General features: G+C 63.4%; 53 protein-coding genes and 1 pseudogene (2 of these 54 cut by a window edge). 13 read left to right on the forward strand and 41 right to left on the reverse strand.

From position 1 onward, the window contains the following. The 4 genes from pheA to gyrA all read right to left on the reverse strand — a co-directional run. Positions 1-181, reverse strand: partial view of a prephenate dehydratase gene (pheA, locus tag VGE08_RS22725; protein ID WP_331070215.1) — the start only. Its footprint begins 1,016 nt before the window's first position; the window shows 181 of its 1,197 coding nt (coding positions 1-181); it begins with the start codon at positions 179-181; the stop codon falls past the left edge of the window. Positions 182-280: 99 nt separating this feature from the next. After that, positions 281-1,432: a phosphoglycerate dehydrogenase gene (locus VGE08_RS22730; RefSeq protein WP_349258781.1), complete on the reverse strand. Its 1,152-nt coding sequence runs from the start codon at positions 1,430-1,432 to the stop codon at positions 281-283. A 96-nt stretch (positions 1,433-1,528) separates the two neighbouring features. Next, positions 1,529-2,608 (reverse strand): 3-phosphoserine/phosphohydroxythreonine transaminase, encoded by a 1,080-nt coding sequence (serC, locus tag VGE08_RS22735; protein WP_331070217.1) that lies wholly within the window; start codon positions 2,606-2,608, stop codon positions 1,529-1,531. Between the two features lie 38 nt (positions 2,609-2,646). Continuing rightward, on the reverse strand, positions 2,647-5,304 hold the full coding sequence (gyrA, locus tag VGE08_RS22740; protein WP_331070218.1) for a DNA gyrase subunit A: 2,658 nt from the start codon (positions 5,302-5,304) through the stop codon (positions 2,647-2,649). A 116-nt stretch (positions 5,305-5,420) separates the two neighbouring features. On the opposite strand from gyrA, the gene VGE08_RS22745 reads away from it, so the two are divergent. The 5 genes from VGE08_RS22745 to VGE08_RS22765 are packed head-to-tail and all read left to right on the forward strand — an operon-like array spanning position 5,421 to position 10,363. Continuing rightward, positions 5,421-6,707 carry an amidohydrolase family protein gene (locus tag VGE08_RS22745; protein ID WP_331070219.1) on the forward strand — a complete coding sequence of 429 codons (1,287 nt, stop codon included), beginning with the start codon at positions 5,421-5,423 and terminating at the stop codon, positions 6,705-6,707. Between the two features lie 7 nt (positions 6,708-6,714). Then, a complete protein-coding gene (gene ubiG / locus VGE08_RS22750; RefSeq protein ID WP_331070220.1) occupies positions 6,715-7,425 on the forward strand; it encodes a bifunctional 2-polyprenyl-6-hydroxyphenol methylase/3-demethylubiquinol 3-O-methyltransferase UbiG in 711 nt (236 codons plus the stop codon). Between the two features lies 1 nt (position 7,426). Then, positions 7,427-8,728, forward strand: coding sequence for a DNA recombination protein RmuC (gene rmuC / locus VGE08_RS22755; RefSeq protein WP_331070221.1), 1,302 nt, complete (start codon positions 7,427-7,429; stop codon positions 8,726-8,728). Between the two features lie 10 nt (positions 8,729-8,738). Then, positions 8,739-9,572 carry a squalene/phytoene synthase family protein gene (locus tag VGE08_RS22760; protein WP_331070222.1) on the forward strand — a complete coding sequence of 278 codons (834 nt, stop codon included), beginning with the start codon at positions 8,739-8,741 and terminating at the stop codon, positions 9,570-9,572. A gap of 41 nt (positions 9,573-9,613) precedes the next feature. After that, on the forward strand, positions 9,614-10,363 hold the full coding sequence (locus VGE08_RS22765) for a YciK family oxidoreductase (RefSeq protein ID WP_331070223.1): 750 nt from the start codon (positions 9,614-9,616) through the stop codon (positions 10,361-10,363). Between the two features lie 27 nt (positions 10,364-10,390). Here the strand turns inward: VGE08_RS22765 and VGE08_RS22770 are convergent, their stop codons facing one another. The 5 genes and pseudogenes from VGE08_RS22770 to VGE08_RS22790 all read right to left on the reverse strand — a co-directional run bounded on the left by VGE08_RS22770 (position 10,391) and on the right by VGE08_RS22790 (position 15,950). Then, positions 10,391-11,242: a S4 domain-containing protein gene (locus tag VGE08_RS22770; RefSeq protein ID WP_331070224.1), complete on the reverse strand. Its 852-nt coding sequence runs from the start codon at positions 11,240-11,242 to the stop codon at positions 10,391-10,393. A 62-nt stretch (positions 11,243-11,304) separates the two neighbouring features. Continuing rightward, the gene (gene scpB / locus VGE08_RS22775; protein ID WP_331070225.1) at positions 11,305-12,243 is read right to left on the reverse strand and encodes an SMC-Scp complex subunit ScpB; all 939 of its coding nucleotides are present in this window, start codon (positions 12,241-12,243) and stop codon (positions 11,305-11,307) included. A gap of 806 nt (positions 12,244-13,049) precedes the next feature. Further along, positions 13,050-13,874, reverse strand: a pseudogene (locus VGE08_RS26420) (segregation and condensation protein A); the annotation flags it as partial. A 95-nt stretch (positions 13,875-13,969) separates the two neighbouring features. Beyond that, a complete protein-coding gene (locus tag VGE08_RS22785) occupies positions 13,970-15,187 on the reverse strand; it encodes a tryptophan--tRNA ligase (RefSeq protein ID WP_331070227.1) in 1,218 nt (405 codons plus the stop codon). A gap of 139 nt (positions 15,188-15,326) precedes the next feature. After that, positions 15,327-15,950, reverse strand: a complete 624-nt coding sequence (locus VGE08_RS22790; protein WP_331070228.1) for an L-threonylcarbamoyladenylate synthase — start codon at positions 15,948-15,950, stop codon at positions 15,327-15,329. Between the two features lie 47 nt (positions 15,951-15,997). Here VGE08_RS22790 and VGE08_RS22795 point away from each other — a divergent pair, with 47 nt between their 5' ends. The 3 genes from VGE08_RS22795 to VGE08_RS22805 are packed head-to-tail and all read left to right on the forward strand — an operon-like array spanning position 15,998 to position 17,705. After that, a complete protein-coding gene (locus VGE08_RS22795; RefSeq protein WP_331070229.1) occupies positions 15,998-16,561 on the forward strand; it encodes a septation protein A in 564 nt (187 codons plus the stop codon). Continuing rightward, positions 16,558-16,830 carry a BolA family protein gene (locus VGE08_RS22800; RefSeq protein ID WP_331070230.1) on the forward strand — a complete coding sequence of 91 codons (273 nt, stop codon included), beginning with the start codon at positions 16,558-16,560 and terminating at the stop codon, positions 16,828-16,830. The genes VGE08_RS22795 and VGE08_RS22800 overlap by 4 nt, the downstream gene beginning before the upstream one ends. 59 nt (positions 16,831-16,889) lie before the next feature. Further along, complete coding sequence (locus VGE08_RS22805; RefSeq protein WP_331070231.1) at positions 16,890-17,705, forward strand: peptidylprolyl isomerase; 816 nt, start codon at positions 16,890-16,892, stop codon at positions 17,703-17,705. A 160-nt stretch (positions 17,706-17,865) separates the two neighbouring features. Here the strand turns inward: VGE08_RS22805 and ligA are convergent, their stop codons facing one another. The 3 genes from ligA to smc are packed head-to-tail and all read right to left on the reverse strand — an operon-like array spanning position 17,866 to position 24,362. Continuing rightward, positions 17,866-19,884 (reverse strand): NAD-dependent DNA ligase LigA, encoded by a 2,019-nt coding sequence (gene ligA / locus VGE08_RS22810; protein ID WP_331070232.1) that lies wholly within the window; start codon positions 19,882-19,884, stop codon positions 17,866-17,868. 5 nt (positions 19,885-19,889) lie between these two features. Further along, the gene (locus VGE08_RS22815) at positions 19,890-20,846 is read right to left on the reverse strand and encodes a cell division protein ZipA C-terminal FtsZ-binding domain-containing protein (RefSeq protein ID WP_331070233.1); all 957 of its coding nucleotides are present in this window, start codon (positions 20,844-20,846) and stop codon (positions 19,890-19,892) included. Positions 20,847-20,858: 12 nt separating this feature from the next. Next, entirely contained in the window at positions 20,859-24,362 is a 3,504-nt protein-coding gene (smc, locus tag VGE08_RS22820) for a chromosome segregation protein SMC (protein ID WP_331070234.1), read from the reverse strand. A gap of 669 nt (positions 24,363-25,031) precedes the next feature. On the opposite strand from smc, the gene dksA reads away from it, so the two are divergent. Genes dksA through phaR form a run of 3 tightly spaced genes read left to right on the forward strand, consistent with a single transcriptional unit; the run spans position 25,032 to position 27,295 of the window. Continuing rightward, the gene (gene dksA, locus VGE08_RS22825; RefSeq protein ID WP_331070235.1) at positions 25,032-25,559 is read left to right on the forward strand and encodes an RNA polymerase-binding protein DksA; all 528 of its coding nucleotides are present in this window, start codon (positions 25,032-25,034) and stop codon (positions 25,557-25,559) included. A gap of 34 nt (positions 25,560-25,593) precedes the next feature. Next, positions 25,594-26,610: a tRNA glutamyl-Q(34) synthetase GluQRS gene (gene gluQRS, locus VGE08_RS22830; protein ID WP_331070317.1), complete on the forward strand. Its 1,017-nt coding sequence runs from the start codon at positions 25,594-25,596 to the stop codon at positions 26,608-26,610. A gap of 1 nt (position 26,611) precedes the next feature. Further along, positions 26,612-27,295, forward strand: a complete 684-nt coding sequence (phaR, locus tag VGE08_RS22835) for a polyhydroxyalkanoate synthesis repressor PhaR (RefSeq protein WP_331070236.1) — start codon at positions 26,612-26,614, stop codon at positions 27,293-27,295. 99 nt (positions 27,296-27,394) lie between these two features. Here the strand turns inward: phaR and pnp are convergent, their stop codons facing one another. The 9 genes from pnp to VGE08_RS22880 all read right to left on the reverse strand — a co-directional run bounded on the left by pnp (position 27,395) and on the right by VGE08_RS22880 (position 39,470). Further along, positions 27,395-29,479: a polyribonucleotide nucleotidyltransferase gene (pnp, locus tag VGE08_RS22840; protein WP_349258778.1), complete on the reverse strand. Its 2,085-nt coding sequence runs from the start codon at positions 29,477-29,479 to the stop codon at positions 27,395-27,397. 221 nt (positions 29,480-29,700) lie between these two features. Next, entirely contained in the window at positions 29,701-29,970 is a 270-nt protein-coding gene (gene rpsO / locus VGE08_RS22845; RefSeq protein ID WP_331070237.1) for a 30S ribosomal protein S15, read from the reverse strand. Positions 29,971-30,132: 162 nt separating this feature from the next. After that, positions 30,133-31,071: a tRNA pseudouridine(55) synthase TruB gene (truB, locus tag VGE08_RS22850; protein ID WP_331070238.1), complete on the reverse strand. Its 939-nt coding sequence runs from the start codon at positions 31,069-31,071 to the stop codon at positions 30,133-30,135. 14 nt (positions 31,072-31,085) lie between these two features. Then, on the reverse strand, positions 31,086-31,640 hold the full coding sequence (rbfA, locus tag VGE08_RS22855; protein ID WP_331070239.1) for a 30S ribosome-binding factor RbfA: 555 nt from the start codon (positions 31,638-31,640) through the stop codon (positions 31,086-31,088). A gap of 13 nt (positions 31,641-31,653) precedes the next feature. Further along, the gene (gene infB, locus VGE08_RS22860; RefSeq protein WP_331070240.1) at positions 31,654-34,377 is read right to left on the reverse strand and encodes a translation initiation factor IF-2; all 2,724 of its coding nucleotides are present in this window, start codon (positions 34,375-34,377) and stop codon (positions 31,654-31,656) included. A gap of 37 nt (positions 34,378-34,414) precedes the next feature. Beyond that, positions 34,415-35,920, reverse strand: a complete 1,506-nt coding sequence (gene nusA / locus VGE08_RS22865; protein WP_331070241.1) for a transcription termination factor NusA — start codon at positions 35,918-35,920, stop codon at positions 34,415-34,417. A gap of 41 nt (positions 35,921-35,961) precedes the next feature. Continuing rightward, positions 35,962-36,411 (reverse strand): ribosome maturation factor RimP, encoded by a 450-nt coding sequence (gene rimP / locus VGE08_RS22870; protein ID WP_331070242.1) that lies wholly within the window; start codon positions 36,409-36,411, stop codon positions 35,962-35,964. Between the two features lie 435 nt (positions 36,412-36,846). After that, positions 36,847-38,904: a hypothetical protein gene (locus tag VGE08_RS22875; RefSeq protein ID WP_331070243.1), complete on the reverse strand. Its 2,058-nt coding sequence runs from the start codon at positions 38,902-38,904 to the stop codon at positions 36,847-36,849. 68 nt (positions 38,905-38,972) lie between these two features. After that, entirely contained in the window at positions 38,973-39,470 is a 498-nt protein-coding gene (locus tag VGE08_RS22880; RefSeq protein ID WP_331070244.1) for a TspO/MBR family protein, read from the reverse strand. A 182-nt stretch (positions 39,471-39,652) separates the two neighbouring features. Between VGE08_RS22880 and VGE08_RS22885 the strand changes: the two genes are divergently transcribed. Continuing rightward, a complete protein-coding gene (locus tag VGE08_RS22885; protein ID WP_331070245.1) occupies positions 39,653-40,726 on the forward strand; it encodes an alkene reductase in 1,074 nt (357 codons plus the stop codon). A gap of 345 nt (positions 40,727-41,071) precedes the next feature. Here the strand turns inward: VGE08_RS22885 and VGE08_RS22890 are convergent, their stop codons facing one another. From VGE08_RS22890 to flgB, 12 genes are read right to left on the reverse strand one after another with little or no spacing between them, the layout of a single operon-like run. Next, positions 41,072-42,085 (reverse strand): hypothetical protein, encoded by a 1,014-nt coding sequence (locus VGE08_RS22890; RefSeq protein WP_331070246.1) that lies wholly within the window; start codon positions 42,083-42,085, stop codon positions 41,072-41,074. Between the two features lie 25 nt (positions 42,086-42,110). After that, positions 42,111-43,022, reverse strand: coding sequence for a flagellar hook-associated protein FlgL (gene flgL / locus VGE08_RS22895; RefSeq protein ID WP_331070247.1), 912 nt, complete (start codon positions 43,020-43,022; stop codon positions 42,111-42,113). Between the two features lie 19 nt (positions 43,023-43,041). Continuing rightward, positions 43,042-44,421: a flagellar hook-associated protein FlgK gene (gene flgK / locus VGE08_RS22900; RefSeq protein WP_331070248.1), complete on the reverse strand. Its 1,380-nt coding sequence runs from the start codon at positions 44,419-44,421 to the stop codon at positions 43,042-43,044. Positions 44,422-44,480: 59 nt separating this feature from the next. Further along, entirely contained in the window at positions 44,481-44,780 is a 300-nt protein-coding gene (locus tag VGE08_RS22905; RefSeq protein ID WP_331070249.1) for a rod-binding protein, read from the reverse strand. A gap of 9 nt (positions 44,781-44,789) precedes the next feature. Next, positions 44,790-45,920, reverse strand: a complete 1,131-nt coding sequence (locus VGE08_RS22910) for a flagellar basal body P-ring protein FlgI (protein WP_331070250.1) — start codon at positions 45,918-45,920, stop codon at positions 44,790-44,792. Between the two features lie 11 nt (positions 45,921-45,931). Beyond that, the gene (gene flgH / locus VGE08_RS22915) at positions 45,932-46,597 is read right to left on the reverse strand and encodes a flagellar basal body L-ring protein FlgH (RefSeq protein ID WP_331070251.1); all 666 of its coding nucleotides are present in this window, start codon (positions 46,595-46,597) and stop codon (positions 45,932-45,934) included. 5 nt (positions 46,598-46,602) lie between these two features. Then, the gene (gene flgG / locus VGE08_RS22920; RefSeq protein WP_331070252.1) at positions 46,603-47,391 is read right to left on the reverse strand and encodes a flagellar basal-body rod protein FlgG; all 789 of its coding nucleotides are present in this window, start codon (positions 47,389-47,391) and stop codon (positions 46,603-46,605) included. Between the two features lie 37 nt (positions 47,392-47,428). Beyond that, positions 47,429-48,154, reverse strand: a complete 726-nt coding sequence (locus VGE08_RS22925) for a flagellar basal body rod protein FlgF (protein ID WP_331070253.1) — start codon at positions 48,152-48,154, stop codon at positions 47,429-47,431. A gap of 29 nt (positions 48,155-48,183) precedes the next feature. Then, positions 48,184-49,371, reverse strand: a complete 1,188-nt coding sequence (locus VGE08_RS22930; protein WP_331070254.1) for a flagellar hook-basal body complex protein — start codon at positions 49,369-49,371, stop codon at positions 48,184-48,186. 33 nt (positions 49,372-49,404) lie between these two features. Then, positions 49,405-50,058, reverse strand: coding sequence for a flagellar hook capping FlgD N-terminal domain-containing protein (locus VGE08_RS22935; protein ID WP_331070255.1), 654 nt, complete (start codon positions 50,056-50,058; stop codon positions 49,405-49,407). Positions 50,059-50,060: 2 nt separating this feature from the next. Next, complete coding sequence (gene flgC, locus VGE08_RS22940; protein ID WP_331070256.1) at positions 50,061-50,486, reverse strand: flagellar basal body rod protein FlgC; 426 nt, start codon at positions 50,484-50,486, stop codon at positions 50,061-50,063. A 3-nt stretch (positions 50,487-50,489) separates the two neighbouring features. Beyond that, complete coding sequence (gene flgB, locus VGE08_RS22945) at positions 50,490-50,852, reverse strand: flagellar basal body rod protein FlgB (protein WP_331070257.1); 363 nt, start codon at positions 50,850-50,852, stop codon at positions 50,490-50,492. A gap of 13 nt (positions 50,853-50,865) precedes the next feature. On the opposite strand from flgB, the gene flgA reads away from it, so the two are divergent. Then, positions 50,866-51,585 (forward strand): flagellar basal body P-ring formation chaperone FlgA, encoded by a 720-nt coding sequence (gene flgA, locus VGE08_RS22950; protein WP_331070258.1) that lies wholly within the window; start codon positions 50,866-50,868, stop codon positions 51,583-51,585. 6 nt (positions 51,586-51,591) lie between these two features. Here the strand turns inward: flgA and flgN are convergent, their stop codons facing one another. The 8 genes in view from flgN to VGE08_RS22990 are tightly spaced (at most 29 nt apart) and all read right to left on the reverse strand, a layout consistent with a single transcriptional unit that may run on beyond the window. Further along, positions 51,592-52,020, reverse strand: a complete 429-nt coding sequence (gene flgN / locus VGE08_RS22955; RefSeq protein ID WP_331070259.1) for a flagellar export chaperone FlgN — start codon at positions 52,018-52,020, stop codon at positions 51,592-51,594. Beyond that, positions 52,017-52,286 (reverse strand): flagellar biosynthesis anti-sigma factor FlgM, encoded by a 270-nt coding sequence (gene flgM / locus VGE08_RS22960; protein ID WP_331070260.1) that lies wholly within the window; start codon positions 52,284-52,286, stop codon positions 52,017-52,019. The genes flgN and flgM overlap by 4 nt, the downstream gene beginning before the upstream one ends. Positions 52,287-52,315: 29 nt before the next feature. Further along, the gene (locus VGE08_RS22965; protein WP_331070261.1) at positions 52,316-53,299 is read right to left on the reverse strand and encodes a flagellar motor protein MotB; all 984 of its coding nucleotides are present in this window, start codon (positions 53,297-53,299) and stop codon (positions 52,316-52,318) included. Next, a complete protein-coding gene (gene motA, locus VGE08_RS22970) occupies positions 53,283-54,209 on the reverse strand; it encodes a flagellar motor stator protein MotA (protein ID WP_331070262.1) in 927 nt (308 codons plus the stop codon). The genes VGE08_RS22965 and motA overlap by 17 nt, the downstream gene beginning before the upstream one ends. A gap of 16 nt (positions 54,210-54,225) precedes the next feature. Then, positions 54,226-54,936: a FliA/WhiG family RNA polymerase sigma factor gene (locus tag VGE08_RS22975; RefSeq protein ID WP_331070263.1), complete on the reverse strand. Its 711-nt coding sequence runs from the start codon at positions 54,934-54,936 to the stop codon at positions 54,226-54,228. Positions 54,937-54,951: 15 nt separating this feature from the next. Further along, positions 54,952-55,413 carry a flagellar basal body-associated FliL family protein gene (locus tag VGE08_RS22980; RefSeq protein ID WP_331070264.1) on the reverse strand — a complete coding sequence of 154 codons (462 nt, stop codon included), beginning with the start codon at positions 55,411-55,413 and terminating at the stop codon, positions 54,952-54,954. Continuing rightward, positions 55,410-56,639, reverse strand: a complete 1,230-nt coding sequence (locus VGE08_RS22985; protein WP_331070265.1) for a flagellar hook-length control protein FliK — start codon at positions 56,637-56,639, stop codon at positions 55,410-55,412. Before VGE08_RS22985 ends, VGE08_RS22980 begins: the two co-directional genes overlap by 4 nt. After that, on the reverse strand, positions 56,636-56,918 hold the 3' portion of the coding sequence (locus VGE08_RS22990) for a hypothetical protein (RefSeq protein WP_331070266.1). It continues 29 nt past the right edge of the window; 283 of the gene's 312 nt are visible here — the last part of the coding sequence; its start codon lies off the right edge, out of view; its stop codon occupies positions 56,636-56,638. Before VGE08_RS22990 ends, VGE08_RS22985 begins: the two co-directional genes overlap by 4 nt.

A 56,918-nucleotide genomic window follows, 5' to 3' on the forward strand; every position in this document is an offset into this window, starting at 1 on the left:
CATTCAACAACTCGTGGATGCGCAGGTCGATCTCGTCGATGCGCTCCCGAATGGAGCTCAGCTCGGGCACCGGGGCGGCGACGGCAGCCTGCCTGGCGGCGGCAGCCGAGGGCTTCTTGCGCTTGTTACGCGTATTGCCACCGGCGGAACGGGCCTTGCCGGCCTGGGGAGTGCGCTTCATTGTAGAACTGGATGTGGGCGAGTGACTTGGCAGGTGACTTGAAAGGCGGCCAGCAGTTGCAGCCCTTCATTCTGCCAGCGATTTTGCCAGCTGGGGCGGTCACAACGCACGTACGTTCAGCACACCCTCGATTTTGCGCAGCTGATCGAGGACCGAGCCGGGCACGCTGCCGTCGACGTCGATCAAGGTATAGGCCAGCCCGCCGCGGGACTTATTGAGCAGGTCGGCGATGTTGAGGTTGGCGGATGCCAGCGCGGTGGAGATCTGCCCCACCATGTTGGGAACGTTCTCGTTGGCGATGGCCAGGCGGGTGGCGTTGAGCGTCCGGGGCAGCACGGCTTCGGGAAAATTGACCGAGTGCCGGATGTTGCCGTTCTCCAGGAAGTCCTTGAGCGTGTCGGCGACCATGATGGCGCAGTTCTCCTCGGCCTCGCCGGTGGACGCGCCCAGATGCGGCAGCGCCACGACCTTGGGATGATTCTTCAGCCGGTTGGTCGGAAAGTCGCAGATGTAAGCGCCCAGCTTGCCGTCGTCGAGCGCCGCCACGATGGCTTGCTCGTCGACGATGCCGGCGCGCGAGAAGTTGAGCACGACGCCGTTTTCCTCGAGGAGCTTGAGCCGCGCGGCGTTGACGAAACCCCGAGTCGCATCCATCAGCGGCACGTGCACCGTCACCATGTCGCAACGTGAGAACAGATCGTCCAGCGACAGGGCCTGCTCGACGCCCGAAGACAGCTGCCAGGCGCGCTGCACCGTGATCTGTGGATCGAAACCCAGCACTCGCATGCCGAGCAAGTGCGCCGCATTCGCGACTTCGACGCCAACGGCGCCCAGGCCGACGACACCGAGCGTGCGGCCGGGCAGTTCGTAGCCGACGAATTTCTTTTTGCCCTGCTCCACCGCCACGTCGATTTCTTCGTCGCTGCCGCTGAGATTCCGTGCGTAGTCCCAGGCCCGGCAGATGTTGCGAGCCGCGAGAAACAAACCGGCAATGACCAGTTCCTTGACCGCGTTCGCATTCGCGCCCGGCGCATTGAACACCGGCACGCCGCGCTTGGAGAGTCGAGCGACGGGAATATTGTTGGTGCCGGCACCGGCGCGGCCGACGGCAAGAACGCTGGGCGGAATCTCGATCGAATGCATGTCCGCCGAGCGCACCAACACGGCGTCGGGATTGTTGAGCGCCGAAGCAACTTCATATCGATCCCGCGGCAGCCGTTCCAAGCCGCGCACCGAGATGTTGTTCAGCATCAGGATTCGATAAGCCACGTTGTCCTCGCCCATCTCAAGCAGTCATCCCTGGATCGTCAGCCAGCCGGTACTTCCATGTACCGTCGTTCGCGCCGCTCACCCGTGCTTGCGCTCGAACTCTTTCATGAAGCTCACCAGCGCTTGCACGCCCGCCAGCGGCATGGCGTTGTAGATGCTGGCGCGCATGCCACCGACCGAGCGATGGCCTTCCAGCGTCACCAGTCCCGCTTGCTTGGCTTCGGCGGTGAAGGTCTTGTCCAGCTCGGGCCGCGCCAGGGTGAAGGGAATATTCATCCACGAGCGCGCATCCCTGGCCACGGGATTCTTGTAGAACGGCGACTCATCGATGGTCGAGTACAGCAGCTCCGCCTTGCGGCGATTGATTTCGCCCATGGCCTGCAAGCCACCTTGCCGCTTCAGCCACTGGAACACGAGGCCCGCCATGTACCAGGCGAACGTCGGTGGCGTATTGAGCATCGAACCTTCCTTCGCCATGGCGGTGAAGTTCATGAACGCCGGCGTGCCCGGACGCGCGTGACCGAGCAGATCTTCCCGCACAATCACCAGCGTGAGGCCGGCCGGACCGACATTCTTCTGCGCGCCGCCGTAGATGATGCCGAACTTGGCAACATCGATGGGCCGCGACAGCAACGTCGAAGACATATCCGCCACCAGCGGCGCGCCGCTCGGCAACTCGGGCACGAAATGGAATTCCACTCCGCCGATGGTCTCGTTCGGCGTGTAGTGCAGGTACGCGGCGTTGTCGCTCAGCTTCCAGCTCGACAGGTCCGGGATCGAGGTGTACGGATCGCCTGCATCGGCGGCGACATTCACCTTGGCATAGTGCTTGGCCTCGCCGATGGCCTTCTTGGACCACGCGCCGGTGTTCACGTAGTCGACCACGCTGTCGGGCCTGGTGAGATTCATCGGAATCGCGGCGAACTGGCCAGTGGCGCCGCCCTGCAGGAACAGCACCTTGTAGTTCTTGGGCACCGCCAGCAACTCGCGCAGGTCCGCTTCTGCCTGCTCCGCGATGGAAATGAAAGCCTTGCCACGATGGCTCATTTCCATGACCGACATGCCCGTGCCGTGCCAGTCGAGCAATTCATCGCGCGCCTGCTCGAGCACTTCCTGTGGCAATACCGCTGGACCGGGACTGAAGTTATAGACGCGCATGGTTGAAGAACTGACTGTGACTAAAGACTAATGAATGGTCAGACGGGCTCCGGGGCACTGTCAGCGTCGTCGCCTTCGGCGCCTTCGCTACCTTCGCTGCCTTCCGCACCCTCGCCGCCGGCTTCGCCCGCCCCTTCGCTGACGATGCGTTCCAGGCCGACCAGGCGGTCGCCTTCATCGACACGGATCAGGCGCACACCCTGGGTGTTGCGGCCTTGCACGGAAATCTCGTTGACCTGCGTTCGCACCAGCGTGCCGCCGGAACTGATCAGCATGATCTCGTCCTCCGGCTTGACCAGCAGCGCGCCCACCATCCGACCATTTCGTTCGCTGATTTGCAACGCGATCACGCCCTGGCCGCCGCGACCATGGATGGGGAAGTCCTCGATCGGGGTGCGTTTGCCGTAGCCGTTCTCGGACGCGGTCAGCACCATGCCCTCGGGGTCGACAATGATGAGAGAAATGACTTCTTCGCGAACCGCTTCCTTGCCGGGTTCCGCAGGCGCCGGTTCCGGCAAGCGAATGCCACGCACGCCAGCGGCGGTGCGGCCCATGGGACGCACGTCATTTTCGTTGAAGCGAATCGCCTTGCCGCCGCTGGAGCACAGGATGATCTCCTTGGTGCCGTCGGTAATGTCGACGCCGACCAGCCGGTCGCCCTGCTCCAGCTCGATGGCGATGATGCCGGCCTGGCGCGGCCGCGAGAACGCTTCGAGCGAAGTCTTCTTGACGGTGCCGGCCGCAGTCACCATGAACACGAACTTGTTCGGCTCGAATTCGTGGATGGGCAGCACGGCGTTGATGCGCTCGCCTTCCTGCAGCGGCAACAGATTCACGATCGGCCTGCCGCGCGAACCGCGGCTCGCCTGCGGCAACTGATACACCTTCAGCCAATACAGCTTGCCGGTGCTGGAGAAGCACAACAGCGTGTCATGGGTATTGGCGATGAACAGCTTGTCGACGAAGTCCTCGTCCTTCATCGCCGTCGCCGCCTTGCCGCGACCGCCACGACGCTGGGCTCGATACTCCGTCACGGGCTGCGCTTTGGCATAGCCGCCGTGCGACAGCGTGACCACCACGTCCTGCTGTTCGATCAGGTCTTCGAGCGTCAGGTTGGAATGGTCGGCGATGATCTCGGTGCGGCGCGGATCGGCGTACTTGGCCTTGATCTCTTCCAGCTCGGTGCGAATCACCTGCAACAGCCGTTCGGGCCGCGCCAGGATGTCGCACAGGTCCTTGATGGTTTCCAGCAGCTCCTGGAACTCGGCGATGATCTTGTCCTGCTCCAGCCCGGTGAGCCGGTGCAGCCGCATGTCGAGAATGGCCTGCGCCTGGGCGTCGGAGAGACGATAGCCGCCCTCGGTGAGGCCGAACTCGGCCGGCAATCCATCGACACGCGAGCTCACGCCGCCGGCCCGCTCCAACATCGCGGGCACCGCGCCCGAGCCCCACAGCCGGCCCATCAACGCGACCTTGGCTTCGGCCGCGTTCGGCGACGCCTTGATGAGCGCGATGATTTCGTCGATGTTGGCCAGCGCCACGGCGAGGCCTTCCAAAATGTGCGCTCGTTCGCGCGCCTTGCGCAGATCGAAAATCGTGCGGCGGGTGACGACCTCGCGCCGGTGACGCACGAACGCTTCGAGCATCTCCTTGAGGTTGAGCAGCTTCGGCTGGCCATCCTGCAGGGCCACCATGTTCATGCCGAACACGGTTTCCATCGGCGTGTGCTTGAACAACTTGTTCAGCACGATATCGGCCACCTCGCCGCGCTTGAGCTCGATCACCACGCGCATGCCGTCCTTATCGGACTCGTCGCGCAGGCCGTCGGAGGCGATGCCTTCGATCACCTTCTCGCGCACCAGCTCGGCGATGCGCTCCAGCAGGCGGGCCTTGTTGACCTGGTACGGCAGCTCGGTGACCACGATGGTCTGGCGGCCCTTGTCGTCTTCCTCGATCTCGGTACGGGCACGCACGTAGACACGGCCGCGGCCCGTCAGGTACGCCGAGGCGATCTCGCCTGCGCCGTTGATGATGCCGGCGGTCGGAAAATCCGGGCCGGGAATGTGCTGCATCAGCCCGGCGATGGAGATGTTCGGATCGTCGATGAGCGCGATGCAGGCGCTGATCACTTCACCCAGGTTGTGCGGCGGAATGTTGGTGGCCATGCCGACCGCGATGCCGGCCGAGCCGTTCACCAGCAGGTTGGGCACGCGCGTCGGCAGCACGACCGGCTCTTTTTCCTTGCCGTCGTAGTTGTCGACGAAATCGACCGTCTCGCGGTCGATGTCGGCCAGCAGCTCGCTGGCCAGCGCGGTCATGCGGCACTCGGTATAGCGGTAGGCCGCCGGCGGGTCGCCGTCCACCGAGCCGAAATTGCCCTGGCCGTCGACCAGCTGATAGCGCATGGAAAAGTTCTGCGCCATGCGCACGAGCGCGTCGTAAGCCGAGGTGTCGCCGTGCGGATGATATTTACCGAGCACGTCACCCACCACGCGCGCGCACTTCACGTACGGGCGGGAGTAGACGTTATTGCTCTCGTGCATCGCGTACAGGATGCGGCGATGGACCGGCTTCAGCCCGTCGCGCACGTCGGGCAGCGCGCGCCCGACGATGACACTCATCGCATAGTCGAGATACGACTGACGCATCTCGTCTTCGAGGTTGACGTGCAGGATTTCGCGCGCGATTTCGGCCATGCGGAACTCGTCAAAGGAAGTTCCGAATCATATCACACGAGGCGTCCAAAACAGGGCGGCCGCATTGAATAGTTTGGGAACGGTCCGGTGCGTTTCGCCGCTATACTTCGGCCCGCATGGAACCTATCGACACGCTGCTGCACGCCCGCTGGATCATTCCGATCGAACCGGCCGGCACGGTGCTGGAAGCGCATTCGCTGGCGATTCATCAGGGCCGCATCCGTGCCCTGTTGCCCACGGCCACAGCCAGACAGCGTTTTTCGGCCCGGGAAGAGATCGACCGGCCGGCGCATGTGCTGCTGCCGGGCCTGGTGAATGCGCACACCCATGCCGCCAGCACCCTGTTGCACGGGGCCGTCGCCAGCAGCTCGTTCGAGCTTTGGGCGCACGCCATTCGGCAGCTTCAGCAGCGCTGGATCGATGCTGAATATGTCCGCGAAGGGACGGAGCTCGCGATCGCCGCCGCGCTCTCGAGCGGTACCACGTGTTTTGCCGACCAGCATCTCTTTCCCGAGGTGGTGGCGCAGACGGCCGCCGATGCGCGCATGCGTGTCTGCGTCGGCCTTCCCGTACAAGACGCGCCATCGGTGTGGGCCGGCTCGGCCGACGAGTGCCTGGCCAAGGGATTGCAGCTGCGGGACGAGTATCGCGACGATCCGCTGATCACGACCGCACTCGCGCCGGTGGAGCCCGCCTTGCTGAGCGACGAGACACTGGAGCGCGTGCGCCGGCTCGCCGATGAGCTGGAATTACCGATCTGCATGCACGTGAACGAAAGCCGCGGCAGCGCGCCTTCGCTCGAACGACTGGAGCAGCTGGGTCTGCTGTCGCCGCTGCTGGCCGCCGTGCATATGGTCAAGCTGGACTCCGCCGACGTGGAGCGCGTCGCGGCCGCCAGCGCCAGCGTCGTGCATTGCCCGCAATCCAATCTCAAGCTCGGCAGCGGCCTGTGCCCGGTGCCGTTGTTCAAGGATCGCGCGGTGAACGTTGCGCTCGGCAGCGGCGGCGTCAGCAACAACGATCTGCTGGCCGAGCTGCGTGCCGCCGCGCTGATCGCCAACAGCATGTTTCCAGCCGCCACGCCGGTCGACGCTCACGAGTGGCTGCAAACAGCGACGCTGAACGGCGCGCGCGCCTTGGGCCTGGCCGAGTCCATCGGTTCGCTGGTGCCCGGCAAGTGGGCCGATGTGTGTTGTATCGATCTGGGCCGTCCCAATACCCAGCCTACTTACGACCCAGCCTCGCAGATCGTGTTCGCCGCGTCGCGCGAGCAGGTCAGTGACGTCTGGGTCGCCGGCCGCATGCTTGTACGTGATCGCGAGCTGACACATCTGGACACGAACGCTGTGCTGAGCCGCGCCGAGCTATGGCGCGCAAGAATCGCAGCCCAGGAAATCGAGTGAGACTCTCATGAACGCCACCGCTTCCAACCATGACCCGGCCGAGATCGCCCGCTTCGATGATATCGCCCAGCGCTGGTGGGACCCGCGCGGCGAGTTCCGTCCGCTGCACGTTTTGAACCCTGTGCGGCTCGACTACATCGACGAGCGCGCTTCGCTGCGTGGCAAGCGCGTGCTCGATGTGGGTTGCGGCGGCGGCATTCTCAGCGAAGCGATGGCCAGGCGCGGCGCCGACGTCACCGGCATCGATCTGGCGCCACAAACCATCGAAGTCGCCGAGCTCCACGCTCTGGAAAGCCAGGTCTCGGTCCGCTATGCCCGCGAGTCGGCCGAAACCCATGCCGCACATTCGTCCGGTGCCTACGACATCGTGACGTGCATGGAAATGCTCGAGCACGTGCCCGAGCCGGCCAGCGTGCTGCGCGCCCTGCACGATCTGGTGCACCCCGGCGGCGACATCTTCGTTTCCACGCTCAATCGCAATTTGAAGGCTTATTTGCTGGCGGTCGTCGGCGCCGAGTATGTGTTGAACCTCCTGCCCCGCGGCACCCACACCTACGAGCGCTTCATCAAGCCTTCCGAGTTGAGCCGCTGGGCCCGCGACACTCACCTGAACGTGGTGGACATCGCCGGCATGGCCTATGACCCGCTGCAACACGCCGCCCGCCGCAGCAGCGACGTGAGTGTGAATTACATGATGCATCTGAGAAGAGATTCCTGACTTGGCCGATGCTCCAATTTGGTTGATCGTTTCAGCCGCGTTCGTTCTGGGCGCGGTCGTGGGCGCGTTGATCAGCAGCCTGCGCGCCCGCCAGCGCGCGCAATCGCTGCACGTCGAGATCGCCGTGCTCAAGTCGCAGCTCAAAGCTGAAGAACAGCTGGAGCGCGAGCGCCAGGCCGCGCTGGAACGTTCGATGGAGCGGCTCAAATCATCGTTCGACAGTATCGCCAATACATCGCTGCGCTCGAACAGCGAGCTGTTCCTGCAATTGGCGCGCGAGCATCTGACGCAGCACCAGCAGTACGCGGTGTCGGCCCTCACCGAACGCGAGAAAGCCATCGAAAGCATGCTCGCGCCGATTCGCGAGGCGCTCGGCAAGACCGAGCAGCAGATCCTGCGCATCGAAAAGGAACGGGCCGAAACGTTCGGCAGCCTGAAGACCTCGCTCGAATCGGTGGCCCTTGGCCAGCAGGCGCTACAGAAGGAAACGCGCACGCTGGTCAACGCCTTGCGACGCCCCGAAGTGCGCGGCCAATGGGGCGAGCTGACCTTGCGCCGGCTTGCCGAGCTGGCCGGCATGGTCGAGCACTGCGACTTCAAGGAACAAGTCCACGTCCGGGTCGAGGATGGCAACCTGCGTCCCGACATGATCGTGCACATGCCCGACGGCCGCGACCTGATCGTCGATGTGAAGACGCCGCTCGACGCTTATCTGGAAGCAGTCGATGCGACCACCGATGAACAGCGCGCCATCGCCATGCGCCGGCACGCCAACGCCGTTGCAGAGCGCGTTCGGCAACTGGGCGCGAAGAGCTACTGGAGTCAGTTCGAGCGCAGCCCGGACTTCGTCATCCTGTTCATTCCGGGCGACCAGTTCCTGTCGGCCGCGCTGGCCGAGCAACCCAACCTGCTGGAGGACGCCATCCGGCAGGATGTGATCATCGCCACGCCCTCGAGCTTCGTCGCCCTGCTCAAGGCCGTGGCTTACGGCTGGCGGCAGATGGCCCTGGCGCAGAATGCCGAAACCATTCGCACGCTCGCCGAAGATCTCTACAAGCGGCTGGCGGTTTTCACCACTCACCTGAGCAAGCTGGGCCGCAATCTCGGCAACAGCGTCGAGAGTTTCAACGCCGCGATCGGCTCGCTGGAGCGTCAGGTGTTGCCGGGCGCGCGCAAGTTCACCGAGCTCGGCGTGCGTCCGGATCGCGAGCTGGAAACGTTGGAGCCCATCGACAAGCTGGCTCGCGAGCCTAATGGCAATGGCGAGCGCAAGCTCACCGGCACTGGCGACGCGGTGCAGTAGTCAGAAGCCTATGTCCGCCCTGGATAACGAGCTGACCAATCGCACGGCCCCTCCGGGCTCGATGCGCTATTTCTCGCTGCTGTACTCGCCCGAGGAGCGGCGCGACTTGGTCCTGGCGCTCTACGTCATCGACACCGAGATCCGCGAGTCGGCGAAAAGCGCCAGTCACGACGTGGCTCATACGCGATTGACGTGGTGGCGCGCCGAAACCGATCGGCTCGTCAACGGCAATCCACAGCATCCCGCGACACGTCTGCTGCACGAACGCTCATCCGGAGACCTTTCCGTGTTCAGCAAGCTGCACGAAGTGCTCGCGGCGGCGGACATGGACCTGGCACGCATGACATTCACCAATGAGCGGGAGTTGCGTGCGTACTGCTCTCGCAGCGGTGGCGCGATTCAGGAGTTGGTCGCATCGCAATTGGCGGCCCCTGCGCCCTTGGACGAAGCCGCGCGTGCCGCCGCCAACAGGCTCGGCGTCGGAATTCGTTTGGCAGAGGTGGTGCGCGATCTGCGCCAGGATGCCTACGACGGCAATGTTTATTTGCCGCTGGACCTGCTCGACAAGCACGACTTGAAGACCGACCACCTGCGCGCGCGCGAAGTCGATCCGAAATTGAAAGAAGCGCTGCGTACTATCCGCAGCACGGCCATGTCCGAGCTGGACTTGCCGCCGCGCGGTCCGCAGTCCGAGTATCTGCGTCCGATCTATGTTCTGGCAGCCTTGCATCGCAAGCTGCTCGACCGCATCGCCGCTCGCAACTACGATGTCGCCACCGAGCGCATCGAGCTCGGCCCATTACAAAAACCCTGGGCCGCCTGGCGCGCCGCTCGCAAGGCCTGAGCCGTCAAAGCATCCAGCAACTACAAACCCAAGCCGACATCATGATCGACCCTCGCACCTATCAGCCTGCCAAGGACGCGCTCAAAGATCGCGTCATCCTCATCACCGGCGCGAGCGACGGCATCGGCAAGGCGGTGGCGATTGCTGCTGCCGCGCACGGCGCACAGGTCGTGCTGCATGGTCGGAACGTTCGCAAGCTGGAAGCGGTTTATGACGCCATCGTGCACCACGGCGCTCCACGCCCTTCCATTCTGCCGTTGGACTTCGAAAAGGCCGGCGCCGAGGAATACGAGAAGCTGGTGGTCGCGCTCGAACAGGAATTCGGCCGGCTCGACGGCCTGCTGCACAATGCATCGATGCTCGGCGAGCGCGCGCCGATCGAACATCACGACGTCGCGAAGTGGCTGCGCACCATGCACGTCAACGTCAATGCGCCCTTCATTCTGACTCGCAGTTGTCTGCCGCTGCTGAAGCGCTCGCCCGACCCGGTCATCCTGTTTACTTCGAGCGGCGTCGTCGCCAACCCACGCGCCTTCTGGGGCGCGTACCTGGTTTCCAAGTGGGCTAGCGACGGCCTGATGCACATGCTGGCCCAGGAGCTGGACAAGCAGCCCGCCATGCGCGTCAACAGCATCAATCCCGGCAAGGTCAAAACCAACATGCGCCTGCAGGCGTATCCCGCCGAGGATCGCAGCACGCTGCCGGAGCCGGAGGCCGTGGTCCCCGCGTATCTTTATTTGCTTGGTCCAGACAGCCGCGGCGTGCAGGGCCAGACCATCAACGCGCAATAGACACTCCGGAACAGCCGAAGTCTTGTTTTAGCGCCGCTTGGGTTTCTTGCGCCGATCCGGCGCTGGCCGGCGGCGCGGTCGCTGTACTTCGGGCTTGGGTGGTGGCGTCGGCAATGCCAGCTCAACGCTCGCGTACAGATCGGCGACCTCTCGCTCGGACAATTCTCGGTGCTTGCCGCGCGGCAGATCTCGCGGCAGCTCGAAATCGCCGAACTTCACCTGGATCACGCGACTGACCTTCAAACCGCGGCTATCGAACAAGGCACGAACTGCCGCACGCCGGTGTGCGCGATGCGATTCGACGCGGAACCAGCGATTGGTGCCCTCGCCGCCCGCGGGCTCGATGCTTTCGAACTCGATCGTTTCGTTGTCGTACTGAACCACGCGCGGAATGGATTCCACGTCGTAGTCGGGAGTCGGAACGAGCACGCGCGCTACGTAGGCCGACGGCGTCGTTTCCGCCCGGCGGCGCAAGGCGTCCGCCAGCTTGCCGTCGCTCGTCAGTAACAACAGGCCACTGTCGCCGGCCTGCATGGTGTTCACCACCAGCCAGCGCGAGCCCCGCAACGACGGCAACGACTCCATCACGGACTTCATGAGGGCTTTTTCCGCCCCTGCGTTGCTCACGTCGCTGCCGGTCGGCGTGATCGGCTGGCCCTGCGGCTTGTGATACAGGATCACCTTCGGCGCCGCGAAGACCTTCAACCGGGAAGTCACATCCTTGCCGTCGATGCTGACGCGGTCGCCCGGGTTGTAGCGATCGCCGGGCTGCGCCGGCTCATTGTTCAGGCGCACACGCCCTTCCAGCATCCATTTCTCGATCTCGCGACGCGAGCCGAGGCCGTGCTGGGCCAGGAGTTTGTGAAGACGTTCGGACATGTGTTTTCGAGGGACCAGGGTGGCTGCCGCCGCGTCGCCCCTCGGTGCTTCAGCCAGCCGGCTCAATGGTCGGACGGCGGCTCGGAGATACGAACGTGGTCCTGCTCGTCCTCCGAGGAAGCCACCATGATCGGCGGCGCGTCCGAGTCTTCGTCGTCATTGTCGGCGTCGGCCAATAATTCGGACTCGTCGCTGCCGTCGTCGATGTTGCCGTCGCCTTCGTCCGTATCGTCGTTAGACGAGTCATCGTTGGCGTTGTCATCATCGGCCTCGGCCACGACCTCTTCTTCGGACTGCGTCTCGGCTTCGGCGGCGCTCGCTTCGCTCGTTTCCGATTGCTCTTCGGCTGCGGCGTTCGCGACGATTTCGCCTTCGGCCACTGCCGCGGCGTCGCCGGTCGCTTCTTCCCCTTCAGCAGCCGCTGCGCCTTCCTGAATCTGATCGGTTGCCAGCTCCAGCTGCACGCCGATGGTCTCGACATCCTTCAGCTCGGCCAGCGTCGGCAGCTGATCCAGGCTCTTCAGGCCGAAGTAGTCGAGGAACTCACGCGTGGTGCCGAGCAGTTCCGGACGGCCCGGCACTTCGCGATGACCGACGGTGCGAATCCAGTTGCGCTCCTGCAAGGTGCGCATGATGGTCGAGCTGATCGACACGCCGCGGATCTCTTCGATCTCGCTGCGGGTGATCGGTTGGCGGTACGCGATCAGCGCCAATGTTTCCAGCAGCGCACGCGAGTACTTGGCGGGACGCTCCTGCCACAGGCGCGACACCACTTCGGCGGCGCGCGGCCGCACCTGAATGCGCCAGCCACTCGCCACTTCGATCAGCTCGATGCCGCGATTCTCGTAATCGGCCATGAGCATGCCGAGCGCGGTCTGCATCGTCTCGGCCGTGGGCCGCTCACGCTCATCGAACAGGTCCAGCAGTTGCTGCGTGGTGACCGGCTTGCCGGCCGCCAGCAGCGTCGCTTCGATGATGTGCTTGAGATCTTGTTCGTTCATCTCGATGATTCCGGGTCCGAATTGTCGGCCTCGCTGGAGGCTCCGGTCACTGTGTCGTCGGCGACGGACAACTCGCCGGTGGGATCCTCGCTGGCCTGCTCACTGGCGGCCTGGTCGATGCTCGGCTGATCGATGCTGTTCTCGACGATCGCCGCTTCAGGCTCGGCCGCAAGCTCGGTCGTATCAGGCTCAGCCATATCAGGCTCGGAGGGGGCAACGTCCTCCGCCACAACTTCGATCGACTCGAGCGCCGGCGCGTCCTCGACAGAGGCTTCGATCGTCACCGCCGGTTGCTCGCTCTCCACCGACTCGTCAGCGAGCTGTTCCGGGGCGGCCTGACCGACAACCTCGGCGACAGTTTCCGCCGGAGCGATGTTCTGCTCCAACCGCGGCTCGATGGACGGCTCGGGCACCTCGTGCTCTTCGACCACATGCTCGGGGACGACGTGCTCCTCGACGGGCTGCTCTTCGATGACCGCCGGTTCTTCGACGGTCACCAGCGACTCAGCCGGCTCCGTCGGTTCAGCGGCAACGTCCGTGACGACCGTGACCTCCGCAACCTCGGCGACGGTCTCCACCGCGTTGTCCGTCGAAGCCAGCGCCTCCGACACCGCCGCTTCGACGACGGCCGCGTCGCCAAGATCCTCGCCCGCTTCGACGCTATCGACAGCGATCGCCGACGCAACAGCGACATCAGCGACCGCGGCCTCGACTGCGGTTGCAGCCTCGTCAGCCGGCGGCGTCTCGTCGTCTTCGTCGGGAATGTCGTTCTCGCCAGCGAGCTCGGGCTGAGCGAGCGCAGCCACGTTCTCGGCGTCGGCGGCCTCCGAGGCGGCGCCTCCCTGAACGACTTTCAGATGACGCTGGGCCTGACGCACGTGAATCGGTGCATATGCCTCAGCCTGCACGATTTCAATCAAGCCTTCCTTCATCAACTCCAGAATGGCGATGAACGTCACAGTGACGCCCATGCGCCCTTCCTCGGGCTTGAACAACTGCGTGAATTCGAAGAACGCCGCGGTCTGCAGCCGGGCCAGGATTTCCGACATCCGTTCACGCTGCGACAGCCGCTCGCGCGAGATGTGGTGATGCGCGAACTTCTCCGCCCGTGCAAGCACATCACGAAACGCGTCGAGCATTTCCTTCAGCGTGACGTCGGGAGGCCGGGCAACAACCTTGCGCTCTTCCAATTCGGCGGACGCAGGCATGGTGTCGCGTTCCAGGCGCTTCAGCCGATCGATGTCTTCGGCCGCCTTCTTGAACCGCTCGTATTCCTGCAGTCGACGCACCAGCTCGGCGCGCGGATCTTCTTCTTCCTGGCCTTCGACGGTCGCCGGCCGCGGCAACAGCATGCGCGACTTGATCTCCGCGAGCATCGCGGCCATCAGCAGATACTCGCCAGCCAGCTCGAGCTGCAGATCCGCCATCACCTCGATGTACTGCATGTACTGACGAGTGATCTCGGCGATCGGAATATTGAGGATGTCCAGGTTCTGCTTGCGGATCAGGTACAGCAGCAGATCGAGTGGACCTTCGAACGCCGTCAGGAACACCTGCAGCGCGTCCGGCGGAATATACAAATCGCGCGGCAGCTGAGTGACCGGCTCGCCCTCGACCACGGCGAATGGCATTTCGCTCTGCTGGGGGGGCAGCTCGATGCTCAGGTCCTCGTCCTGCAGCTGCGAGCCGGTGTCCTCCACCAGCTTCAGTTCGGGCTTGGACTTGCTCACCTGTAATTCATCCCCATCGCCTGGTGCACCTCGTCGAGCGTCTGACGCGCAACGTCGCGCGCCTTCTCGTTGCCCTCGGCGATGATGCCGCGGACCAGGTCGCGATTCTCTTCGAATTCCTGGGCGCGTGCGCGGATGGTTTTGATCTCGGCGATCACGGCATCTATGAGTGGTTTTTTGCAGTCCAGACAGCCGATGCCAGCGGTGCGACAGCCCTGCGCGGCCCAGGCCTGCGTCTCCGGGCTCGAATAGATTCGATGCAGATCGAACACCGGGCATTTGTCGGGATCGCCCGGATCGGTGCGGCGCTGGCGCGCGGGGTCGGTCATCATGCCGCGCAGCTTCTTCGCGACCGTATCAGGATCCTCGCGCAACCCGATGGTATTGCCGTAAGACTTGGACATCTTGCGGCCATCGAGGCCGGGCACTTTGGGCGTGGCTGTCAGCAGCACATCGGGCTCGACCAGATAGCTGCGGCCAGTGCCTTCGAGATAGCCGACCAGGCGCTCGCGATCGGCCAGCGTCAGGCGCGCCGTGCCTTCCAGCAGCGAATGCGCTTTGGCAATGGCTTCCTGATCGCCCTTTTCTTGATAAAGCCGGCGCAACTCCAGGTAGCGCGTGCTGTTGCGACTTCCCAAAGCCTTGAGTGCTTTCTCCACTTTGGCTTCGAAGTCGGCCTCGCGGCCGTAGATGTGATTGAAGCGCCGCGCAACCTCGCGAGTGACCTCGACGTGCGCGACCTGATCCTCGCCGACCGGCACGAACGCGGCCTTGTACAGCAGGATGTCTGCCGCCTGCAGCAACGGATAGCCGAGGAAGCCATAGGTCGCGAGATCCTTGTCCTTGAGCTGCTCCTGCTGATCCTTGTAGGTCGGCACGCGCTCCAGCCAGCCCAGCGGCGTCACCATCGACAGCAACAGGTGCAGCTCGGAGTGCTCGGGCACGCGCGACTGGATGAACATGGTCGCCGAGGCAGGATTGAGCCCCGCCGCCAGCCAGTCGATCAGCACCTCGTGGACATTGCTCCGGAGCTTTGACGTGTCTTCGTAACCCGTCGTCAGCGCATGGATATCGGCAATGAAAAAGTAGCACTCGTACTGGTACTGCAGCTCCACCCAGTTCTTGAGCGCACCGTGATAGTTGCCGAGATGCAGGGCGCCGGTCGGTCGCATGCCGGACAGGACGCGTCGGTTGGTTGCGGGAGTCGCGCTCAATGCTTGGCCTCGGGCCTATGAATCAAGGCGTTATCGAGTTTAGTTAATTCAGCAAATCAGCAGCTTGCAAAGCTGGCGGCATTATACGCAGCTTGACACGCACTCTTGATAGCCTCGCGCGTGGGTCGTTCACCTGGGGTCATTCGAAGGCGCTGACATCGCCCTTGCCGCGACGGACCACCACGGGCGCCGGACCGACCAGGTCGATCACGCTGCTCGGCTCCAGGCCACAGTTGCCGCTGTCGATCACCGCATCGACGAAGTGATACAGCCGCTCCTGAATCTCGCGCCCGTCGGTCATCGGATGCTCGTCGCCCGGCAGGATCAGCGTCGAGCTCATGATGGGCTCGCCCAGTTCGTCGAGGATGGCCCTGGGCACCGCGTGGTCCGGCACGCGGATGCCGATAGTCTTGCGTTTCTCATGCTGCAGGCGTCGCGGCGTTTCCTTGGTGGCCTCCAGGATGAAGGTGTACGGCCCGGGCGTGAATGCCTTGAGGGTACGGTATTGCGTGTTGCTGACGCGGGCGTAGGTGGCGATCTCGGACAGGTCGCTGCACACCAGGGTGAAGTGATGGTGCCTGTCGGTCTGCCGGATGCGCGCGATGCGCTCCATCGCCGTCTTGTCGCCAATGTGGCACCCCAGCGCATAGCACGAGTCGGTCGGGTAAACGACCACCCCGCCCTCGCGAATGATATCGACCGCCTGACGGATCAGGCGCAATTGCGGGTCGGTGGGGTGAATCTCCAGATAGCGGCTGGTCATCCCGGTATGATAGCGGGCCTGTCAACCGACTCGGGTCGACTTGCCGCATGCAGTTATTGTTCGACTTCTTTCCGATCATCGCCTTTTTCGTCACGTACAAGGTCACCGGAAACATGTTCGCGGCCACCGCCGTGATCATCGTTGCCGTGATTGCGCAGACCGCCTGGCAATGGTTGCGCCACCGCAAGGTCAGCCAGATGGCGCTGATCTCCGGGGTGCTGGTGCTGATTTTCGGCGGCCTGACCTTGTTGATCCACGACAAAGTCTTCATCCAGTGGAAGGTGACGGTGGTGAACTGGTTGTTCGCGGCGGCCTTCCTGGGCAGCCGTTTCTTCGGCGACCAGCTGCTCATCCAGCGCATGATGGGTGCGAACGTGCAGCTGGAGCGCCCGGTGTGGGAGACCTTGAACTGGGCCTGGATCGGTTTCTTCACCGCGCTCGGCGCCATCAACCTGTACATCGCCTACAACTTCTCCGAGGCGTTCTGGGTGAACTTCAAGCTGTTCGGCCTGCTGGGGCTGACCCTGGTGTTCGCGCTGGCCCAGGCGGTGTGGCTGTCCTCCAAGATGCCGCAGGAGGAGACGCCTGCCGAATCGGGGAAACCGCAATGAGCACGCGCGCCGAGCGTATCGTCAGCAAGTTGCGCCAGGCGCTGCATACCGACCAGGTCGAGCTGATCGATGACAGCCATCTGCACGCGGGGCACGCGGGCGCGCGTGACGGCAGAGGACATTTCCGTGTGCGTATCGTGTCGCCGGATTTCGCCGGCCTGCGCACTTTGCAGCGCCATCAGCTGATCTACCGCTCGCTGGGCGAGCTGATGCAAACCGACATTCACGCCCTGAGCATCACCGCGCTGACACCGGATGAGGCGCGCTGACGAATATTCAGCTTCCAGCCCCTTCCGGGTGACAGACACTCTCCATCCCAAGGATTTCCATGAAAAGCCATTTCCTCCTCGGCCTGGTGCTGCCTCTGACGCTGCTGGCCGGCTGCGGCAAAGCCGCCGATTCCGCCAATCCATCGTCCTCAGGGCCGGCGATCGCCACAGTCAATGGCAAGCCGGTCAGCCAGTCCGAGTTCGACTTGTACGTCGAGAACGTGCAGAACCAGTCGAAGCGCCCGATCTCCGCAGAGGAGAAATCGACGCTGCTGGATCAGTTCATCAGCATGCAGCTCGCGGCCGAAGCCGCCGAGAAGGAAGGCATCACCAAGGACACCAAGGTGCAGGATCAGCTGGCGCTGGCGCGCCTCAACGTGATCGTGGATTCGGGCCTGCAGCAATGGCTGGAGAAACATCCGGTCACCGACGAGGAGCTGCGTCCCGAGTACGACGCCCAGGTCGCGCAGATGCCCAAGGAGTATCACGCTCGTCACATCCTGGTGGACGATCAGGCGAAGGCCGAGGCGATCACCAAGCAGTTGCAGGCCGGCGGTGACTTCGCCAAGGCGGCGGAAAAGAGCTCCAAGGATCCGTCGGGCAAGAGCGGCGGCGATCTCGGCTGGTTCACGCTGGACACCATGGTGAAGCCCTTCGCTGACGCCGTGGCGACCCTCGAGCCGGGCCAGATGACCGCCGCGCCGGTCCAGAGCCAGTTCGGCTGGCACATCATCAAGCTCGAAGATTCCCGCGTGAGCCAGGCACCGCCGTTCGAGGAAGTGAAGGATCGCGTGAAAATGATCGTGCAGCGGAAGAAGCTGCAGAACTATCTCGATGAGTTGCGCAAGGGCGCCAAGATCGAGAAGAAGATCTAACAGCCCAGAGTTGAGAGTCTTAGAGTTTCGCTCGGTGGTTTGCGTCGGCTGTCGGGGGGAGGTCCTCCCCCGACAACCGACGCCGCTGGCGCCGTGGCGTTTGCCAGGTAATGCGGAAAACGGTTTTGTTCTCCGGTTTTCTCTTCCTTGGGAAACCTTCTTACTGTTCGCCGAGGAGTTTCAGGAACGCGGCTTCATCGAGAATCTCGATGCCTAGCTCCTGTGCTTTCGTCAGCTTGGAGCCTGCCTCCGCGCCAGCCACAACATAGCTGGTCTTCTTCGACACACTCCCCGTCACCTTGCCCCCGAGCGCGGTGATGCGATCGCCCGCTTGGTCGCGGCTCATGCTGTCCAGCGTGCCGGTCAAAACAAACGTTTTGCCTGTGAGCGGCCCTTCCGCCGCAGTGGCGCGGGGCTTCTGGGCTGGCCAGTGCACGCCGCTGTCGCGCAAGGCTTGAATCACTTCTCGATTGTGCGGCTGCTGGAAGAACGTATGCACGTGGGCGGCGACCACGGGGCCGACATCAGGCACTTCCTGGATCGCCTCGGTGGACGCTTCCTGCAGCGCCTCGATGGAGCCAAAGTGGTTCGCCAGCGCGGTGGCGGTGGCTTCGCCGACGTCTCGAATGCCGAGCGCGTAAAGGAAGCGAGCCAGCGTGGTCTTCTTGCTCTGCTCCAGCGCGTCGACCAGGTTCTTCGCCGACTTCTCGCCCAGCCGCTCCAGATCGGCGAACTGCTGCACCGTCAGTTTGTAGAGATCCGCCGGGCTCTTCACCAGGCCGGTGGTCAGCAGTTGATCGACGATTTTTTCGCCCAACCCGTCGATGTCCAGCGCACGGCGGCTGGCGAAGTGGAGTATCGCGCCCTTCAACTGCGCGGGGCAGGACAAGCTGCCGGAACAGCGCGCGACCGCCTCGCCCTCTTCACGCTCCACCGCCGAACCGCAGATCGGGCACTTCTTCGGCAGCTCGACCGGCCGCGCATCCTTCGGTCGTTTTTCCCGAACAACTTTGACGACCTCGGGAATCACATCGCCGGCACGCCGAATGACGACCGTATCGCCGATATGCACGTCCTTGCGCTGCACTTCGTCCATGTTGTGGAGCGTAGCGTTGCTCACCGTCACGCCACCAACGAAGACAGGTTCGAGTCGTGCGACGGGCGTCAGTGCGCCGGTGCGCCCCACCTGAAACTCCACATCGCGGACGATCGTGTTTTCTTCGTGCGCAGGAAACTTGTGCGCAATGGCCCAACGCGGCGCGCGAGCGACGAAGCCAAGCTCGCGCTGCTGAGCGAAGCGATTGACCTTGTAGACGACGCCGTCGATTTCGTACTCGAGCGAGTTACGCTTCTCGCCGATGTCGCGGTAATACTCGAGGCAGCCTTCCACGCCCTTCACTACTTTGACGAGCGGCGAAACTTTCAGCCCCCACTCACGCAATGCTTGCAGCACTTCGCTATGCGTGGCCGGAAGTTTCCAATTGCCGTGCTCGCCGACGGCATAGAAAAACACGTCCAGTGGCCGATTCGCCGCGAGCCGCGGGTCGAGCTGACGAATGGTGCCCGCTGCCGCATTGCGCGGATTGACGAACACCTTCTCGCCGCGCTCCAGCGCGCGCTGATTCATCGCCTTGAAACCAGCGAGTGTCATGAACACTTCGCCTCGCACGTCGAGCACATCCGGAGCCTTGCCGCGGAGGTGCATAGGCACCGCTTTGATCGTGCGGATGTTGTGAGTGACGTCCTCCCCCCTCATGCCATCGCCGCGCGTCGCCGCCCGCACCAGACGGCCGTTCTCGTAACGAAAGCTCACCGCGAGACCATCGAGCTTCGGCTCGGCAACGTACTCGATCTCCTTCACGTCCTCGAGGCGCTCGCGCACGCGGCGATCGAAGTTGATGAGATCCTCTTCGGTGAAGGCATTGTCGAGCGACAGCATGGGCGTGGTGTGCACCACTTCCTGCAGCTCGCTGACGGGCGTAGCGCCGACTCGCTGCGTCGGCGAGTCTGGCGTGATCAGGTCCGGATTGTCCGCCTCGATCTGTTTCAGCTCGTTGAGCAGGCGGTCGTACTCGGCATCGGAGATTTCCGGATCGTCGAGCACGTAATAACGATAATTGTGATACTCCAGCTGGCGGCGCAGTTCCTCTGCGCGCGCCGCGGGCGAAGGACGTGTCACTCCTGCTAACCCTCGGATTTGCTGCCCGCGCGAACGTTGGCGCCGGGTGGCCGCTCGAATTCGCGAACTTCCTGCCGCATGCGCTCGATACGATGCACGGTCAGCGGCACGCCGCGATCATCCTGCAGCACGCCGCCCAGCGACTGATGCAGGCGACGCGCGCACGCGACCAATTCATTCAATGCATGCATGCCGGGCACCGGCCCGGGCAACTGCGCAAACAGGGTAACGCCTGGATATAGCGTCTCGCCCATCTTTTCCAGATCGAAGCTGCCGGGCTCGACCATGCTGGCGACGCTGAACACGCTCTGGCCGTCGCTGTGCAGGCGATGGAAGATCTCGTACTTGCCATGAGTCAGCAGCTCTCCCTGCAACACTTCCTGCAGCTTCGAACCTTCGACACGTTGTGGCGCCAGGCTCAGGCGCAGCGAGAGAATCTTGCGAACGCTCGGCCGGCGCGGCGCCGGCGCTTCGCTGGATGACAAGGTCGGCGCTGGCGTCAACACAGCCGTCGTCTCTTCCACTGCCGGCTGAACACCCAGTTCCTCAGTCACCTCATCCACACCGAGCGTGGGTTCAACACGGCCACGTCGGAAATCCGGCAGCGGCCGCGATACGTCGCTGGTTGCGGCGGTGAAGACTTCCTTGACCTGGGGACGCGACGGCGCTTCGGCTCGCGCAAGTCGAGCTTCACTGCGTGGACTGACGGGACGCGCCGCTGTTACCTCATAGTCGACAACCGGCTCGGGCCGGCGCACCGGGACCTCGACCGGCGCTTCTTCATACGCAGGCTCGAACGAAGGCTCGTCGGAAGAAAAATCTTCCCCGTGCATCGGTGGCTCGGTCCTCGGGCGCAGCGCAACTTCCTCCGGCGCGGCAGCGCCGGACCGCCGCCCCCACAGGTAGATGCCCGCGAGCAGCACGATACCGAACCCGATCAGAATCCAACGCAACTCGCTCATGCAGATGAGTCTTTACATTGCCGCCAAACGCACCGCTTCGTCGACGTCCACCGCCACCAGTCGCGACACGCCCGGCTCGTTCATGGTCACACCGACCAGCTGCGTGGCCAGCTCCATCGTGGTCTTGTTGTGCGTGATGAAAATGAACTGCACGCGCTCGGACATTTCTTTCACCGTGTTGCAGAAGCGGCCGACGTTGGCTTCGTCCAACGGCGCGTCCACCTCGTCCAGCAGACAGAACGGCGCGGGATTGAGCTCGAAGATGGAGAACACCAGCGCCACCGCGGTCAGCGCCTTCTCGCCACCCGAGAGCTGATTGATGGTGCTGTTCCGCTTGCCCGGCGGGCGCGCCATGATCGATACGCCGGCGTTGAGGATGTCCTCGCCCGCCAGCTCCAGATACGCGTGGCCGCCACCGAACAGGCGCGGGAAGCGTTCCTTCAGGCCGGCGTTGACGCGATCGAACGTGTCCTGAAAGCGCGCACGCGTTTCCTTGTCGATCTTCTGGATCGCGGTCTCGAGCGTTTCGAGCGCTTCGGTCAGATCCTTGAACTGGCTGTCCAGATATTCCTTGCGCTGCGACTGTTCCTGATATTCCTCGATGGCCGCGAGGTTCACCGCACCCAGGCGCTCGACCTTGCCAGCGATGTCCGCCAGGATTTCTTCCCAGGCCGCGATGCTGGCCTCCGGCGGCATCTCCTGATACACGGTCGCCAGGTCGAACTGCGTGGCCGCGAATTGTTCCTGCAACGTTTCGCGACGAACCTTCAGTTCTTGCGCGGCCATGCGCAGATCATCGAGGCCCGCACGCGCCTTCTCGATGGCTTGCTCGCGATCCATGCGTTGCTGGTCCATCGTTCGCATCAGCTGTTCCGCGCCTTCCAACGCTTCACGTGCGACCGACAATTCCTGCTCGACCGAAACACGCTGCTCCAGCTTGGCTTCCAGCTCCGCTTCGAGCGCATTCAACGGATCTTCGCCGGCGGACAGCTGCTGAGTGAGCATGTCGCGACGCTGCTGATACTGCTCCAGCTGATTGCGCAGACGATCCAGGCCCGCCGAGATGGACGACAGCGCCGAGCGCCGCGATTCCACCTTGATGGCCACCTCCTGCGCACTGTCGCGATCCTGCTGGGCCTGGGAGCGCGTGGCGGCGAGTCTTTGCCGGCGTTCTTCGCGCTCCGTCTCCAGACCGCCGCGCGCGTCTTCGAACTGCCCCATCGCTTCCAGGCCTTCCTGCAAGCGGGCACGAGCTTCGGCGATCGCTTCGGACTGGTTCTGATAATCCGTGTTCAGTTCTTCGATCTCGCCGGTGATCCGGCGCATGCGCTCGGCGGTCTGTTCCATCCTGGCGCGCAACGCATTGACCTGCGAGGTCAGCTCGCTGTGCGAGCGATGCAAACGATTCACCTCGCCCTGCAACTCGTCGCGACGCTGCTCCAGCGAGCTCACGCCTTCGCGGGCTTCGGCCAGCTGCAATTGAATGGACTCGCGCTGCTCTTCCGCCGCGTTGACACGGTCGCGCAGCTCGCCCATTTCCTTTTCACGCTCGATGACGCCGGCGTGAACGTCTTTGTCACGGCTGACGCGCAACCAGTCGCGGCCGATCCAAACGCCGTCGCGCGTGATGATCGACTGACCCTCGGCCAGTGAATGCCGACGCTCCAGCGCCTCGGGCAGCGAGTCGACGGCGACGATGCCAGTCAGCAGTGCGGCGATCGCCGACGGCCCCTGCACTCGCGACAACAAGCTGCCGCTGTCGCTGCTATGAGCGCTGCTTGCGCCGGAGGAGAAGAACGTGACCGAGCCGACCTGCAGCGAATCGATGCGCTGAGCGATGTCGTCCAGGGCATCGACTGACACCGCTTCGAGATACGAGCCCAGCACCGTTTCGACAGCGCGCTCCCAGCCCGGCTCCACGGTCAGCTGCTGACCCAGGCGAGGCCGTTCGCTGAGCGAATTCGAGGCCAGCCACTCGCCGACCTTGCCCTGCGCGAGACCGAGCGCCGCCTGCTGCAAAGCCTGCAGCGACATCAATCGGCCCTGCGCTTCTTGCAGCTGCTTGCGGCTGCTGTCGTCAGCGCTCACCAGCTCGCGCTCGCGTTCACGCAATCGCTGCAACTCTTCGGTCGTCTCGCGCAACTGCGTGGCGGCGGTCTCGCCTTGGACGGCAGCGTCGTCCTGCTGAGCCTGCAACATGCCAATGCGCTCTTCGGCGTCGCCCATGTCGAGGCCGCTCAACTCGGTGGTCAGGCGCTCACGTTGCGACTGCAATCGAGCGAGCTGGTGTTCCAATTGCTCGATACGCGCGCGCTCGACCTGCGTCTTTTCGCTGGCGGCCCGCGAGTCGCGATTGAACTCTTCCCAGCGCTCCTGCCACTCCTGCATCGCCTCTTCGGCTTGCGCCAGCGCTTCGGCCGATGCGCGCTCGCGCTCACGCGCGGCTTCCAGCCCGGGCTCCAGTTCTTCCAGCTCGGTGCGCAGCTGATCGATCTGTGTCTGATCGCGCGTCAGATGCATCTGCGCTTCGGCGGCGCCCTCTTCGGCCTGCTCCAGATCCTGGCGCTGACGCTGACGCATCTCGCGCGTGTGCTGAATCTGCTGTTCGGTGCGCGAGATCTCGGAGCCGATCTGGTAGTAGCGGCCCTGCACGGCATTCAACGCTTCGGACTTCTCGGTGAAATCCTCTCGCGAGGTTTCGATCGAGGATTCGATGGCGCGCAGCTCGGCGATCAACGCCTGCATGGCGGTGTCGCGCTCGCGCAGGATGCCTTCCTTGGATTCGGAGTCGTGCTCGATCCCCTTCAGGCGCAGCGCGATCAACTCAGCGGTCAGCTTGCGCTCGTCCTGTTTCAGGGTCTGATAGCGGCGGGCGGTGGCGGCCTGGCGCTGCAGGTGGCGCAGTTGCTTCTCGACTTCCTCGCGGACGTCGTTGAGGCGCTCCAGGTTCTCCTTGGTATGGGAGATGCGGTTCTCGGTCTCGCGGCGGCGTTCCTTGTACTTGGAGATGCCGGCCGCCTCCTCGATGAAGCCACGCAGTTCCTCGGGGCGCGCTTCGATCACGCGCGAGATCATGCCTTGCTCGATGATGGCGTAGCTGCGGGAGCCCAGGCCCGTGCCCAGGAACAGCTGCGTGATGTCCTTGCGGCGGCAACGCGCGCCGTTGAGAAAGTACGCGGACGTGCCGTCGCGGGAGACGACGCGCTTGAGCGACACCTCGTTGAAGCTGGCGAACTGGCCGGCCAGCTTGCCGTCGGAATTGTCGAACACCAGCTCCACGGAGGCCGTACCCACCGGCTTGCGCGAGCTGGAGCCGTTGAACACCACGTCGGCCATGGAGTCGCCGCGCAGGTGCTTGGCGGAGATCTCACCCATTACCCAGCGCACGGCGTCGATGATGTTGGACTTGCCGCAGCCGTTCGGGCCAACCACGCCGGTCAGGTTGCCAGGGAAATTCACCGCGGTCGGGTCCACGAAAGACTTGAACCCGGCCAACTTGATCTTATTGAGTCGCATCGCGCCTCGAGTGCAAAGAGGGGTATGAAAACGGGCCGTAGTGTATGTGAAACATTCCCGCCTGTGGACGCGTTGAGATGGGCTGGGCGGGCCAGAATTCCACCGGGCAATCCCCCCGGGACGCAGCTCGCCGATAGCCCTGTACGGGCCGGATGCGGTCTGTATAATCGCGCCCCTCTTTGGCGAGCGATTGTCCGGAACTTGTTCAAGGTGTAAGTCCAACCTGTTGCCGCAGCTGTCATTGCAGCTGGGGCGGAGGCAAAGTAGATGGCCGCAAAAAGACCGTCAGCGAAAGCGACGAAGGCCAAGCAACCGGTTGTCAAGAAATCCCAGGCAGTGAAAGAGAAGGAGCTGTCCACTGCCAGGAAGGCGGCGCCCGCCAGAAAAGGCCCCGCGCCAGCCCGGTCCAAGCAGGCCACCGCCGCGCCAGCGCCCCGCGCGACAGCCGCAGCGGCGGCCGGCAAGTCTTCCAACGTTCGCCAGAGTAGCGACAAGTCTGAAAAGCCCGATCGAACCGCCGCGAAACCGGCAGCTGTAGCCGCCGCGGCCAAGCCGGCCCACAAGCCGGCCAAGCCTGACCTGACAGCCGCACCGGCCGAGCCCGCCGACGAAATGTCGGAAGCCCAGCCGGCCCCAGCCACTGCCAAGCCAACGATTTCAGCGAGACCCGTGACTCCTCCTCCGATGACCAACACCCAGGATGCCGACGCGATCGGCGACAGCGAAGACAGCGACGGCCAGGACCTTTCCAGCCTCAACCTGCTGGCCGGTCCGCGCAATGTAAAACCCTACATTCCGCGGCGTGGCGAGCAGTACATGAACAAGGAGCAGCTCGAGCATTTCCGCCAGATCCTGAACACCTGGAAGCAGGATCTGATGCAGGAAGTGGATCGCACCGTGCTCCACATGAAGGACGAAGCCGCCAACTTCCCCGATCCCAACGATCGCGCCACCCAGGAATCGGAGTTCAGCCTGGAGCTGCGCACCCGGGACCGCGAGCGCAAGCTGATCCGCAAGATCGAGGAAGCCATCAAGCGCATCGAGGACGGCACCTACGGCTACTGCGTCGAGACCGGCGAGGAGATCGGCATCAAGCGGCTGGAAGCCCGCCCGGTCGCCACGCTGTGCGTGGAAGCCCAGGAGCGCCGCGAGCGTCGGGAAAAGCAGTACGGCGACCGCGACGACCGCTACAGATAGCGGATAGCGGTTAGCGGTTGGTTCAGAGGCGCAACTGCAATCGTCGGACTCTGAAGCTGGCTCGAATCCATCGTCACCTGACGATGATTCGGCGCGCACCACCCGCCAACCGCCAACCGCCAACCGCTCGTTCTACCGGGGCCGGTTCGCCCCTTCGCCGACCGGCCCCCTCCACTTCGGCTCCCTGGTCTCTGCGGTCGGGAGTTACCTCTGTGCTCGCCAGGCCGGCGGCGAATGGCTGTTGCGCATCGAAGACCTCGACACCCCGCGTGTCGTCCCCGGCAGCGCCGACCAGATCCTCCGCACCCTGGATGCCTTCGGCTTCGAGTGGACTGGTCCTGTCTTGCACCAGAGCTCACGACGCGAAGCCTATGAAGCAGCGGCACAACACCTGCTGAATACCGGCCGGGCATTCCACTGCTCCTGCACGCGCAGCGAACTACAAGCCGCGCAATCTTACGAACAGGATTTGTTTGATACCGATGAGTTGCGATATCCAGGCTGGTGTCGCAATGGCCCTCGCCACCCCGAGCGCAAGACCGCGCTTCGTTTGTTTGTGCCCCGAGGGGAAACCGCAGTATCCGATTTGGTGCAAGGACGTTTCACTGTTGATGTGTCAGTAGAAGTTGGCGACTTCGTCATACGTCGCCGGGACGGGCTGCATGCTTATCAGCTCGCCGTGGTGATAGATGATGCGTTCCAAGGGGTTTCCGCAGTGGTACGCGGCGCCGACCTGCTACACAGCACGCCTCGACAAATGATCCTGCAAAGCATGTTAAATCTGCCGACGCCGATGTACGCACATTTGCCGGTAGCCACAGATATGAATGGGATCAAACTGTCGAAGTCGGCAGGCGCCGCAGCAATCGACATTGCCCGCCCCACGTATGAGTTGTGGCGGGCGCTGGAGTTTCTGCGGCAAGCGCCGCCTCACGAACTGCGTCGCTCCGGGTTGGCGACGTTGTGGGAGTGGGCAATAAAACACTGGCAACTGCAACGTGTGAACGGACTGCGTCAGGCAGCAATCCGGGCCGGCGCGAGGATGGACTAATATGAATGCGCTAGAAACAAGTGTGGCTTCTAGCTCTGAGCTGCACCGGGGAGCAGTGATGAGCGAGCCGAAGATCGACACAAAAACGGAAGGTCAGGAAAGCGGGCCCAGGGAAGATGGACACAGGGCAGATGGACACAGGGACGACAGACCCACAGACGACAGACTCCGGGCCGATGGCGACGGCCCCCGGGTGGTGAAGAAATATCCCAACCGGCGTCTGTATGACACGGTCGAGAGCCGCTACATCACCCTCGCCGACATTCGCCGCCTGGTGATGGACAAGATCGACTTCGTCGTGATCGACAAGAAATCACAGGAGGACATCACCCGCTCGATTCTGTTGCAGGTGATCGCCGAGCGGGAGCACGCCGGCGAGCCGCTGATGAGCCAGGACTTCCTGTCGCAGGTGATCCGCTCGTATGGCGGCGCCATGCAATGCCTGGTCGGCAGCTATCTGGAGCAGAGCCTGAAGCTGTTGACCAGCCAACAGCAGCAGATGCGGGATCAGATGAATGGCGTGTTCGGCAGTGACGCCTACGACAATATCGCCACGCTGACGCAACGGAATCTAGAACGCTGGCGCTCGGTGCAGGACGATATCTTCAAGGTGATGAGCGGTGCGGCCTCGGCTGCCCGCAAGGACCCGCGGGCGGAAGACACGGAAGCCAGCTCGCACGTCTGATCGAAGAGCCAGATCGACGCATCGGGCAAGTACCAGTCTTTCGGCCGGGGGTGGTGGCCACCTCCCCCGGTCCGATTCATGCGGGCGGATCGACTTCGATCAGGCTTCGACGTTACGCATGCTGAGGCGCACGCGGCCCTGACGGTCGACTTCGAGCACCTTCACGCGCACCACGTCGCCTTCCTTCAGCTTGTCGCTGACGCGCTCGACGCGCTCTTCGGAAATCTGCGAGATGTGCACCAGGCCGTCCTTGCCCGGCAGGATGGTCACGAACGCGCCGAAGTCCATCAGACGCGCGACGCGGCCTTCGTAGATACGGCCCACCTCGACTTCCGCCGTGATCAACTCGATGCGACGCTGGGCTTCGCGGCCCGACACGCCGTCGACCGACGCGATCTTCACGGTACCGTCGTTCTCGATGTCGATGGTGGTGCCGGTTTCTTCGGTGATGGCGCGAATGACCGCACCGCCCTTGCCGATGACTTCGCGGATCTTCTCCGGATCGATCTTGATGGTGATGATGGACGGCGCCCACTCCGACATCTGCGGACGAGCCTGCGGGAGGATCTTGTCCATCTGCTCCAGGATGTGCAGCCGGCCGGCCTTAGCCTGCTCCAGCGCCGTCTGCATGATCTCCTTGGTGATGCCGTTGATCTTGATGTCCATCTGCAGCGCGGTCACGCCATCGCGCGTGCCGGCCACCTTGAAGTCCATGTCGCCCAGGTGATCTTCGTCACCGAGAATGTCGGTGAGCACCTGGAACTTGTCGCCTTCCTTCACCAGACCCATGGCCACGCCGGCCACCGACGCCTTGATCGGCACGCCCGCGTCCATCAGCGCCAGGCTCGAGCCGCACACGCTGGCCATGGAGCTGGAGCCGTTCGACTCGAGAATTTCCGAGACCACGCGAATGACGTACGGGAAGGTCGTCATGTCCGGCATCACGGCATTGATGCCGCGACGAGCCAGGTTGCCGTGGCCGATTTCGCGGCGCTTCGGCGAGCCCATCATGCCCGTCTCGCCGACGCTGAACGGCGGGAAGTTGTAATGGAACATGAAAGGCTCTTTGCGCTCGCCGGTCAGCGCATCGATGATCTGCGCATCACGGCCAGTGCCGAGCGTCGTGGTGACGAGCGCCTGAGTCTCGCCGCGAGTGAACAAAGCGGAGCCGTGAGTACGCGGCAGCACGCCGGTCCTGATCGTGATCGGGCGCACGGTCTTCATGTCACGGCCGTCGATGCGAGGCTGACCGGTGATCACGCGATCACGCACGATGCGATATTCGAGGTTGGCGAACTCCTTCGCCACGTCGGTCGCGGTGAACTGCGGAGCCTCGCCGGTGGCGAGCGCCGTCAGCGCGGCGGTCTTGATCTCTTGAATGCGATTGCGACGCTGCAGCTTGTCGGTGATCTGATAAGCCTCGGTCAGCGCGCTCTTCGCATTGGCGGCCACAGCGGCCTCCAGCGCGGTGTTGACGGGCGGCGGCGCCCAATCCCACGCCGGCTTGCCAGCCTCGGCCTTGAGCTCGTTGATCGCTTTGATGGCGATCTGCATCTGCTCGTGACCGAATACCACGGCGCCGAGCATCACGTCTTCGGGCAACCGGTCGGCTTCGGACTCGACCATCAGCACCGCTTCGGCGGTGCCGGCCACCACCAGGTCCAGCTTGGAGGTCTTCAGCTGCTTGCCGGTCGGATTGAGCACGTACTGGCCGTCGATGTAGCCGACCTTGGCGGCGCCGATCGGGCCCATGAACGGCACGCCCGACAACGCCAGCGCGGCGGAGGCGCCGAGCATGGCCGGGATATCGGCATCGATTTCAGGATTCAGCGAGACCACGGTGGCGACCACCTGGATCTCGTTGAAGAAATGTTCGGGGAACAGCGGGCGGATGGGACGGTCGATCAGGCGCGAGATCAATGTTTCTTTTTCGGACGGACGGCCTTCGCGCTTGAAGAAGCCCCCGGGGATGCGGCCAGCGGCGTAGGTCTTTTCGACGTAGTTGACGGTCAGCGGAAAGAAGTCCTTGTTCGGGTCGGCCTGCTTGCGGCCCACCGCGGTGACCAGCACCACCGTGTCGCCCATCGAGACCAGGACCGCGCCGTCGGCCTGGCGGGCCATCTCTCCGGTTTCCAACGTGACTTGATGCTGACCGAAGGGGAAGGATTTTTTGATAGCGCTCACGATGGTTCCTACTGATATGAATGGCTCAGCAGCTCATCGCGCAACACGAGGGCGCAAATTGGCCGAGACACGACAAGGGATTGAAGCCGTAAAGAAAGCGAACGCAACAGCATGGGGTCGAAGACGGAGCCACGGTTCGTTACGCGAGACAGCGAGCCGGCGGAATGGATCGCGACCGGCTCGACACATGACATGGATGGTTGCGGGTCGATGCCAGGGGCTTAGCGCCGCAGGCCCAGGCTGCTGACGACGGCGGTATAGCGCTCCGGCGCAGTCGCCTTCAGGTAGTCCAGAAGCTTGCGCCGCTGGTTCACCATCTTCAACAGGCCGCGGCGGGAAGCGTGATCGCGCTTGTGCGCGGAGAAGTGCTCGCCCAGGCCGTTGATGCGGGCGGACAGCAACGCGATCTGCACCTCCGGCGAACCGGTATCGTTGGCGTTGCGGCGGTATTGGGCGACGATTCCGCCCTTCTGTTCGGTCGACAAGGACATGCTTAACCTCGGTGCGGCGGACGAATCGCCGCGTGAAGAAAATCTCCGGCTCCCACCGAGCCGTTTTGAGAGGCGCGCATTGTACCCGCGCGGCCCGGAATCTCAACCAGAATCTCAAGTAAAACCACGAATTACGCCCGTAAGGTCAGCTTTGTGGCCAGTTCAACGCCGGCCACGGCCGGCGCGCTCCACCACGGCGACGAACAGGCGCGACGGCTTGACCCGTCCACCGGGCTGGCCTTCACCCAGGCCCAGGAACCGCCCGCCCTGGCCATAGAGCCGAACTTCCCCGGTCGCAGCCGGCACTTGCCCGGAAACGGTGCGGCCCAGGAGCAGGCTTTGCTCGGCCGCCGTGTCCAGATCCACGCGGGGCAGGTCGGCAAATGCCGTATCCACCGGCAGCAGGTGGCTGTCGCGCTGCTCCGGCGTCTCGGCCGAGAGCGCTTCGAGCGTGAACATGGGCGCGTCACCGAAGGGGTCCACCGACAGGCGGCGCAATCCCTTGACGTAACCCAGCGTCCCCAGCTTCACGGCGACATCAGCCGCGAGGGTACGGATGTAGGTGCCCTTGGAGCAGTACACGTCGAATTCCAGCTGGTTGGCCGCCAGGCCCTGCTCCGTGCTGACGCGCGCGATCCGGTGGATCACGATGTCGCGGGGCGGCCGCTCGACAGACTCGCCTTTGCGCGCCAGTTCGTAGAGGCGCTTGCCCTCGAACTTCAGTGCCGAGTGCATGGGCGGGATCTGCTGTTGATTGCCCAAGAACCCGGCCAGCACGGCGTCGACACCCGTCGCTGTCAGGGCCGGCACCGGCGCCCGTTCGATGACCTCGGTTTCGCCATCGCCCGAGGGCGTCAGCTCGCCGAGCTGAACCAGCACGCGGTAGGTTTTGCCCGAGTTGAGCAGCCGGCCGCAGACCTTGGTGGCCTGTCCGAAGCACACCGGCAGGAGTCCGGAGGCGAGCGGATCGAGGCTGCCCGCATGGCCGGCCTTGAGCGCGCCATAGAGCACGCGAACCTGCTGGAGAGCGGCGTTCGAGGACACGCCGAGAGCCTTGTCGAGCAGCAGAATGCCGTCGACTTCACGATGGAAGCGCTTCACGTGGGTGTGCCGTTCTAGCGCCTTGGGGACGCTGTGTCGTCTTGGTCCGAGTCGTCTTGGTCCGAGTCGTCCTGATCCGGGTCTTCGAGGTCCGACTCGTCGTCCTGGTCGGAGTCATAGTGACCATCCTCGTCCTGGTCCGAATCGTAGTGGCCGTCCTCATCTGATTCAGCGGCGCCGTCGGACTGCGCGACCGGCTCGTCATCGACGTGCCGGGCCTGATCATCCTTCACAGCCTTGTTGATCAGCGCCGACAGCCTCGCCCCGCTCTCGATCAACTCATCCGGCACGAACCTCAGCTCCGGACTGTGCCGGATACCCAGCGAACGGCCCAGCGGGCCGCGGAGGATATCCGCGGCCTGCGTGAGGATTTGCTGTGCCAGGTGCGGGTCGGCACCCAGCACCGAGTAATAGATCTTCGCGTAGCTCAGGTCGCTGGACATGCGCACGTCGGTCAACGTGATCATGCCCAGCCGCGGGTCGCGCAGCTCGCGTCGGATCAACTCGCTCAGCGCGCGTTGAATCTGCTGGCCGACCCGCTTGGCACGGGGATAGGACTTAGTCGACATCAAACCTCGAGAATCAGGCGTCCAGCGTACGAGCGACTTCGACGCGCGAGAAGCACTCGATCTGGTCGCCCACCTGCACGTCGTTGTAGTTCTTCACGCCGATACCGCATTCGGTGCCGGCACGAACTTCATTGACGTCGTCCTTGAAGCGGCGCAGCGATTCCAGCTCGCCCTCGAAGATCACCACGTTATTACGCAGCACACGGATGGGATTGTTCCGGCGGACATAGCCGTCCACGACGATACAACCCGCCACCGTGCCGAACTTGCTGGAGCGGAACACTTCGCGCACCTCGGCGAGGCCCACGATCTGTTCCTTCACTTCCGGCGCCAGCATGCCCGTCAGCAACGCACGCATGTCATCGATGGCTTCGTAGATGATGCTGTAGTAACGAACGTCGACACCCGATTCCTTGATCAGGTTGCGAGCCGAGCTGTCCGCACGCACGTTGAAGCCGATGATGCGGGCGTTGGCCGCCATCGCCATGGTCACGTCCGACTCGGTGATGCCGCCGACGCCGCTGCCGATCACCTTGACCGCCACTTCGTCGGTGGACAGCTTGGTGAGCGAGTCGCGCAACGCTTCGGCCGAGCCCTGCACGTCCGCCTTGATGACGACATGCACGGTCGCGACCTTGCCATCGCCCATCTGCGAAAGCATGTCTTCGAGCTTCGCCGGACCCTGCTTGGCCAGCTTGGTATCGCGGAACTTGCCCTGGCGATACAACGCGACTTCGCGAGCCTTGCGTTCGCTCTCGACCACGAGCAACTCGTCGCCCGCATTGGGCGCACCCGACAAGCCGAGCACAACCACCGGCAACGACGGACCCGCTTCGGTGACCTGCGCGCCCGTCTCGTCGAACATGGCGCGAACGCGACCGAATTCGGTGCCCGCAATGATCGGATCGCCCGGCTTCAGCGTGCCACGCTTGACGAGCACGGTAGCCACGGCGCCGCGGCCCTTCTCCATGCTGGACTCGACCACGACACCGGCCGCGGGGCCCGAACGCGTCGCCTTCAAGTCCAATACTTCCGCTTGCAGCAGAATCGTGTCGAGCAACTCGTCGATGCCCTGGCCGGTGTGCGCCGACACGTTTACGAACATCGTGTCGCCACCCCAAGCCTCGGGCAGCACCTCGTAGCGGGCCAGATCGTTCTTGACCTTCTCCGGATCGGCCTCGTGCTTGTCGACCTTGGTGATCGCCACGACGATGGGCACTTCAGCCGCCTTGGCGTGCTGAATCGCTTCGATGGTCTGCGGCATGACGCTGTCGTCGGCCGCGACGACCAGCACGACCACGTCCGTCACCTGAGCGCCACGGGCACGCATCGCGGTGAACGCGGCGTGACCCGGCGTATCCAGGAACGTGATGACGCCCTTCGGCGTCTCGACGTGATACGCGCCGATGTGCTGCGTGATGCCGCCCGCTTCGCCCGCCGCCACCTTGGTGCGGCGAATGTAGTCGAGCAGCGAGGTCTTGCCATGGTCGACGTGACCCATGATGGTGACGACCGGCGGACGCGCTTCGAGCTCGTGCGAGGCATCGGTGGCCTGCAACTCGTCCTCGATCGCGCTCTCCTTGTGAAGGATGGGGTTGTGGCCCAGCTCTTCCACCACCAGCACCGCGGTGTCCTGATCGATGGGCTGGTTGATGGTGGCCATCACGCCCATGTTCATCATCACCTTGATGACTTCGTTGGCCTTCACGGCCATGCGCTGTGCCAGCTCGCCGACGGTGATCGTCTCGCCGATCTGCACGTCGCGCTTGACCGGCGCGGCCGGACGTTCGAAGCCATGCTGAGTGCCGACATTGATCTGCGTCGGACGACCGCGCGAGCGGGCGCCGGCTGCTGCCTGCTGTTTTCTCTTCTTGAACCGCGCACTGGCATCGCTCGACACGTGCAACTCGGCGCGTTGCGGACGCTCGCCGGCACCGCCACGCTTGCCGGCACGTTCCGGAGCGCGAGGCGCCGCTGCCGCCGCTTCCTGTTGCTTGCGCTCGGCTTCGGCACGAGCCGCGGCTTCGGCCATACGGCGCGCTTCGTCTTCGGCAGATTGACGGGTTTCCTGGTCCGCCATCCGTCGAATCTCGTCCTCGAGCCGCTTCTGCTCGCGAGCGACCTGCTCGCGTGCCTCGGCTTCGGCTTGCTCTTTCTGCAGGCGATCGGCTTCCTGGCGCGCCGCTTCCGCCGCAGCTTCGGCAGCCGCCTGAGCGGCCTTCTCGGCTTCGGTCTTCGCGGCATTCTGAGCCGCGGCAGCCGCAGCCTGCGCGGCCTGCTCAGCAGCAGCCTCCGCATTCTTGGCGGCGATAGCGGCGTTTTGAGCGGCAGCACGCGCCGCCGCTTCTTCAGCAGCCGCTGCGGAGGCGCGCTCAGCGGCCTGATCTTCAGCCGCAGGAGTCGTCGCCGGTCCGCGTGCCTGCTCTTCGAGCACGCTGCGATTCAGATACGTTTTCTTGCTGCGAACTTCGACATTGACCAGGCGCGCACGGCCCTGTGCCGAGGCGACTTTGATTTCGCCCTGGGACTTGCGCTTCAAGGTGATCTTGCGAGGCGCAGTGGAATCCTGCCGGCCGTGTGCACGGCGCAGGAACGTCAAGAGCTCCATCTTGGCGTCGTCGCTGATCGTGTCATTCGCGCCGGAGACTTGAATCCCGGCTTCATCGAGCTGCGTCAGCAGCCGCTCGACGGGTACTTTCAGTACCTCGGCAAATTGGCTAACCGTCACATCCGCCATATACGCCCTCCCGACCCGCTACCAATTACGACCCCGCTCAAGCCTGTTGCCCCGCAGAGTCGAACCAGTGCTTACGCGCCGCCATGATGAGCGCGCCCGCGCGCTCGTTATCCACGCCCTCGATCTCCGTCAGGTCATCGATCGCCTGCTCGGCGAGATCCTCACGCGTCACGATGCCTCTGCTGGCGAGCTTGCGCGCCAGCTCGTCGTCCATGCCTTCCACCTGCAGCAGATCTTCCGCAGGCTCGGCGTTGTCGATCTCTTCCTCGCTCGCGATCGCCTGCGTCAGCAGCACGTCACGGGCGCGGTTACGCAGCTCCTTGATGATGTCCTCGTCGAACTCCTCGATGTTGGACAGCTCCGAAGCCGGCACATAGGCGATCTCTTCGATGGTGGAGAACCCTTCCTGCACCAGGATCGCCGCCACGTCCTCGTCCACGTCCAGTTGCTGTTTGAACAGGTCGATGAGCTTCTGCGACTCGCCTTCGCTCTTGGCTTCGGCGGCCTGCTGCGTCATCACGTTCAGCTCCCAGCCGGTCAGCTCGCTGGCCAGACGGATGTTCTGGCCGCCGCGGCCGATGGCCTGCGACAGCTTTTCCTCGGTCACTGCGATATCCATGGAATGCGAGTCCTCGTCGACCACGATGGACACCACTTCCGCCGGCGCCATGGCATTGATCACGAACTGCGCCGGATTGTCGTCATAAGGAATGATGTCCACACGTTCGCCGGCGATCTCGTTCGACACCGCCTGGACGCGAGAGCCACGCATGCCCACGCACGCCCCGACCGGGTCGATACGGCTGTCGTTGCTCTTCACGGCGATCTTGGCGCGGACGCCCGGATCGCGAGCGGCGCCGAGGATCTGGATCAGGCCCTGGCCGACTTCCGGCACTTCCAGCTTGAACAGCTCGATCAGGAACTCCGGGGCCGTGCGAGTCAGAAACAGCTGCGGGCCGCGCTGCTCGGTGCGCACCTCGGCCAGATAAGCCTTCACGCGATCCTGCGAACGGATCGGCTCGCGGGGAATCATCTGGTCGCGCGGGATGAAGCCCTCGGCATTGCCGCCGAGGTCCACGAACACGCCGTTGCGATCGACGCGCTTGACGATACCGGACACCAGCGTGCCCTGACGGCTCTTGAACTCATCGACCACCTGCGCCCGCTCGGCTTCGCGCACCTTCTGCACGATGACCTGCTTGGCGGTCTGGGCGGCGATACGGCCGAATGCCACCGACTCCATCGGCACTTCGACGTAGCCACCGACTTCCGCGTTCGGATCGATGTCCTTGGCGTCTTCCAGGCGCAGCTCGCTGTCCGGGAATTCCAGCTCGGTGGAGTCGTCGGCGAACACTTTCCAACGGCGCCAGGTGTCGTAGTCGCCGCTCTTGCGGTTGATGGAGACGCGCACGTCGATACCTTCGCCGTGACGTTTGCGAGTCGCGGACGCGAGCGCAGCTTCGAGCGCCTCGAAGATGATTTCCTTGTCGACGCCCTTCTCGTTGGAGACCGCGTCCACAACCATCAGAATTTCTTTGTTCATCGTGCGAACTCCGCTAACCTGGAGCGACTCCCGTCGCCGCCTTATACGTCCGGGACCAACCGCGCCCGGTGAATATCGTCGATCGGCAGCGTCACCTCGCTACCGTCCATATCGAGCGTAATCTCGCTCTCGCCCACCTTTTGCAACCGCCCCTGGAAGCGCTTGCGGCCGTTGATCTGCGCGATCATTTCCACCTTGACCCGCTCGCCCGCAAAGCGCGCGAAGTGGTCCTGGGTCCTGAGCACCCGGTCCAGTCCCGGCGAGGACACTTCCAGGGTGTACTCGTTGGGAATGGGGTCGGCCTCGTCCAGCACCGCGCTGACCGCCCGACTCACCTTCTCGCAATCGTCCAGTGAAATGCCGTCCGGGCTGTCGATATACAGCCGCAACAGCCCGCCGCCGGCCCGCGGCGCGTACTCGATTTCCCACAGCTCGTATCCCAGGCCGGCCACGACCGGACCGAGCAGCCCGCCCAGCTGGTCTCGCAGCATCGGTCACCTCCGGTTTTGAACTGTGGCCCACCCGACCCGCAGGTTTCGCCCTTGCCCCGGCGCTTGTTGTCCCGCGCCGGAAGAGCTCCGCCGGGCCGGTTTTTACCGTCGCCGAAACGAAAAATGGGCCCCAAGGCCCATTCTCACTCTCCGTCCCTTCCTGCCAGGCGGCCTTGAGATCCGCCCGACTCCCCTAATACGTCATCTAGATACGCCGTCAGGTTTCTGCGCCGGGCCGGTCCCGCTGGCTCCAGAAGCGAAAAAGGCCCTTCAAACGGGGCCCTTTCGTACCCGGACACCTTATATATGCCCGGAAGCGCTACCTACAACCCCCGTTTCGCCGCCACCTGTTACCAAGTAGAGACGCTAGTCAGGGGTCGCGGAGTTTACGGGGGTGGGTAAGGGATGGCAAGCGGGAGCGTCGACCGGCGGATCTCATTTCGCGCATGCTCCAGCAGTTTTCGGGTCCATCCGGCACTTGCCTCGATGCCCGCCCCATACCACATTCCCCTCCCGAACACGCTCATCGAAGTGAACTGATCGAACGCCCCCGCCCCGCTCCTCGATCCAATCCCTGAGCGTCTTCGGCACCAGCAGCCGATGCTGTGCCCGAGTCACGGCAACGTACACCAGTGAACTTGCCGTCGCGCGAGCACCCGGCACTTCGCTCCACAAGTCGGCAACCACATTCGGCGCCAACATCACTTCCGGAAACTCGAGATTGCGAACATCTTCGATCAATCCGAGTGCGTATCCACCAGACGCACGCGGGTCGACCTGCTTGGTCGTCTTGCCCCAATGCTCGCGCCGGTAACCCTTCTGCAGCAACTCGTCCATCTTCTGAAACCCGCGATGCCAACCCAGCGCGCGTCGCGCGTCGTCCCAGGAATGGTAGCGAAACAGCGATGCATCCCTCGGGCGCGTGCCATGCCAGTAAAGCTCGATGCAATCCTCGACCCACTGCCCCAGGCGAGCAAAGTCACTCAACGGCTGAATAACCAACCCGCGGGTTGCCAGCCGTTGCGCCCAATCGAACAGCTCCCACCAATCTTGTGTCAGCACCGTGACTGGTCGACTCGGAACCTGCGGCGCCGAGTAGTACGTGACTTCGGCTCGAAACCTGCGATGACCTTGGAACAGCTCCTTGGTCTCGCCCGGATGCGATTGAATGAGCGGATTGGCAATCGCCTCGATGGCCTTGGGCGAGCGCACTGACTGCGTGATGAGGCAGCGCTTGATGGTGCTGGCACGGGAGTAGGCTCGCCCACGAAGATGTTGATACTCATCGCCGAAGGAGATGGCCGCTTGCGAGCTCACATCCAGGATCTGCAGCAGCGGCTTGGAAAGATCGTGACACTCGTCGAGCAGAATGTGCGTGTACTTCGCTGGAATCGTCCACTTCTGCAGCGCGGCCAGCTTGATGCGATGAACGGCCCGCATCGGCGGTCGAAAGTCGCCAGTTCCAGGGGCAATCGTCGCCGTCCACAACTCGCACGAATGATGAAGAACGACCTGCCGCGCGACCGGATCAACGATGTCCGCCGGCAAGTGCTGCTCACCGATCTCGCGATCTCCCGTCGCGCAGAATGCAGCCACGGTCCTACGGGCGAATTGAACGATCTGGATCGCGGAGAGGTTGCCAACCGGATGAACCCCCAGATGACGAGCAATGACGTCGTCATGCATCGGGTTGCGACTGCTGTTCTCGTAGTACGCACCCCGCTGCCCTTTGTGGATCAGATCCGGCGGCGTGATCTGCGTGGCCAACTGGCCGAAGGTCAATCCGTCGACCCGATCGACCCCTTCGATGCCGGCCATGAGCGCACGCAACTGCCGCGGCCGCTCCGCGAGCACCAGCACGTGTCGCTGCTTGCTTCGTAGTCGCTGCTTACTTCGTAACAGATCCAACAGTGCATGGATGAGCAATGACTTGCCGCTGCCCGCGTAGCCCTGCACGTGCAAGTGATCATCCGGTTGCGCGACGACCGTTCGGTAGACGCCGCTTTGCTGACTCGTCAGCAGTCGTCCGTATCCCGACGGCAGCATCACCTCTTGAAGCGGCTCGCGTAGTCGCTGCCGATGACGCTCGCAGAATTCGCGATCCCACTCGTAGTTCTCAGTGAGATAGCTGCGCCAGCGGACGAGGTCGGGCTCCAAGAGCACGATCCCATAGTCGTCGAGCAACCGGTATCCGGCTTTGAGTTTCGCTCGCTCCAGCTCGGGACTCATGCCTCGGCGGAACTCTTCCAACCCCAGCTCTGCGCTGCGCGCATTGACGAGCTCAATCGCCCGGCTCAACAAGTGCTCCGCCCGGGATGCTTGCTCCAACGGCAGAGAAGGCAGCGCATGCACGATCATCAACGCAGCCAGTTGCGGCGCCCCGAGCGCAGCCATGGACTGCTCGAAGTCGACGTTCTCGTCCAGAACGGCGCTCAGCTGTTGATCGCTGATCGGCAGGTAGAGGTGCGCATCGAGCGCTACGGTGGATGACATGGCGGCGATTATCGGCTGTGCACCGTGAATATGCATCCCCGCGCTCGATCGCAGCCAGCCGATGAACCTCAACCACCGAGCATTTCGGGATTCATGCGCCAGACACTGTAATTGAGCGCAGCGGCAAAACTCACCCACAGCAGATACGGAATGAGCAAGGCGCCGGCCAGCGGCCGGATCCGCCAGAAAGCGATGATAGTAGCTACTAGCAGCACCCACAGCACCAGGATGTCGATGAAGGCCAGCATTCCCAGGCGCCAGGCGAAAAAGAGCCAGCTCCAGATCGCATTGAAAGCAAGTTGCACCAGGAAGAGCGTCAGCGCCGAGCGAGCGTGACGAAAGCCACCTTCGCGCCACACCATCCATGCCGCGATCGCCATCAACCCATAGAGAATGCTCCAGACGGGGCCGAAAATAGCGGCCGGTGGCGCCCACGCCGGCCTCTCCAGAGACAGGTAGAACGAACCCGCCTGAATCGAAGCGAAAGCGCCGATCGCCGACGCGACGAAGCATACCGCCAGCCACGAGATGAAGCCGACCAGCTGTCGTTGTCCTGAATGAATCATTCGCGCGCCGCAGTAGTGATGCCAGCAGCTACAACGCGCGAACCGCGCTCCAGGTTCTGGAGTGCCTGCCGATTGCCCTCGTTCAAAGCATGAGATTCATTCCCGCCACGGGGATTTTTTCATCCCGGCCGCCCGATATCGTTTGCCCATGCCACGGATCGTGGCTCAACGACGGAATGCTCATGACCAACCCTCTGTTCACGCCAACCAGGCTCGGCCGTATCGATCTAAAGAATCGCGTAGTCATGTCTCCAATGACGCGCAGTCGCGCAATAGGAAACGTTCCTAACGAATTGATGGTTGAGTATTATCGCCAGCGATCCAACGCCGGTCTAATCATCACGGAAGGCACATCGCCGTCGCCCGATGGCTTGGGCTACGCGCGCATTCCCGGCTTGTACAACGAGGCACAGGTGGCCGGTTGGAAAGCGGTCACGGACGCCGTACATCGCGCCGGCGGTAAGATATTCGTGCAGTTGATGCACACCGGACGTGTTTCGCACCCGCTCAATTTGCCAGAGGGTGCACGCGTGCTCGGTCCATCGGCCATCGCAACTCCCGGCGAAATGTGGACCGACCAGAGCGGCCAACAGCCCTTCCCCACTCCGGAAGTAATGACCGAAGCGGACATCGCGCACGCCATCGAGGAGTTTGCGACATCGAGCAGGCTGGCGATTCAAGCCGGCTTTGACGGCGTGGAGTTGCATGGCGCCAATGGTTATCTGATCGAACAGTTCTTGAATCTTGGCTCCAACCAGCGCACCGACCGATGGGGCGGCAGCGTCGAGAACCGGATTCGCTTCGCCGACGCCGTGGCGAAGGCCAGTGTCGAAGCGATCGGCCCGGAGCGCGTTGGCATTCGTTTGTCACCGGACGGCGTATTCAATGGCAGCATCGCGGATGCACAGACGGATGATCTCTATCTGCAACTCATCGAGCGGCTGAACACTCTTGGGCTGCTCTACATTCACATCGTGGATCACAGCTCGATGGGCGCTCCGCCGGTCAGTCCAGAACTGAAATCGAGACTGCGCGCAGCGTTCGAGGGCAAGTACATTCTCTCCGGCGGCTATGATGCCGCCCGTGCCGCGGCCGACCTCGAGGAACAGCGCGGTGACCTGGTGGCGTTCGGCCGCCCGCTCATTTCCAATCCGAATCTGGTCGAGAAGTTGCAAACCGGCGCAGCACTACGAGCACCGGATACGAGCACTTTCTATACACCCGGCGAGAAAGGTTATACCGACTATCCGGCATGACCCTGCGATGCAGCCGTCTCAACGTTGCACAGCAACCACGCGTCGAAATGTGAGATTCACTCGCGGCCCGCACGGATGCGTCATTTTGTTCATGCCGTCACTTCTCGCCCTTCATGGCCTTCTTGGCTTCTTTCGCGCCTTCCTTCACCGCCTCGGCGCCTTCTTTCGCGGCCTCGCCCACGGCCTTGTGTAATCGCCAGCGCCGAGCTCACGAATGGAGCGCGCGATCAAGTCGTGCAACAGCGGCTCATCGGCGGCGGTCGCCAGCCGTAACAGATAGTCCACGCGTAACTTGCCTCATCGAGCGAGCAGCACTCCACTGCCCGCGTACGATGCTAGCAAAAGTCAGCTCGTTGCTGGACTGGCCGCCAACAGCGCCGAAACGGTACGCTTGGAAATACTTGCAACGGCCGGCACGGTGGCTGCGATGGCTGCCGAGTCGCCACGGGCCAGTGTGTCCGCGTACTGCTCGGCGAAATTTTGCAGATGGGCGCGCTCTTTCGCAGCAATCTCCGAACTGCCGTCGATGTTCTGGGCCGCCTGCGCCAGAGCGGATCGGACCGTCCCGTGAGACTGCCGGATGAGCAGCCGGGCCTGCGCAATTTCCTGCAAGGTCCGACGAGTCGAGGCCTCGTCCGCGCTGCTCCACTTCGACGGTTGGATGGCCTGTTCGGCCGGGACCACGCGAACGTGATTGAACTGCCCTGTGGGAAAGCGGCGGCCGCCACCGCGAATGGCCAGCGAATCGCGCACTTGTGGCCAGTTGGCTTCGGGCACGCTGAATGCCAACTCGCCCTTCGCGTCGCGAGTCGCACGCACGCCCATGGGCGCCAACGCACGATCTAGTGCACCGACAATGGCGGACGGCGATTGATGCGGATCGACCGTGACGGAACTGGACTGCCGTGACCAGCGGCCGACGGCAAAGCTCAATGTTTCGGTGTCGCCATTCAGCAAAGCCTCGAAGCTCAAGCCGCGTACCGCGAATTCCTGTCTCGCCTGCGCGTCCGCATTGAACTTCAGATTGCCATCCAACGCGCCACCGGTGGCGGTCGCCCGTTGCTGCCAGAACTGATTGAACTTCTCGATCGCGGCTGATGCGTCCCCAGAGTTCAGCTCCTTGCGAAGCGCGCGCAATCGCGCATCCGCTTCGGTCAGAAACTGCAACGCTTGTTGAGCGCCAGCCACCTGCCGATTGAGCTGGCCGTGGTGGTTCGTCAGCCCGCCGCGCAGCGTAGCCGGTGCAATCGGCTCGATCTTGGCGACCGGCGCGGGAAATGCGGTCCGCGTCAGCGCCACGCCTTCGATGGCACCACGCGGAGTAACCTGCCGACCGGAATCTACGACTGGGAGTTGCATGCTTCAGCGGCGCTGAACGTTTGCCTTAGAGCGCGTTGAAGAGCGACAGCTTGCTGACCTCGGCATACGCCTTCTGCGTGGCCTGCACTGCTGTCGAAAAGCCATTGAGTTTCACGGCAGCATCGGCGTAGTCGAGCTGCCCCAGCGTCAACGCCGCCTGCTTGTTCGCCAGGCTCACATTGGCGTGGCCCGTCTCCATGGTCGCGAGGATGTTCTGTGCGCCACCCAGGCCCGCGATGCGGCCACCGATGCTTTCGATGACTACATCGAGAGTGTCGAGCGCACCGACGATCTCCGCACGTGTGGCCGGATCATCCACGTCCACACCAGGAATCTGCAACGTCGTGAGAGCGCGATCCAGGTCGTTCAGCAGCCCGGCAATCTCGGGCAGCGTGGTGTTCGCCGGCTGCGTGACGCCCGGGCCCACAGCCACCTGTTGCAGTTCCGTGTTGCCGGTGAAGCTGTAACGAGCTCCCACGGCTGCAGCGGAATCATACGTGATGGTCGGCGCGCCGACGAGCGTACCGGAAAATAGATATCGACCCTCGGCATCAGTCGTGTTGGCGACATAGAACAAGCTATCCAGCAGCGGCCGCAACGACCCTGCCATGGCAGCGACATCTTCCGAAGTGTTTGCACCGTCCGCCGCCCAGACCAGCAGATCGCGTGCACTGAGCATGTCGTTGGTCATGCTGGTCAGATACACCTCGTTCTGGGTCAGCCGGTTCTGCAGCGCGCCGATGTTCTCGCGATACTGATCGAGCGCGGCTTCTTCGCGATACAGGCGCGACATGCGGACCGTGGTCACAGGATGCTCGGACGGCAGCGAATATTTCTGGCCGCTGGCCATCTTCTGCAGGATGTCCTCGAGTCGAGAGGACGCCTTCTGCAGCGCCGTGTTCATGGTGGTGTGATATTGCGTGCTGCTGATGCGCATCGTTCGCTCGTGATCTCGATCAACGCAAAATGGCCAGCGTGCTGTCGAACAGCTCGTTGGCCACTGCAATGACTTTCATGTTGGCCTGATACATTTGCTGGTACTGCATCAGGTTGACGGCTTCCTCGTCGGTGTTGACGCCGCTGGTGGACTTCCAGCTTTCCTCGGCCTGGTTGCGCACGGTCCGCGCAGTGTCCAATGCTGCCTGATTCTGCTGACTGCTCATGCCCAGCCTGGCGACCAACTGCGTCGAAGCATCCGCCAGGGAAACAGCGCCGAGGCCAGGCAATGTGACCGGCTGGCTGCGCAGCCCGATCAAAGCCAGCAGGTTGTCGCTGTTGCCCGCCGCGGTGGCGACGGCCGAAAACGCCAGGTCGCTGCCGATGATGCCGGGGCGCACGCGCAGCATGCCGATCACTGTCGTGGAATCGAATTCGAACAACGGCGTGCCGGCCGTTCCGTCCGGCGCGAAGCCTGCCGCCAGCTGAGTGTTGACGGCGTCCGCGAACTGCTCGGCCATATCGCTGACCGAGAGCATCATCGGCACGAGCGTCTTGCTTTCGTAATCCTGAAGACCGCCGAGCTCGCCCCCCAGATTGGTCGTGGGCACTGCGAATACTTCCGACGCGAAACCCAATTGCAAGGTCTGCGAGCCGTCGGGATTGGTGGTCGCGGTCATAGTCGCGGCACGCGCGCCAACGACTAGCGGCTGGCCGCCACGCAGCGAGACGCTGCGCGAGCCGTCGGCTTGCTCGACCACTTGCAAGGCAACCATACTGGCGAGCTCGTCAATCTTGTTGTCGCGCGAATCGATGAGAGGAGACGGATTCACGCCGCTGCCTTGCGTCGCCGCGATCTCGCGATTCAGCTCGGCGATGTCGGCCGCGATGCCATTGATCTGCGTGATCAAGATCTGGCGCTGCTGCACGACCGCCTGCCGCTGATTGGACAGCACCTGCGTGAGGGTATTGAAGCGCTGCGCCAGAGCATCGGCCGCCGTGATGATCTGCTGGCGCAACGGGCTCGAAGTGGGATCGGTGCTGGCGGCGTTCAACGCACCGAAGAAGGCGTCGAGTCCGCTGTTGATGCCGGACGCTTCATCGCCCATCACCTGTTCCAGCTGCGTGAAGTACGGCTGCGCCGTCGCTCGCTGGCCGAGCTCGGACGCGGCACTCCACAACTGCAGGCTCTTGTAACCATCGCTGAAGCGCAGCAGTGCCGGCACTTTCACGCCCGCGCCAGCGCTGAGCGCGCCGCTCTGGTACGGCGCCACCGACGCCAGCAGGACGCCCTGGCGCGTGTAGCCGGGCGTCATCACATTGGCGACGTTCTGGCTGGTAGTGGCCAAGGCCGCCTGTGCCGCCAGCGCTCCCGACAATGCGTTGTAGATAATGCTCATCGCTGGCGCATCCGAAACTAGCTATCCATGCAAGCAAAGCGACCGGCCGGGCCCGGGACTTAAATCTTCTGCTGGGGCAGCAGTTGGCGAACGATCACGTCGGCGATACCGAACGCACGTTGCTGCGCCAACGCGTCGGCGAACGACGTGTCCGCGAAGTCGAGCATGTCGCGATGGTTGTTGCTGCCGAAGACGCTGCCCTCGCCGGCGATCTCCCGCGTAGCACTGCGCATCTGACGGAGCATCTGTGCGATGAAGAAACTCTCGAACTGCTCGGCCGCGTGCTGAACCTTGGCGCGATAGATCGTGTCTTCGGAGGCGTCGTTAGCGGGCGATTTGACTGCAGTGACATTCACCATGGCGGCGTCCTAGATGACCGTCAACTCGCCTTCGATCGCACCGACCTGATCGAGTGCTTGCAGGATGGCCATCAGGTCATCAGGTGTGGCACCGGTGCTGTTGACCGTATCGATGATCGCTTGCAGGCTCACGCCTTCCGGCCACTCGAACATGCGGCCCGAGTCTTGCGTGACGGAAACATCGGACTGTGGCGTGACCACCGTCTCGCCCCTGCTCAGCGGTCCCGGTTGGCTGACCTGCGGCGTCTCGGTGATGATCACTTTCAGACCACCGTGCGAGATCGCGGCCGAGCGCACACGCACGCCTTCGGAAATCACGACAGTGCCGGTGCGCGAATTGAAAACGACTTTGGGCAGCGCAGCGCCGATGTCCACCGGCAGCGACTCCAAGCCCGCCACGAATGCCACTCGCTGCGTCGGGTCCATGGGAGCAACCACTTCGACGCTCGTCGCATTGCGCGTCGTGGCGACGGCGCCATAGCGACGGTTGATGGCTTGCACGATGTTGGTAGCGGTCTGGAAGCTCGGCAGCTTCAGGCTCAGCAACACGGTGGGGCGCGTGTCGAAGTCGGTCTCGATCTCGCGCTCGATAGTTGCGCCATTGGGGATGCGGCCGGAGGTTGGCGAATTCACCGTGACGCTCGAGCCACTCGCACCTTGCGCGGCCAGGCCGCCAACGACGAGATTGCCCTGCGCGAGCGCGTACACTTCAGAATCGGCTGCGCGCAACGGCGTCAGTAACAACAATCCGCCGCGCAAGCTCTTGGCATCGCCCATCGACGACACCGTCACGTCGATCTTCTGACCGCGGCGGTAGCCGGGAGGAAACACTGCGCTCACCATCACGGTGGCGACGTTACGCAGCCGGGGATCGGTGCCTTCGGGCAACTTTACGCCGAACTGCTTGAGCATGTTGGCCACGGACTGACCGGCAAACTTCACCTGCGTGCCATCGCCCGTACCCTGCAATCCGACCACGAGACCATAGCCCAGCAACTGGTTCTCACGCACGCCTTCAACGCTGACGAGCGAGCGCAACGGCTTGGTCATCGACTGCGGCACGTTGGCCGCGGCGTTCATGCTGGGGACGCTGACCAGCAAGGCCACCGCCAGAGCACAAAGAATTCGTTGCATATGCATGGAGCAGATCCTCAGAACGGCATCCACGGGCTGCTGAAGAAGCGCGTCAGCCAGCCCGCCGAATTGGCATCGGCCAGACTGCCTCGACCTGAATAGGCGATGCGTGCATTCGCGACACGCTGCGAAGAAATTCGATTCTCGGCATCGATGTCTTCCGCACGCACGAAGCCGGACACGCGCAGAAATTCCTCGCCCTGATTGAGATACAGACTTTTCTCGCCGTGCACGCGCAACAGGCCGTTTGGCAGCACTTCCTGCACGATGACGGTCAGCGCGCCCTGCAAGGCATTCTGTTGAGTGCTGGTGGCGCCACCGGAGAACTCGCGGTCGGCCGAGATGGCGGTGTCGCCTTTCACCGTGGTGCCACCGACACGGAAGTTCGGTAGATCGACGCTGCTGCTCTTGCTGAACTTGGTGTCGGCGCTCTTGCGAGCCTGAGTCGTTTCTTGCAATACCACCGTCAACACGTCGCCGGGACGGAACGCACGCACGTCCGCGACCAACGCCCACGGCCGCTCCGCGGTGAACACACCGCCCGATGTGCCTTTGGGCAACGCGGTGAATTCCGGCAGGGTCGGCGACTCTTCCGCCGCCTTCTGACGCGGCAGCACGGAGCATCCCGACAGCACGAACACCGCCGTGAGGACTGCGAGAAGCGTGGACCGGCGAACGTTCATGGCCATTACCGCATGGCCGCCGCGAGATACTGCAGCATGTTGTCGGCCGAGCTGAGCACCTTCGTGTTCATTTCGTAGGTGCGTTGTGCAGCGATCATGTCGACCATCTCTTCGACGACCTGCACGTTCGAGCCTTCGAGCGCGCCCTGCTTGAGCTTGCCGAGTGCGTCTTCGCCCGGAATGCCTTCGGTCGGCACGCCGCTCGCGACAGTCTCCTGATACAGGTTGTCGCCGAGCGCCAGCAGGCCGGCGGGATTCATGAAGTTCACCAGCGTCAGCTGGCCGACCTGCACCGGCTGGGTGTTGCCCGGAACGGTCACCGACACTTCGCCGTTCTCGCCAATGACGACGTTCGTGGCGTTCACGGGAATGGTTACTTCCGGCGCGATCGGCATGCCCTGCGCATTGGTCAAGCGGCCTTCATCGCTGAGCTGCAACTGGCCGGCGCGCGTGTACGCAAATTCGCCGTTCGCCATTTCGACCTGGAAAAAGCCCTGGCCCTGAATAGCCACGTCGAAAGTCTGGCCCGTGGTCTGCAGGTTGCCGGTGGTGAACACCTTCTGCGTGCCGACCAGGCGCGTGCCGTTGCCGAGTTGCACACCGGACGGCAACACGGTGTTGTCGTCGTTGCGCGCGCCGGGCGGACGCTCGACCTGATAGAACAGATCGGCGAACACGGCGCGATCGCGCTTGTAACCCACCGTGTTCACGTTGGCGAGGTTGTTGGCGATGGCCTGCAGCTTGGCATCCTGGGCCTGCACGCCGGTCTTGCTGATCCACATTGCTGGATTCATGGGAGAGCTTCCGTAAAAATGGGTTCGAGAGTGACCGTCACGCGCCAACCAGCCGGTTGCCGTTTTCGGCCATGGCATCGGCGGCGCGATACAGCTTCATCTGAATCTCGAACTCGCGAGTGAGATTCATGACCGCGATCATTTCCTCGATGGCCGACACGTTGCTGCCTTCGAGATGACCACTGCGCACCACGACCGTCTCATCCGGCGGCAAGGGCTCGCCGTTGCGGGCGACGATCAAGCCCGCCTGATTCTTGGTGACTTCGGCCGGATTGGGCTTGACCAGGCGCAACCGATCGACCTCCTGAATTTCCAGCTGGCCAGGCGCCTGGATCGAGATCACGCCGTCGGTTGCAATCTGCACGCGGGAAAACTGCGGCAACACGATCGGGCCGCCGTCGCCGAGCACGGCGCGGCCATCGAGAGTCAGCTGTCCGTCCTGATCGACAGTGAAATGACCGGCGCGCGTGTACGCCTCTGCGTCGCCGAACTGAACGGCGAAGTAACCCTGCCCCGAGATCGCGACATCCAGATCCTGACCAGTGGCGCGCATCACGCCTTCGCGTGAGGCCACTGAGTTCGCCTGTAGCTGGCTCATGTGGCGCGCGTCGTAGCCATAGCCGTTCACGGCTTGACTGGTCGCGAGCTCCAGATCCGCGCGAAAGCCACCCGTTTCGAGATTGGCGAGATTGTTCGCGTGAATCTGCTGAGCACGCAGGCCACGCTCCGCACCACTCATCAAGGTAAAGATCAATGCATCCATGAGTGCCAGTCCCGAGTTCAGAGCTTCGATCAGACCGCCTGCATCAGCGCCTGCATCATCTCGTTCTGGGTCGCGATGACTTTGCTGTTGGCCTGATAGTTGCGCTGCGAGTTCATCAGCATGACCAGCTGTTCGGTCATGTCGACGTTGGACTGTTCCAGCGTGCCCGGAGTCAGGCCGCCGGCCGTGCCCACTCCCGGCGTGGAATACAACGGCGCACCCGATGCGCTCGACGTCGTCCAGGCCGTATCGCTCACCTGGATCAGCTCGCCTTCGGCCGGGAACGTGGCAATAGCCAACGTGCCGATGCGCTGTTTCTCACCGTTGCTGTATTGGGCCATCACACCGCCGTCTTCGGCGATCTGCAGACCGAGATACGTGCCCGCGGCATAGCCGTTCGTGGCATTGGTGGTGGTGGTCGCTTCACCCGCCGACTGCGTCGTACCCGCGTAGTTCACATTGAGCACGATTGGATCGGCACCGGTCGGCGTGCCCAAAGCCAGTGCCACCGCGCCCGCCGGAGCGACCAACTGGCCGCTGGTGTTGAAATCGAGCACGGTCGTGGCCGCCAGCGGCGTGCCGTCGGTGCTGTAATGCACGGTGACCTGGTTGGTGCCAGTCTTCACGAAGTACTGAGTGACGCTGTGCTGCACGCCCAGCGAGTCATACACCACCGACACCATCGAGCCGTTGAACGTCTGCGGATCGGTGCTATCGAACGGCGCCATTGCCGGCACTGTCCAGTCGGCGGACAGGTTGCCGACGTAGCTCAGCGTCGTGCTGGCCTGCGCCGCGATCTGGCCCGTCGGCACTCGCAGATCGCCGAACGCGCCAAGCGCCGTGCTGTTGGGAAGCGCGGCATAACCCTGCACGCGGCGACCGAAGCTGTCCGAGAGATAACCATCTTTATTGACCGAGAAAATGCCGACGCGCGTATAGACTTCCGCGCCACTCAAGTCCCGCGTGACGAAGAAGCCGCGACCCTGCAAGGATGCGTCGAGGGTACGACCAGTGGTCAGCACGCCACCACCGATGTCGATGCTCTGAGTCAGCGAGGACACTTCCGTGCCCATCGCTTGCGTGCCGGCATACATTGCCGCGAAGTTGGCGCGGCTGGACTTGTAACCATACGTGCCGGCATTGGCGATGTTGTTGCTGATGGCGTTCAGCTCGGTGTTGATGGCGTTGATGCCCGACAAAGCGATGTTGAAGCTCATGGACGCTCCCTAGAATCTGGATGAACTGAACGTTTATTGAGCACGGCCGTTGAAGGCCGTGATGGCACCGGCGACGATGCTGCCCAGATTGCTGACCTGGAGCACCACGCCGTGAGTCGCGGAGATGCGCACACTCTGCAAGGTGCCCTGCACTTCGATGGCAGGCGTCTCCTCGGTCGCGGTCTCCACACGCATGGAATATGAGCCGGGCGTGAGCCCCAGCTGCTGCGGATCGATCTCGAAGCTGACCTCGCCCGCAGGGCGAGTACCCAACTGGATGCGGCGCTGCTGACCGGTCGCGTCTTCGAGCACGACCGCCACCGAAGCGCTGCCCGACTCCAATGTGAAGCGGCCCGGCACCACCGCGTCATCGAGCACGACGCGATCGGCCACCGCCGTCACGTTCGAGCCGACCTGCGCGCCCAACGCCATCACTTGCATGCTCTCCAGCATGGCCGCGCTGGCGCTGGTCTGCGCCACCATCTTCTGCATGGATTCGACCTGCGTGAGCTGCGTCAGCTGGCTGACGAACTGGCTGGGGTCGGTGGGCTCGAGCGGGTTCTGATTCTGGATCTGCGCGATCAGCAGCCTGGTGAACAGCTGCGTCATCTCGCCATTGCCGCTGATGGCGCTCGAGGAGCTGCCAGCGGCAGCACCGGAACCCACTGTATTCGTGCCAATGGTCATGATCACTCCTCACCCAGGCGCAACAGCGACTGCTGCATGGCCTTGAGCCGGCTCAGCACTTCGACATTGGTTTCAAAGGCCCGCGACGCCGCCATCATGTCGGTCATCTCGGCCACGGAATTCACATTCGGGTAGAACACCACACCGTCGGCGTTGGCGAGCGGGTTGTCCGGCTCGTACGCCTCACGCACCGGCTCAGTGCTCTGCACGACATCCAGCACCTGGACGCGGGCACCGGCCAGCTGACCATCGGCGGCCTCGCTGCGATCGAACACCGCGGCAAATACGGGCTTGCGCGCACGATAAACATCGGCGGCACTGCTCGCCGCGCTGTCCGCGTTGGCTAGGTTGCTGGCGATGGTGTTGAGCCGCACGCTCTGCGCGGTCATGGCGGAACCGGCGATATTGGCGATATCTCGAAATGACATGCGTTAGCCCTCGATGGCCTTGGCCAACCCGCGCAGCTTCATGCCGATGAAGGTCAGGGAGGTATTGAAGTCCGAAGCATTCTGCGAGAATGCAGCCTGCTCCACGCCCAGCTCCACGGTGTTGCCATCCGCTGCAGGGTGATTGGGCACGCGATAGAGCAACTCGGGAGCGCCGTCGAACGCCAGCTCGTTCACTTCGCTGGCGGCTGTGGCGCGAGCCAGGCTGGCAGCGAAATCGATGTCGCGGGCCTGGTAGCCGGGCGTGCTCTCGTTGGCGAGATTGGACGCGAGCACTCGCGTGCGCTCGGCGCGCAGGCGCAAGGCGTCAGCGTGAATGCCCAGGGCTTTGTCAAAGTTGAAGGCCATAAGTGTCGTTCCGATGAAACTGTTCCAGATCAACTTGCCGCTGCGTCACGCATTGCGTTACTCGATACTGTTGCTGTCGCTAGCCAGCTATAAGGCCTGGTCCGCGAGTGCAACCGAGCGTGCAGTGGAACGCATTGCACGGGAGCACGTCGTTCGATACGCCGAGTCCATCGGCTGGACGAACCCGCAACTTAAGCTGAAATTACCTGCAGCAAATCTCGGTGGGTGTACCGAGGCCCCGATAGAAACAATCGACGTCCGCCATCCGTCGCGCATGCGCTTCGCGGTTATGTGCAATGGCGAACGGCGTGAGGTGATCGTTCGAGCAACGATTGCTGCCGATGTGGTCGTCGCGGCGGAAAACGTCAGAGCAGGACAGCCGATCGATGCCTCGGCGCTGGAGCTTGCACGTCGCGACGTGACGGCCACTCCGGGGGCCGTAACTAGCATCGAAGATGTCGCGGGCAAGACCAGTCGACGCACTCTACGCGCCGGACAGCTGGTCGATCGCCGCTGGCTGAGCGAGAGCCTGCTGGTAAAACGCAACTCGCCGGTCACCATCGTCGCGCGCAATGCAGGCGTGGAAGTGCATGTCGCTGCCGAGGCCCTGCAATCCGGCCGGCGCGGCGAAATCATTTCCGTGAAGAATTCCAGAAACGGCACCATCATCCGCGCACGCGTAATCGCACAGGACACGGTCGAACCGGTGGACGTTCCTTCCGGCGAACAGTAGTCGTGCTCAAGCCGGCGCATAGGTATCTCCACCGCCGGCTTGCATGACTCGTCGCAGAATCTCTTGCTGATTCATCAGCAGATCGCAGTTGCGCTGATTCAGGCGCTTGCACTCCTGCACTTGCTTCTCCAGGGTCTGCCACCACTGATCGAAAGCGGTGCGTACATTGGCCGGCAAGCGAGCGGCAACTGCAGAAATCGTCAAGTTGGCTTTCTTCCCGAGCAGCACCTTGGCGAGCGCCAGGCGCTCTACCCGGCGTTGTTCGAGCTGTGCGGTCAGCTGCGTGATGCGCTCGGCGACGTCGCTGATCACGGCGGTGCGATGCTTGAGCGCAGCTTCGAACTGCGCATCCAGCAACTCTCGCAAGGTGCGATAGTCGCCGAGATCGGCATGCACGCCCTTGATCAAGCGGCTGAGCGCCTCGCGCGCTGTCATCTGCCGCTCCGGTGGTAGCGCTCGATCAGCGCCGCCAGCTTCGCGGGATTGAAAGGCAACTCGCCCCGCTCCAGCGCCGTCTTCAACGCCGAAACTTTTTCCTGATCGATATCCGGCATTTCATTCATAGCCGCCATGGCCGGCTGCAACACACTCGATTGCAGCCTGGTCGAGTTGCTGACCGCGGTGGCGGGCGGCGTGCGAATCTCGGCAGCCGGCGCCACACCCGTTACCGCAGTGGTGGCGGAGCCCGGAACGACCTTCATGTTTGATCCTCGAGACTTGGTGCGCATGACTACATAGCCCTGTGCAGCCTGCCGCGCAGCGCCTGCAAGGCATCGCTGTCGGGCAGGCTGGTGCTCACGTCTTCGAGCAACGGCAGGGTTTCCGTCGGCGCTCCGAACATCTGGGCGATGCTGCGCGCCTGGCCGCTGGTGAGAATGAGCAGTTCGATACGACGGTTTTCGTGGGCAGTTGTGTCCTCGGTATTGATGGGCGCGCGATCGGCCAAGCCGACCACTTGCAGCACGCTATTCGCAGGCATGCCACCGGCGAGCAGATAACTGCGCGCCGCCATCGCACGCTCGCTCGACAGTGTCCAGTTGGAGAACGCGTTGTAGCTTTGATCGGCGTACGGCAGCGAATCGGTGTGACCGACGATCAGCATCTGATTGTCGATCTGCTCGAACAACGGGCCGAGGGTGCGCAGCAGGTTGCGGAAGCGCTTGTTCGGCACCGAGCTGCCGCGCTGGAACATGCCTTGCTTGTCGGTATCGTGCAGCAACACGCGCAAACCGTAGGGCGTGATGATGGTGCGAACGTTTTTCGTCAGGCCGACCTTTTCGCCCACCTTCGCCAGCACGTTGGACAGCTCGACCATGTCCGAATGCGATTCGTAGTGCGCTTTCGACAAGCGCATGCCTTCGCCAGGACCCGCCGGCTCGCTATCGCCGCTGGACAGCCTGCGCAGGGCCAGCGTGTCGCCATTGCTCGGCAACGGCTGTCGAGCGATCAGGCTGCCGCGCGGACCGCCCATCGATTCGGACATGCGACCACGACCTTCGTCGAGCAGACTGCCGCCAGCGGCCTTCAACAGCTCCTGCAGATGTTCCTGCTGGCGCGTAGCCATCAGCCACATCACCAGGAACAACGCCAGCAGCGCGAGACAGAAATCCGCGAATGCGACTTTCCAAGCCGCGCTGCCATGCGCTTCGTCGGCCTGACGGCGACTGACCCGCTTGACGACGGCGTGCTGGCTCTTGTCAAGCTTGCTGAGCACGCAAGTCTCCTTTGCGACGTCGCGGCGTAGCCGGCACTTCTACCGGCTCCGGATTGCGCAGCTTGTCGATCCAGCTTTCCAGGCGCGCGAAGCTCGGCTTGGTGTTCAACTGCACCAGGCGGCGGCCCGCGTCGATGGCGAGCAGCGGCGGCTTGCCGGCCACATGCGTCACGAGCACGACTTTCACCGAATCCAGCGCCATGCGCTCGTCATCGACCAGCTGACGCATGCGATTGGAGATCGGATCCAGCACGCCGTAGCACATGAAGATGCCGATGAACGTACCCACCATCGCGGCGGCCACAGCGATCGCGACTTCGCCGGTATTGGCGCCCGCGGCCACCGAGTTCATGGCCATCACGATGCCGAGCACCGCGGCCAGGATGCCGAAGCCAGGCATGGCATCGCTGACTTTGCCCAGTGAGCGCGCCGGCTGCAGCATCTCTTCGTGAATCGACTCGATCTCCTGCTCCAGCACGCCTTCCAGCTCATGCGCATTGATCTTGCCCATGGCCATCAAGCGGAAGTTGTCGACGATGAAGTGCAGCAGCTTGGGCTCTTCGAGAACCATGGGATAGCGTTGGAACAGCTCGCTCTCGTGCGGCGCCTCGACGTGCGCGTCGAGCGCCTTCAGGCCGCCGGCAGCCGTCTGCAACAGCTCGTACATCAGCAGCAGCAACTGACGCTGGAACTCCTCGCCGTCCTTGCGGCGACTCAGGACATGCTTCACCTGCAGCCACATTTCACTGAGCACGTGGCGCGGGTTGCCGAGGATGATGGTGCCGGCACCGGCGCCGATGATGATCAGCAGCTCCACCGGCTGCCAGATGACTCCCAGATCGCCACCGTGCAGGGCGAAACCGCCGAACACACACAGCAGGATGGTGGCTATGCCAAGAATCGACTGCATCGAACGACCCTCGCTGCTACTGCAGCAGCTCCCGTAACTTTCGCAATGCCAGCTTGTTGATCTGGCACACCCGCGCCTCCGTGATATCCAGCACTCGGGCAATCTCTTTCAGGCTCAAATCGAACTCGTAGTACAACTGCACCACGCGCTGCTCCCGATCGTTCAAGCGCCGCAGCGCCTGCTCGATGCTGCGCTGGAGCAGCAGGTGCGATTCCGGCGAATGCCGCCGGTCGCCCGACTGCTCGCTCAGCTGTTGTAACAACTCGTCAAAGTTGGCGAGCTGCTCGGCGCTCTGTGCCAGCTGATAGTCCTGGTACTGCTCGACGCTCAGGCCCAGTGCCTGCTGCGTTTCGGCAGCAGAGGGCTCACGGCCCAACTTGCGAGCCAGCTCTCTCACACCGTCACGGACTCGGTGACTTTCCTGGCGCACCGTGCGCGGGCGCCAGTCCTGCCGCCGCAGCTCATCGAGGATCGCACCTCGCACACGCACGCTGGCGTAAGCAGGAAACTTTTCGTCCGGCATGCCGTAGCGACGCAGCGCGTCCAGCAAACCCATCAGGCCGATCTGCTGCAGGTCTTCGCGATCCAGCGCACCGCCCGTCTGCAACTCCAGCTGCTTGACGACGCGCTTCACCAGAGGCGCGAACGCCAGCAACTGGCGCTGTTCGTCGGCAGCGCTCAGCGGCGCGGCGACAAAGTCCTCGGCTACTGCGTATCCTGCTTGCATGTGCGACTGTTCGACCTATTCGACCAGCAGCTTGCCGATCATCACGTCGACGAACGGCTGATTCTGTCCGTCGCTCGTGTACTGGTGCGCGTAGGCTTCATTGATGCTGGCGGTGAGCTCGTCCACCGTCATCCTGCTGGCCTTGTCCATGGTCAAGGTCGACAGCGCCTTGACCGCGACGCTGCGCAGGAACGGCAAGTGTTCGCGAGTCTGGCGCTCCGCGCGCTCGGGCGTCTTGAACACGAGGTCCACCGCCAGGTAGTGCGGCACCGGCTCACCTTCCTCGCCGCGCAACATGACAATGACCTTGTCGAGGCTCACATACTTATAGACGCGGTTGTCGCGCTCACGCGCTGGCGCGGCTTCTGCGGTGGCGATGCCGCCCTCCTTCATGAACCACCACGTCGCGCCGACTCCCACTCCCACGGCGACCACACATACTGTCACCAGCGTGGCAACGATCTTTCCGAAACTCATGCGCCACGCTCCTCATCCACCGCCAGGGTGAATGCCTTGGACGACTCGTCATTCGATTCCGACAGCGCGCGACCCGGCGCTTCACGCTGGGCCTGCGACTGGCGCTGACCCTGCTGCTGGCCGGCGCTCTGCTCGCGCGACTGATCGGACACGTGCACCGAAACATCGGCGTTCTGACGATTGACCAGGTCCTGGCGCAGCGAATCGCCAATGCCGTGCAACTGCCGTGCGACCTCGGCATTGCTGGCACGCAGGTGGACCTGGATGCTGCCGCTGGCGTCACGCCGGATCACGATCTCGATCGTTCCCATCGAGGGCGGATCGAGGCGAATCACGGCATGCTCGCTGCGCTGAGTGATCTGCATCTGCAGACGATCGCCAAGCGCGACTTGCAACGCCGAACGCTGTGGATCGAGCGGTTGCGGAGCCTGTGCCGATAGCGGAGCCAGGACGCCGGGCTGCCGTGTCATCCCGTCGACCAGCGCCTGCGCCAGGCCGGCGTTGGTGATTGACGGCAGCTGAGTGGCAGCGAAGGATGCCTGGTTGTCGCCAGGCACGGCTGTGTGAGCCCCCTTCGACGCAGGCGCCAGAGTGGCCGGATTGATGGTCATCGCACCCAGCGCAGATGTTTCAGGGATCGCCGCGAGCACGCTCAGCAATGTGTTGTCGCGAGGCACGATCTGCTGAGGCTGAAGCACTGCACCGATCTGCTGAGGCTCAAACACTGCGCCGATCTGTTGAGGCTGAAGCACCGCACCGGTCTGCTGAGGCTGAAGTACCGCACCGATCGGCTGAGGCTGAAGCACCGTACCGATAGGCTGCGAGGCTTGCGGCGCCGGCCGCGAAGCTTCTCGCGGGCCTTGTGCGTACTCCAGCGGAACAGCAACGGGCTGCGTGAATGTGATGAGCCCGGGAAAGGGTTGCAGCCCGTCGCCCATCTGTCGTTCCGAGTCGGAAGACGCGTCATCAGACGACAGTTGCTCGTGCAGCAGGTCTTTCGGCACTGCCTCGCCCGTCATGCGAGGGGCCAGCACAGGCACAAGCGCGATGGGCTCGGCGCCCAGCGACTGGCGCAGCTGTTCACCGAATTGAATGGCAGTCACCGGTAGTGCAGGAGCCGGTAGCCCTGGCATCTGCGTGATCGGGAGCTGCGGCAGCAGTAACTGTGCGTTCGAAGCCAAGGCTTCGTTGCTCACGAGGGCGGCGCCGAATGCAATCGCGTTCATGGCCGCTCCTCGGCGACTTCGCCATTCATTGCATATGCCATCCAGCCCGCTTTCTGCTGGCGAATCTGACCGAGACGTGTCCGCATGGCTTCGGTTTCAGCGACGCACCGTTCGCGAGCCTGCTCGTGAGCGCGCTGCACAGTGGCGAGCGCCATCATCTCCTGCTGGGACCACTGGCCCCATTCGGTCCGGCGGACCAACAGCTCGGCCAACTGACGATCGACGCTTTGCAGAAGCGTCCAATCGCCGCGCTGCGAAGCGTTCAGCAGGTTGCGAGCG

The organism is Steroidobacter sp. (assembly GCF_036406195.1).
Taxonomy (GTDB): domain Bacteria; phylum Pseudomonadota; class Gammaproteobacteria; order Steroidobacterales; family Steroidobacteraceae; genus Steroidobacter.

What these genes read in the sequence shown, in the direction of transcription:
- flgH (WP_331070251.1), bottom strand. Translation starts at nt 46,597, where the DNA reads ATGAACGTTCGCCGGTCCACGCTTCTCGCAGTCCTCACGGCGGTGTTC.
- VGE08_RS22985 (WP_331070265.1), bottom strand. Translation starts at nt 56,639, where the DNA reads ATGAACGCGATTGCATTCGGCGCCGCCCTCGTGAGCAACGAAGCCTTG.
- VGE08_RS22880 (WP_331070244.1), bottom strand. Translation starts at nt 39,470, where the DNA reads ATGATTCATTCAGGACAACGACAGCTGGTCGGCTTCATCTCGTGGCTG.
- flgA (WP_331070258.1), top strand. Translation starts at nt 50,866, where the DNA reads ATGAAACTGTTCCAGATCAACTTGCCGCTGCGTCACGCATTGCGTTAC.
- VGE08_RS22980 (WP_331070264.1), bottom strand. Translation starts at nt 55,413, where the DNA reads ATGAGTTTCGGAAAGATCGTTGCCACGCTGGTGACAGTATGTGTGGTC.
- VGE08_RS22930 (WP_331070254.1), bottom strand. Translation starts at nt 49,371, where the DNA reads ATGAGCTTCAACATCGCTTTGTCGGGCATCAACGCCATCAACACCGAG.
- infB (WP_331070240.1), bottom strand. Translation starts at nt 34,377, where the DNA reads ATGGCGGATGTGACGGTTAGCCAATTTGCCGAGGTACTGAAAGTACCC.
- VGE08_RS22925 (WP_331070253.1), bottom strand. Translation starts at nt 48,154, where the DNA reads ATGGATGCATTGATCTTTACCTTGATGAGTGGTGCGGAGCGTGGCCTG.
- flgL (WP_331070247.1), bottom strand. Translation starts at nt 43,022, where the DNA reads ATGCGCATCAGCAGCACGCAATATCACACCACCATGAACACGGCGCTG.
- rpsO (WP_331070237.1), bottom strand. Translation starts at nt 29,970, where the DNA reads ATGTCCTTGTCGACCGAACAGAAGGGCGGAATCGTCGCCCAATACCGC.
- VGE08_RS22730 (WP_349258781.1), bottom strand. Translation starts at nt 1,432, where the DNA reads ATGCTGAACAACATCTCGGTGCGCGGCTTGGAACGGCTGCCGCGGGAT.
- VGE08_RS22885 (WP_331070245.1), top strand. Translation starts at nt 39,653, where the DNA reads ATGACCAACCCTCTGTTCACGCCAACCAGGCTCGGCCGTATCGATCTA.
- VGE08_RS22795 (WP_331070229.1), top strand. Translation starts at nt 15,998, where the DNA reads ATGCAGTTATTGTTCGACTTCTTTCCGATCATCGCCTTTTTCGTCACG.
- rimP (WP_331070242.1), bottom strand. Translation starts at nt 36,411, where the DNA reads ATGCTGCGAGACCAGCTGGGCGGGCTGCTCGGTCCGGTCGTGGCCGGC.
- VGE08_RS22800 (WP_331070230.1), top strand. Translation starts at nt 16,558, where the DNA reads ATGAGCACGCGCGCCGAGCGTATCGTCAGCAAGTTGCGCCAGGCGCTG.
- VGE08_RS22905 (WP_331070249.1), bottom strand. Translation starts at nt 44,780, where the DNA reads ATGGTGAATGTCACTGCAGTCAAATCGCCCGCTAACGACGCCTCCGAA.
- flgB (WP_331070257.1), bottom strand. Translation starts at nt 50,852, where the DNA reads ATGGCCTTCAACTTTGACAAAGCCCTGGGCATTCACGCTGACGCCTTG.
- VGE08_RS22815 (WP_331070233.1), bottom strand. Translation starts at nt 20,846, where the DNA reads ATGAGCGAGTTGCGTTGGATTCTGATCGGGTTCGGTATCGTGCTGCTC.
- VGE08_RS22770 (WP_331070224.1), bottom strand. Translation starts at nt 11,242, where the DNA reads ATGTCCGAACGTCTTCACAAACTCCTGGCCCAGCACGGCCTCGGCTCG.
- VGE08_RS22760 (WP_331070222.1), top strand. Translation starts at nt 8,739, where the DNA reads ATGTCCGCCCTGGATAACGAGCTGACCAATCGCACGGCCCCTCCGGGC.
- VGE08_RS22790 (WP_331070228.1), bottom strand. Translation starts at nt 15,950, where the DNA reads ATGACCAGCCGCTATCTGGAGATTCACCCCACCGACCCGCAATTGCGC.
- VGE08_RS22765 (WP_331070223.1), top strand. Translation starts at nt 9,614, where the DNA reads ATGATCGACCCTCGCACCTATCAGCCTGCCAAGGACGCGCTCAAAGAT.
- flgG (WP_331070252.1), bottom strand. Translation starts at nt 47,391, where the DNA reads ATGAATCCAGCAATGTGGATCAGCAAGACCGGCGTGCAGGCCCAGGAT.
- ubiG (WP_331070220.1), top strand. Translation starts at nt 6,715, where the DNA reads ATGAACGCCACCGCTTCCAACCATGACCCGGCCGAGATCGCCCGCTTC.
- flgC (WP_331070256.1), bottom strand. Translation starts at nt 50,486, where the DNA reads ATGTCATTTCGAGATATCGCCAATATCGCCGGTTCCGCCATGACCGCG.
- gyrA (WP_331070218.1), bottom strand. Translation starts at nt 5,304, where the DNA reads ATGGCCGAAATCGCGCGCGAAATCCTGCACGTCAACCTCGAAGACGAG.
- VGE08_RS22910 (WP_331070250.1), bottom strand. Translation starts at nt 45,920, where the DNA reads ATGCATATGCAACGAATTCTTTGTGCTCTGGCGGTGGCCTTGCTGGTC.
- nusA (WP_331070241.1), bottom strand. Translation starts at nt 35,920, where the DNA reads ATGAACAAAGAAATTCTGATGGTTGTGGACGCGGTCTCCAACGAGAAG.
- VGE08_RS22935 (WP_331070255.1), bottom strand. Translation starts at nt 50,058, where the DNA reads ATGACCATTGGCACGAATACAGTGGGTTCCGGTGCTGCCGCTGGCAGC.
- smc (WP_331070234.1), bottom strand. Translation starts at nt 24,362, where the DNA reads ATGCGACTCAATAAGATCAAGTTGGCCGGGTTCAAGTCTTTCGTGGAC.
- scpB (WP_331070225.1), bottom strand. Translation starts at nt 12,243, where the DNA reads ATGAACGAACAAGATCTCAAGCACATCATCGAAGCGACGCTGCTGGCG.
- flgN (WP_331070259.1), bottom strand. Translation starts at nt 52,020, where the DNA reads ATGACAGCGCGCGAGGCGCTCAGCCGCTTGATCAAGGGCGTGCATGCC.
- phaR (WP_331070236.1), top strand. Translation starts at nt 26,612, where the DNA reads ATGAATGCGCTAGAAACAAGTGTGGCTTCTAGCTCTGAGCTGCACCGG.
- flgK (WP_331070248.1), bottom strand. Translation starts at nt 44,421, where the DNA reads ATGAGCATTATCTACAACGCATTGTCGGGAGCGCTGGCGGCACAGGCG.
- VGE08_RS22805 (WP_331070231.1), top strand. Translation starts at nt 16,890, where the DNA reads ATGAAAAGCCATTTCCTCCTCGGCCTGGTGCTGCCTCTGACGCTGCTG.
- rbfA (WP_331070239.1), bottom strand. Translation starts at nt 31,640, where the DNA reads ATGTCGACTAAGTCCTATCCCCGTGCCAAGCGGGTCGGCCAGCAGATT.
- VGE08_RS22890 (WP_331070246.1), bottom strand. Translation starts at nt 42,085, where the DNA reads ATGCAACTCCCAGTCGTAGATTCCGGTCGGCAGGTTACTCCGCGTGGT.
- VGE08_RS22875 (WP_331070243.1), bottom strand. Translation starts at nt 38,904, where the DNA reads ATGTCATCCACCGTAGCGCTCGATGCGCACCTCTACCTGCCGATCAGC.
- motA (WP_331070262.1), bottom strand. Translation starts at nt 54,209, where the DNA reads ATGCAGTCGATTCTTGGCATAGCCACCATCCTGCTGTGTGTGTTCGGC.
- VGE08_RS22745 (WP_331070219.1), top strand. Translation starts at nt 5,421, where the DNA reads ATGGAACCTATCGACACGCTGCTGCACGCCCGCTGGATCATTCCGATC.
- flgM (WP_331070260.1), bottom strand. Translation starts at nt 52,286, where the DNA reads ATGAAGGTCGTTCCGGGCTCCGCCACCACTGCGGTAACGGGTGTGGCG.
- VGE08_RS22975 (WP_331070263.1), bottom strand. Translation starts at nt 54,936, where the DNA reads ATGCAAGCAGGATACGCAGTAGCCGAGGACTTTGTCGCCGCGCCGCTG.
- serC (WP_331070217.1), bottom strand. Translation starts at nt 2,608, where the DNA reads ATGCGCGTCTATAACTTCAGTCCCGGTCCAGCGGTATTGCCACAGGAA.